This window comes from Frigoribacterium sp. VKM Ac-2530 (assembly GCF_015350835.1).
In the GTDB taxonomy this organism is placed as follows: domain Bacteria; phylum Actinomycetota; class Actinomycetes; order Actinomycetales; family Microbacteriaceae; genus Frigoribacterium.
The window spans coordinates 1,840,504-1,898,041 of sequence record NZ_JADKSE010000001.1 but is presented as its reverse complement, the minus strand read 5'-3'; the positions used below and the strand labels follow the sequence as shown (position 1 = coordinate 1,898,041).

Annotated in this window: 49 protein-coding genes (2 of these 49 running past the window's edge); 19 read left to right on the top strand and 30 right to left on the bottom strand. The window is 72.9% G+C overall.

Annotated elements, in window-relative coordinates:
• The 9 genes from purL to ITJ48_RS08850 form a co-directional block, all read right to left on the bottom strand.
• Positions 1–897, bottom strand: partial view of a phosphoribosylformylglycinamidine synthase subunit PurL gene (gene purL, locus ITJ48_RS08890; protein WP_194613421.1) — the 5' portion only. It extends 1,416 nt beyond the left edge of the window; only the first 897 of its 2,313 coding nucleotides appear in the window; the start codon lies at positions 895–897; its stop codon lies beyond the left edge, outside the window.
• 26 nt (positions 898–923) lie between these two features.
• Complete coding sequence (gene purQ, locus ITJ48_RS08885; RefSeq protein WP_194613232.1) at positions 924–1,619, bottom strand: phosphoribosylformylglycinamidine synthase subunit PurQ; 696 nt, start codon at positions 1,617–1,619, stop codon at positions 924–926.
• On the bottom strand, positions 1,619–1,882 hold the full coding sequence (gene purS, locus ITJ48_RS08880) for a phosphoribosylformylglycinamidine synthase subunit PurS (RefSeq protein WP_123548751.1): 264 nt from the start codon (positions 1,880–1,882) through the stop codon (positions 1,619–1,621). The genes purQ and purS overlap by 1 nt, the downstream gene beginning before the upstream one ends.
• Before the next feature lie 338 nt (positions 1,883–2,220).
• A complete protein-coding gene (locus ITJ48_RS08875; RefSeq protein ID WP_194613231.1) occupies positions 2,221–3,573 on the bottom strand; it encodes an acyltransferase in 1,353 nt (450 codons plus the stop codon).
• Positions 3,574–3,825: 252 nt separating this feature from the next.
• Positions 3,826–4,269: a Rid family detoxifying hydrolase gene (locus ITJ48_RS08870; protein WP_194613230.1), complete on the bottom strand. Its 444-nt coding sequence runs from the start codon at positions 4,267–4,269 to the stop codon at positions 3,826–3,828.
• Positions 4,266–5,408 (bottom strand): aminotransferase class V-fold PLP-dependent enzyme, encoded by a 1,143-nt coding sequence (locus tag ITJ48_RS08865; RefSeq protein WP_194613229.1) that lies wholly within the window; start codon positions 5,406–5,408, stop codon positions 4,266–4,268. Before ITJ48_RS08865 ends, ITJ48_RS08870 begins: the two co-directional genes overlap by 4 nt.
• On the bottom strand, positions 5,405–6,220 hold the full coding sequence (locus ITJ48_RS08860; protein WP_314104078.1) for an amino acid ABC transporter ATP-binding protein: 816 nt from the start codon (positions 6,218–6,220) through the stop codon (positions 5,405–5,407). Before ITJ48_RS08860 ends, ITJ48_RS08865 begins: the two co-directional genes overlap by 4 nt.
• Positions 6,217–7,194 carry an amino acid ABC transporter permease gene (locus ITJ48_RS08855; RefSeq protein WP_192170461.1) on the bottom strand — a complete coding sequence of 326 codons (978 nt, stop codon included), beginning with the start codon at positions 7,192–7,194 and terminating at the stop codon, positions 6,217–6,219. The genes ITJ48_RS08860 and ITJ48_RS08855 overlap by 4 nt, the downstream gene beginning before the upstream one ends.
• Positions 7,195–7,196: 2 nt before the next feature.
• Positions 7,197–8,183 (bottom strand): ABC transporter substrate-binding protein, encoded by a 987-nt coding sequence (locus ITJ48_RS08850; RefSeq protein WP_194613228.1) that lies wholly within the window; start codon positions 8,181–8,183, stop codon positions 7,197–7,199.
• 114 nt (positions 8,184–8,297) lie between these two features.
• Here ITJ48_RS08850 and ITJ48_RS08845 point away from each other — a divergent pair, with 114 nt between their 5' ends.
• Entirely contained in the window at positions 8,298–9,080 is a 783-nt protein-coding gene (locus tag ITJ48_RS08845; protein WP_194613227.1) for a transcriptional regulator, read from the top strand.
• 33 nt (positions 9,081–9,113) lie between these two features.
• On the opposite strand, the gene ITJ48_RS16690 is transcribed toward ITJ48_RS08845, so the two are convergent.
• Entirely contained in the window at positions 9,114–10,502 is a 1,389-nt protein-coding gene (locus tag ITJ48_RS16690; RefSeq protein WP_194613226.1) for a GAF domain-containing protein, read from the bottom strand.
• A 218-nt stretch (positions 10,503–10,720) separates the two neighbouring features.
• Here ITJ48_RS16690 and ITJ48_RS08835 point away from each other — a divergent pair, with 218 nt between their 5' ends.
• Together ITJ48_RS08835 and ITJ48_RS08830 are read left to right on the top strand one after the other, a co-directional pair.
• Positions 10,721–11,269, top strand: a complete 549-nt coding sequence (locus ITJ48_RS08835; protein WP_194613225.1) for a Fur family transcriptional regulator — start codon at positions 10,721–10,723, stop codon at positions 11,267–11,269.
• 103 nt (positions 11,270–11,372) lie between these two features.
• Positions 11,373–12,875 (top strand): catalase, encoded by a 1,503-nt coding sequence (locus ITJ48_RS08830; protein ID WP_194613224.1) that lies wholly within the window; start codon positions 11,373–11,375, stop codon positions 12,873–12,875.
• 234 nt (positions 12,876–13,109) lie between these two features.
• Here the strand turns inward: ITJ48_RS08830 and ITJ48_RS08825 are convergent, their stop codons facing one another.
• The 4 genes from ITJ48_RS08825 to purD form a co-directional block, all read right to left on the bottom strand.
• On the bottom strand, positions 13,110–13,739 hold the full coding sequence (locus ITJ48_RS08825) for a GNAT family N-acetyltransferase (RefSeq protein WP_194613223.1): 630 nt from the start codon (positions 13,737–13,739) through the stop codon (positions 13,110–13,112).
• A gap of 39 nt (positions 13,740–13,778) precedes the next feature.
• Positions 13,779–14,624, bottom strand: a complete 846-nt coding sequence (locus ITJ48_RS08820) for a VOC family protein (protein ID WP_194613420.1) — start codon at positions 14,622–14,624, stop codon at positions 13,779–13,781.
• Positions 14,625–14,960: 336 nt separating this feature from the next.
• A complete protein-coding gene (locus tag ITJ48_RS08815) occupies positions 14,961–15,953 on the bottom strand; it encodes a phosphoribosylaminoimidazolesuccinocarboxamide synthase (RefSeq protein ID WP_194613222.1) in 993 nt (330 codons plus the stop codon).
• Complete coding sequence (gene purD / locus ITJ48_RS08810; protein ID WP_194613221.1) at positions 15,950–17,218, bottom strand: phosphoribosylamine--glycine ligase; 1,269 nt, start codon at positions 17,216–17,218, stop codon at positions 15,950–15,952. The genes ITJ48_RS08815 and purD overlap by 4 nt, the downstream gene beginning before the upstream one ends.
• 71 nt (positions 17,219–17,289) lie before the next feature.
• Here purD and ITJ48_RS08805 point away from each other — a divergent pair, with 71 nt between their 5' ends.
• Positions 17,290–17,670 carry a sterol carrier family protein gene (locus ITJ48_RS08805; protein ID WP_192042864.1) on the top strand — a complete coding sequence of 127 codons (381 nt, stop codon included), beginning with the start codon at positions 17,290–17,292 and terminating at the stop codon, positions 17,668–17,670.
• A gap of 69 nt (positions 17,671–17,739) precedes the next feature.
• Positions 17,740–18,177: a hypothetical protein gene (locus ITJ48_RS08800; protein ID WP_194613220.1), complete on the top strand. Its 438-nt coding sequence runs from the start codon at positions 17,740–17,742 to the stop codon at positions 18,175–18,177.
• 82 nt (positions 18,178–18,259) lie between these two features.
• On the opposite strand, the gene ITJ48_RS08795 is transcribed toward ITJ48_RS08800, so the two are convergent.
• From ITJ48_RS08795 to purF, 3 genes are all read right to left on the bottom strand, one after another.
• Positions 18,260–19,834, bottom strand: coding sequence for a transporter (locus ITJ48_RS08795; protein WP_228506247.1), 1,575 nt, complete (start codon positions 19,832–19,834; stop codon positions 18,260–18,262).
• On the bottom strand, positions 19,816–20,700 hold the full coding sequence (locus tag ITJ48_RS08790) for an ABC transporter ATP-binding protein (protein ID WP_194613219.1): 885 nt from the start codon (positions 20,698–20,700) through the stop codon (positions 19,816–19,818). The genes ITJ48_RS08795 and ITJ48_RS08790 overlap by 19 nt, the downstream gene beginning before the upstream one ends.
• A gap of 81 nt (positions 20,701–20,781) precedes the next feature.
• Positions 20,782–22,242, bottom strand: a complete 1,461-nt coding sequence (gene purF, locus ITJ48_RS08785) for an amidophosphoribosyltransferase (RefSeq protein WP_194613218.1) — start codon at positions 22,240–22,242, stop codon at positions 20,782–20,784.
• A gap of 71 nt (positions 22,243–22,313) precedes the next feature.
• On the opposite strand from purF, the gene purM reads away from it, so the two are divergent.
• From purM to ITJ48_RS08760, 5 genes are all read left to right on the top strand, one after another.
• Entirely contained in the window at positions 22,314–23,438 is a 1,125-nt protein-coding gene (gene purM / locus ITJ48_RS08780; protein WP_194613217.1) for a phosphoribosylformylglycinamidine cyclo-ligase, read from the top strand.
• A 55-nt stretch (positions 23,439–23,493) separates the two neighbouring features.
• Positions 23,494–24,876: an AAA family ATPase gene (locus tag ITJ48_RS08775; protein ID WP_194613216.1), complete on the top strand. Its 1,383-nt coding sequence runs from the start codon at positions 23,494–23,496 to the stop codon at positions 24,874–24,876.
• Positions 24,873–26,504, top strand: a complete 1,632-nt coding sequence (locus tag ITJ48_RS08770) for a hypothetical protein (protein WP_194613215.1) — start codon at positions 24,873–24,875, stop codon at positions 26,502–26,504. Before ITJ48_RS08775 ends, ITJ48_RS08770 begins: the two co-directional genes overlap by 4 nt.
• Positions 26,501–28,126 (top strand): hypothetical protein, encoded by a 1,626-nt coding sequence (locus tag ITJ48_RS08765; protein WP_194613214.1) that lies wholly within the window; start codon positions 26,501–26,503, stop codon positions 28,124–28,126. Before ITJ48_RS08770 ends, ITJ48_RS08765 begins: the two co-directional genes overlap by 4 nt.
• 75 nt (positions 28,127–28,201) lie before the next feature.
• Positions 28,202–28,387, top strand: coding sequence for a hypothetical protein (locus ITJ48_RS08760; RefSeq protein WP_123548770.1), 186 nt, complete (start codon positions 28,202–28,204; stop codon positions 28,385–28,387).
• A gap of 189 nt (positions 28,388–28,576) precedes the next feature.
• Here ITJ48_RS08760 and ITJ48_RS08755 read toward each other — a convergent pair whose 3' ends face one another.
• From ITJ48_RS08755 to ITJ48_RS08735, 5 genes are all read right to left on the bottom strand, one after another.
• On the bottom strand, positions 28,577–28,933 hold the full coding sequence (locus ITJ48_RS08755) for a VOC family protein (RefSeq protein ID WP_194613213.1): 357 nt from the start codon (positions 28,931–28,933) through the stop codon (positions 28,577–28,579).
• Between the two features lie 7 nt (positions 28,934–28,940).
• Positions 28,941–29,159 carry a DUF3073 domain-containing protein gene (locus ITJ48_RS08750; RefSeq protein WP_192042857.1) on the bottom strand — a complete coding sequence of 73 codons (219 nt, stop codon included), beginning with the start codon at positions 29,157–29,159 and terminating at the stop codon, positions 28,941–28,943.
• Between the two features lie 117 nt (positions 29,160–29,276).
• On the bottom strand, positions 29,277–30,428 hold the full coding sequence (locus ITJ48_RS08745) for an LCP family protein (RefSeq protein ID WP_194613212.1): 1,152 nt from the start codon (positions 30,426–30,428) through the stop codon (positions 29,277–29,279).
• A 402-nt stretch (positions 30,429–30,830) separates the two neighbouring features.
• Positions 30,831–33,086, bottom strand: a complete 2,256-nt coding sequence (locus ITJ48_RS08740) for an amino acid permease (protein ID WP_228506816.1) — start codon at positions 33,084–33,086, stop codon at positions 30,831–30,833.
• 100 nt (positions 33,087–33,186) lie between these two features.
• Positions 33,187–33,855, bottom strand: coding sequence for a YitT family protein (locus tag ITJ48_RS08735; RefSeq protein WP_194613210.1), 669 nt, complete (start codon positions 33,853–33,855; stop codon positions 33,187–33,189).
• Positions 33,856–33,933: 78 nt separating this feature from the next.
• Here ITJ48_RS08735 and ITJ48_RS08730 point away from each other — a divergent pair, with 78 nt between their 5' ends.
• From ITJ48_RS08730 to ITJ48_RS08710, 5 genes are all read left to right on the top strand, one after another.
• The gene (locus ITJ48_RS08730; protein WP_194613209.1) at positions 33,934–35,430 is read left to right on the top strand and encodes a PLP-dependent aminotransferase family protein; all 1,497 of its coding nucleotides are present in this window, start codon (positions 33,934–33,936) and stop codon (positions 35,428–35,430) included.
• 173 nt (positions 35,431–35,603) lie between these two features.
• The gene (locus ITJ48_RS08725) at positions 35,604–38,807 is read left to right on the top strand and encodes an efflux RND transporter permease subunit (RefSeq protein ID WP_194613208.1); all 3,204 of its coding nucleotides are present in this window, start codon (positions 35,604–35,606) and stop codon (positions 38,805–38,807) included.
• Between the two features lie 370 nt (positions 38,808–39,177).
• The gene (locus ITJ48_RS08720; RefSeq protein ID WP_194613207.1) at positions 39,178–41,277 is read left to right on the top strand and encodes a DEAD/DEAH box helicase; all 2,100 of its coding nucleotides are present in this window, start codon (positions 39,178–39,180) and stop codon (positions 41,275–41,277) included.
• Between the two features lie 221 nt (positions 41,278–41,498).
• Positions 41,499–42,308 (top strand): hypothetical protein, encoded by an 810-nt coding sequence (locus ITJ48_RS08715; protein ID WP_194613206.1) that lies wholly within the window; start codon positions 41,499–41,501, stop codon positions 42,306–42,308.
• On the top strand, positions 42,305–43,030 hold the full coding sequence (locus ITJ48_RS08710; RefSeq protein WP_194613205.1) for a hypothetical protein: 726 nt from the start codon (positions 42,305–42,307) through the stop codon (positions 43,028–43,030). The genes ITJ48_RS08715 and ITJ48_RS08710 overlap by 4 nt, the downstream gene beginning before the upstream one ends.
• Positions 43,031–43,190: 160 nt before the next feature.
• On the opposite strand, the gene ITJ48_RS08705 is transcribed toward ITJ48_RS08710, so the two are convergent.
• Positions 43,191–43,697, bottom strand: coding sequence for a DinB family protein (locus tag ITJ48_RS08705; RefSeq protein ID WP_146906047.1), 507 nt, complete (start codon positions 43,695–43,697; stop codon positions 43,191–43,193).
• Between the two features lie 58 nt (positions 43,698–43,755).
• On the bottom strand, positions 43,756–44,280 hold the full coding sequence (locus tag ITJ48_RS08700) for a MarR family winged helix-turn-helix transcriptional regulator (RefSeq protein WP_228506246.1): 525 nt from the start codon (positions 44,278–44,280) through the stop codon (positions 43,756–43,758).
• A 345-nt stretch (positions 44,281–44,625) separates the two neighbouring features.
• Here ITJ48_RS08700 and ITJ48_RS08695 point away from each other — a divergent pair, with 345 nt between their 5' ends.
• The 3 genes from ITJ48_RS08695 to ITJ48_RS08685 all read left to right on the top strand — a co-directional run bounded on the left by ITJ48_RS08695 (position 44,626) and on the right by ITJ48_RS08685 (position 48,326).
• Positions 44,626–45,243, top strand: a complete 618-nt coding sequence (locus ITJ48_RS08695; protein WP_194613204.1) for a hypothetical protein — start codon at positions 44,626–44,628, stop codon at positions 45,241–45,243.
• Between the two features lie 197 nt (positions 45,244–45,440).
• Positions 45,441–47,093 carry a signal peptidase I gene (locus tag ITJ48_RS08690; protein WP_194613203.1) on the top strand — a complete coding sequence of 551 codons (1,653 nt, stop codon included), beginning with the start codon at positions 45,441–45,443 and terminating at the stop codon, positions 47,091–47,093.
• 249 nt (positions 47,094–47,342) lie between these two features.
• Entirely contained in the window at positions 47,343–48,326 is a 984-nt protein-coding gene (locus ITJ48_RS08685; protein WP_123548786.1) for a magnesium and cobalt transport protein CorA, read from the top strand.
• Positions 48,327–48,492: 166 nt separating this feature from the next.
• Here the strand turns inward: ITJ48_RS08685 and ITJ48_RS08680 are convergent, their stop codons facing one another.
• The 5 genes from ITJ48_RS08680 to ITJ48_RS08660 form a co-directional block, all read right to left on the bottom strand.
• Entirely contained in the window at positions 48,493–50,187 is a 1,695-nt protein-coding gene (locus ITJ48_RS08680) for an alpha-glucosidase (RefSeq protein ID WP_194613202.1), read from the bottom strand.
• A 32-nt stretch (positions 50,188–50,219) separates the two neighbouring features.
• The gene (locus ITJ48_RS08675) at positions 50,220–51,173 is read right to left on the bottom strand and encodes a carbohydrate ABC transporter permease (protein ID WP_194613201.1); all 954 of its coding nucleotides are present in this window, start codon (positions 51,171–51,173) and stop codon (positions 50,220–50,222) included.
• Positions 51,173–52,123: a carbohydrate ABC transporter permease gene (locus ITJ48_RS08670; protein ID WP_194613200.1), complete on the bottom strand. Its 951-nt coding sequence runs from the start codon at positions 52,121–52,123 to the stop codon at positions 51,173–51,175. Before ITJ48_RS08670 ends, ITJ48_RS08675 begins: the two co-directional genes overlap by 1 nt.
• Entirely contained in the window at positions 52,123–53,475 is a 1,353-nt protein-coding gene (locus tag ITJ48_RS08665; protein ID WP_194613199.1) for an extracellular solute-binding protein, read from the bottom strand. Before ITJ48_RS08665 ends, ITJ48_RS08670 begins: the two co-directional genes overlap by 1 nt.
• Before the next feature lie 181 nt (positions 53,476–53,656).
• On the bottom strand, positions 53,657–55,987 hold the full coding sequence (locus tag ITJ48_RS08660; protein ID WP_194613198.1) for an alpha-galactosidase: 2,331 nt from the start codon (positions 55,985–55,987) through the stop codon (positions 53,657–53,659).
• A 98-nt stretch (positions 55,988–56,085) separates the two neighbouring features.
• Here ITJ48_RS08660 and ITJ48_RS08655 point away from each other — a divergent pair, with 98 nt between their 5' ends.
• Positions 56,086–57,240, top strand: a complete 1,155-nt coding sequence (locus ITJ48_RS08655) for an ROK family transcriptional regulator (RefSeq protein WP_194613197.1) — start codon at positions 56,086–56,088, stop codon at positions 57,238–57,240.
• 184 nt (positions 57,241–57,424) lie between these two features.
• Here ITJ48_RS08655 and ITJ48_RS08650 read toward each other — a convergent pair whose 3' ends face one another.
• Positions 57,425–57,538, bottom strand: partial view of an ATP-dependent endonuclease gene (locus ITJ48_RS08650; RefSeq protein WP_194613196.1) — the 3' portion only. It continues 1,665 nt past the right edge of the window; only the last 114 of its 1,779 coding nucleotides appear in the window; its start codon lies off the right edge, out of view; the stop codon is at positions 57,425–57,427.

Below are 57,538 nucleotides of genomic sequence, written 5' to 3'. Positions count from 1 at the left end.
CTCGGAGGTGGCGCAGCTGATGCCGGCCGCTCCCAGGTCCTGGATGCCCTCGACGAGCTCGCCGCGGAACAGCTCGAGGCAGCACTCGATCAGCACCTTCTCGGCGAACGGGTCGCCGACCTGCACCGAGGGACGCTTCGTGGGGCCGCCCGACGAGAACGTGTCGGAGGCGAGGATGGAGGCGCCGCCGATGCCGTCGCCGCCGGTCCGCGCCCCGAAGAGCACGACCTTGTTGCCCACGCCCTTGGCGTTGGCGAGGTGCAGGTCCTCGTGGCGGAGGACGCCGACGGCGAGGGCGTTGACCAGCGGGTTGCCCTGGTAGACGGCGTCGAAGTAGGTCTCGCCGCCGATGTTCGGCAGGCCGAGGCAGTTCGCGTAGAAGCTGATGCCCTGCACGACGCCGTCGACGACGCGCTGCGTGTCGGGGGCGTCGATGGCGCCGAAGCGCAGCTGGTCCATCACCGCGACCGGACGGGCGCCCATCGAGATGATGTCCCGGACGATGCCGCCGACGCCGGTCGCGGCGCCCTGGAACGGCTCGATGTAGCTGGGGTGGTTGTGGGACTCGACCTTGAAGGTCACCGCCCAGCCGCCTCCCACGTCGACGACGCCGGCGTTCTCGCCCATGCCGACCATCAGGTCCTTCGTCATCGCCGGCGAGACCTTCTGGCCGAACTGGCGGAGGTAGATCTTGCTCGACTTGTAGGAGCAGTGCTCGCTCCACATCACCGAGTACATCGCCAGCTCGCCGCTCGTGGGGCGGCGGCCGAGGATCTCGCGGATCTGCGCGTACTCGTCGGCCTTGAGGCCGAGCGCCTCGAAGGGCTGGTGCTTGTCGGGCGTCGCGGCCGCGTCGGCGGTCGTGTCGGGCTTCGGGCCCTCGGGGCGGACGTCGATCAGCTCGGCGCGGTCGTTCTCGGTGCTCACTTGGACAGGGCCCTCTCGATGACGGACGTGAAGAACGTGAGGCCGTCGACGCCGCTCGACATCGCGTCGGGCATGTCGGGGCCGAAGCCGGGCTCGGTGGCGTGCTCGGGGTGGGGCATCAGGCCGACGACGTTGCCGCGGGCGTTCGAGACGCCGGCGATGTCGTCCATCGAGCCGTTGGGGTTGACGCCGACGTAGCGGAAGGCGACCTGGCCCTCGCCCTCGATCCGCGCGATCGTCTCGTCGTCCGCGACGAACCGGCCGTCGGCGTTCTTGAGGGGGATCGTGATCTCCTGCCCCTCGGCGAAGCCGTTCGTCCAGTCGGTCGACGCGTTCTCGACGCGGAGCACCTGGTCGCGGCGGATGAACTGCTGGTGCGCGTTGCGGGTGTGCGCACCGGGGATGAGCCGCGCCTCCGCCAGCATCTGGAAGCCGTTGCAGATGCCGAGCACGGGCATGCCCGCGTTCGCCGCGTCGACGACCTCGGTCATGATCGGCGACAAGGAGGCGATGGCACCGGCGCGCAGGTAGTCGCCGTAGCTGAACCCGCCGGGCAGGATGATCGCCTCGACGCCCTGCAGGTCGTGGTCGCCGTGCCACAGGGCGACGGGCTCGCCGCCTGCCAGGCGGACCGCGCGCTGGGCGTCGCGGTCGTCGAGCGAGCCGGGGAAGGTGACGACGCCGACGCGCATCAGACGGCGGGCGCGGCGTCGAGCACGGTGATGCTCACCACGTCTTCGATGACGGAGTTCGAGAGCACGTCGTCGGCGAGGGTGCGCACGTCGGCGAGGACCGCCTCCGTCACCTCGCCCTCGACGGTCAGCTCGAAGCGCTTGCCGATGCGGACGTCGGTGAACTGCTGGCGGCCGAGACGGGAGAGGGCGCCGACGACGGCCTTGCCCTGGGGATCGAGCAGTTCAGCCTTGGGCATGACCTCGACGACGATTGTGGGCACGTTTCAACTCCTGCGGGCTGGCAGCGGGTGGACGCAGCGAGTCTACCGGGACGGTGCCGCCCGGCCGGGGCCCGGACGTCGTCCTCCCGCCGGGCCGCCTGCTGGTCCGGCCGGGCGCCAGCAGCGGTCGGCGGTGATCAGCAGATCCCGAGGCGGCTCCCAGCGTCGTCATCGGATCGGGACGCACCATTGATCTCAGCAGCGGGAACAGGGCCTTGTGATCGGGCCTCCTGCTGCATCCGGTCGAGGGTTCCTGATCCGCCCGACGCCGTAGGACGCCCGGCCGATCCCCCCGTCGGCCGGGCGTCACCCTTCTCCTGCGGCCCTCCGTCGGCGAATCAGCGGGCGTCGGTCCGGGGGCGCGTGCGGCCGAGCAGCCAGAGCGCCGCCGGCAGCGCCACGGCGCCGGCGATCGCGTTCCGCAGGTCGAGGCCGTCGAGCATCACCGCGAACGGCGGCGCGATCACGAGCACCGCGGACAGCGCGACGACGAGCGTGCTCGGGCGTCGCCGGCCCGGCGGCACGGGCCGCGGTGCTCCCTCGAGGCGGCCCACGACGAGCGACAGCGCGCACGCGAGGCCGAGCACGAGCAGCACGACGGGGATCCGCGTCCACCACCAGGTCGCCGACGCCGGCTCGGGCAGCGGCCCGCCCGCCGCGAGGACGAGGCCGGTGACGGCGATCAGCAGCGGCAGGTGCCAGAGGTAGATCGTCATGCCGCGGCTGCCGACCGCGAACACGACGGCCCGCGCGGCACGCGTCCGCATCAGCCGTGCCAGCGCGGGGTGCAGCAGCGTCAGCAGGCAGATCTGCCCGAGGCCGAGCACCATGAGAGGCACCGCCGGCGGGTTGAGGTTCGTCAGCATGTCGTCGGACCACGGGCCCACCGTCGTCAGCGCCGGCAGCGACGCGGCGCAGGCGAGCGCGATGCCCGCCAGCAGGAGGCGCGGGGCGCGCCCGAACCACCCGCTCGCGTACGCGAACCCCAGCTGCTGCACGAACAGCCAGACGAACACGAGGTTGAGCAGGCCGACGTCGGTCACGAGCGTCGTGTACCGGACCGAGTCGACGAGCAGGGCCGCCGTCGCGAGTCCGACGAAGGTCGCCGCGGGTCGCGTGGCGTGCAGCCGGGCCATCACGGGCACGGCCACCTGCGTGATGCCGTAGGCGGTGAGGAACCAGAGCGGGGTGCCGATGCCGGTGACGGCCGTGTCGAGCAGGGCAGGGTCGACCCCGAGCAGCGTGGCGACCGCCAGGGCGACGGCGAGCACCACGAAGAGCGCGGCGGCGGGACGGGCGAGGCGCAGGAGGCGGCCGCGCACGAAGTCCGCTCCGTCGCCTCCTCGTCGCTGTGTGCTCGCCCAGGCGGTCGCGCTCGCGAAGCCGCCGACGACGAAGAAGAGCGGCATGATCTGGCCGACCCAGGTCGAGAACGCGAACCACGGCTGCTGCTGCAGGGGCTGCGACGCGACGACCGCGCCGTCGGGGTCGCGGCCGACGCCGACCATGAGCACGTGGATGACGACCACGAGCAGCACGCAGACGACGCGGGCGAGGTCGACGACGAGGTCGCGGCCGGCGAGGGCGTCGGCGGGCGGAGCCGGGGAGGCGCCCGCCGGGTCGGTGCCGCTCGGTGCGGCACCCGAGGTGCGGCCCTGGCCCTGCGGGTGACGCTCCGTCGACGTGCTCATCTCCGCACCGTAGCGACGACCGGGGCCGGGTGGGGAGACCGGTCGGTGAATTCCTCCTCGCGGAGGACCCCGGGCGTACGGCACCGTCGAGGCGCTCGGTGCCCGGAAAGGGGCGTTCTGGACGGGGGCCCGCGGTCAGGTCGTCCCATCTCGGTCAGGACGCGCCGGGGCCGCGGCCGGGGCCGGGGGCGGGCCGGAGCCGGGGCAGGGGTCGGGCCCGGCCCCGGCGAGGAGCTACGCCGCGGGCGTCGGTCAGCGGACGACGGCCCCCACGAACTCGATCTCGACCCGGGCGCCCTTCGGCAGGGCCCCCACCTGGTAGGCGGCACGAGCCGGCAGCACGCCCCCGCCCGCGGAGAAGACCTCGGCGTAGACCTCGTTCACGACGGCGAAGTCGGCGATGTCGGCGAGCAGCACCGTCGTCTTGACGACGTGGGCGATGCCCGAGCCCGCCGCCTCGAGGACCGCCGCGCCGTTGCGGAGCGACTGGGCCGCCTCCTCGCGCACCCCCGGCCCCGCGAACTCGCCCGTCGCCGGGTCGATCGGCAGCTGGCCCGAGACGAAGACGAGGTCGCCGACGACGACGGCCTGCGAGTAGGCGCCCACGGCGACGGGCGCGGCGTCGGTGTGCACGGCGTGGACGGAGGCGCCGGTGCGGGCGGGGTGGTCGGTACGGGTGTCGTCTGCGGTGGTCATGCGCGTCCTCCCAGGACGGTCAGGGCCGCGTCGAGCGCGGCCGGGGTGGTGGTGGCGTGCACGCTGAGGCGCACGCGGTCGTCGCCGTGCACGGTCGCCGTGACCCCGACGGCGTCGAGCCGGGCGCCGACGGCCGCGGCGTCGCCGGCAGGCACGCCGGCGACGACGATGCCGGCCCGGCGCCCCCGCTCGACGGGCGAGAGCACGGGCACCCCGGCGGCGTCGAGGCGCTCGACCAGGTCGCCCGCCGTGTCGGCGACCCGGGACGCGACGACGTCGACGCCGACCTGCTCGAGCTGCTCGAGGGCCGTGGCGAGGGCGCCCGAGGCGAACGGCGAGCCGTTCGTGACCGAGAAGCGTTGGGCCCCGGAGAGGGCGGCGTGCGGCACGCCGTCGTAGCGCGACGGCCCCTCGACGCCGGTCCAGCCGCCGAGCACCGGCCGGAGGCGGTCGAGCGCCCGGGGGGAGAGGGCGACGAAGCCCGTGCCCCAGCCCGCCCGCAGCCACTTCTGGCCGCCGACGACCAGGGCGTCGGCGAGCGACCAGTCGGCGTCGAGCACGCCGAACCCCTGGATGCCGTCGACCACGAGGAGGCGGTCGCCGGCTGCCTCCCGGAGGCCCGCGAGGTCGGCGACGGCGCCGGTGCGGAAGTCGACCGCGCTCACCGCGACGGCGACCGTGTACGGGCCGACGGCGTCGGCCACGCGCTCGGGCGTCACGGGCGCGAGCGGCTGCCCCGGCACCGGGGGCAGGTGACGCACCGTGGTGAGGCCCGCCTCCTCGGAGCGCCACCAGGCGTAGAGGTTCGACGGGAACTCGGCCTGGCTCACGACGACCTCGCCGCGCGGCAGGCCGAACGCGACCTGCATCAGCCCGAGGGAGGTGCTGCCCGCGAGGGCGACGCCGGCCCGGTCGACACCGGTGAGGCGCGAGACCGCGGCGAGGGCACGTTCGTCCTCGGCGTGCAGGCCCGACGACGGGACCCCGGCGCTCGCCGCGGCCGCGAGCCGACCGATCGTCTCGACGACGTCGCGGGAGGGCGGTCCGTAGCTGCCGAAGTTCAGGTAGCCGACCGGCTCCGCGAACGACGACAGGTAGGTGTCGAGGGCACTCGGCGTCCCGGGGTGGTCCGAGGTCACTGCAGCACCCGCTGGAGGAACTGCCGCGTGCGCGCCTCGCGCGGGGCGCCGAGCACCTGCTCGACCGGGCCCTGCTCGACGATGCCGCCGTCGGCCATGAAGACGACGCGGTCGGCGACCTCGCGGGCGAACTGGATCTCGTGCGTGACGACGAGCATGGTCATGCCGTCGCGGGCCAGGTCGCCCATCACCTTGAGCACCTCGCCGACGAGCTCGGGGTCGAGCGCCGACGTCGGCTCGTCGAAGAGCAGGAACAGGGGCTTCATGGCGACGGCCCGCGCGATCGCGACCCGCTGCCGCTGCCCGCCCGAGAGCTGGCCGGGGTAGGCGTCGACCTTGTCGCCGAGGCCCACCCGCTCGAGGATCGCGACGGCCTCGGCCCGCGCCTCCTTCGCGGATCGACGCTGCACGCGCACCGGGCCCTCGAGCACGTTGCCGAGCACCGTCAGGTGCGGGAACAGGTTGAAGTGCTGGAACACCATCGCGGTGCGCGCCCGCTGCGCGGACAGCCTGCGCTCGCTCAGCTCGTGCAGCACGCCGTCGCGCAGCTCGAAGCCCATCGGCTCGCCGCCGACCCAGACCTCGCCGGCGTCGGGCTCCTCGAGGCGGTTCAGAGTGCGGAGGAACGTCGATTTTCCTGCGCCGGACGGGCCGATGATGCAGACGACCTCGCCGCTGCGCACCGTCATCGAGACGTCGCGCAGCACCTCGTGGCTGCCGTACGACTTGCCGATGCCGAGGGCCTCGAGGACGGGGGCGGCGTCGGCGGCGGGCGCCGCGCCTCCGGCGGTCGGGGTGGGCGTCGCGGTCACGGGGTGCTCCTCACGAGGGGGGCGCGGCCGAGGTCGGCGGCGACCTTGCGGCGCAGCGCGCGGGCGTTCGGCGGGCCGCCGGGGCGGCGGTCCTGCCGGTCGAAGCTGCGCTCGAGGTAGAACTGGCCGACGCTCGCGACGCTGACGATGACCATGTACCAGATCGCCGCCGCGATCAGCGTCTCCATCACCTGGAGGTTGAACGACGAGATGTTGTTCGCGGCCTTGATCAGCTCGAGGTAGCCGATGACCGACGCCATCGCCGTGCCCTTGAGCATGTTGATGAAGTCGTTGCCGGTCGGGGGGATGATGATGCGCATCGCCTGGGGCAGCACGATGCGGGCCATGCGCTGCATCGGGGTCTGCCCGATCGACTGCGCCGCCTCGATCTGGCCGCGGTCGACGCTCTTCAGCCCCGCCCGCACGATCTCGGCCATGTAGGCGCTCTCGTTGAGGGCCAGCCCGAGGAACGCGGCGACGAAGGTCGTCATGACGTCGTTCGTGCTGACGTCGAGGAACACCACGTCGGTGAACGGCACCCCGACGGTGAGCCGCGGGAAGATCAGCGCCAGGTTGTACCAGAGCAGGATCTGCAGCAGCACGGGCAGGCCGCGGAACAGCCAGGTGTAGCCGGCCGCGAAGGCCTGCGCCACGGGGTTCTTCGAGATGCGCATCAGGGCGATCACGACGCCGATCACGACGGCGCTGACCTGCGCGACGACCGCGAGCACGAGGGTGCCGACGAGGCCCTGCAGGATGATCGGCGAGATCAGGTAGTACGGGATGTCGCCGTACGCGATGTCGCCCTGCGACGCCCCGTAGGCGAGCGCGACGAGCACCACGACGATGACCGCGGCGCTGACCCAGCGGCCCCAGTGCTTCAGGCGCACCTGCGGCAGCAGCTCACGCCCCGCCGAGGAGGTGCGGGCCGGGTCGACCGTGTCGGCCCCGGCCCGCGATCCGGGCTCCGTCACGGCTACTTGCCCCCGTTGACGGTCGCCTCGGTGACGCTGCCGGAGGTGATGCCCCAGGCGTCGAGGACCTCGCCGTAGGTGCCGTCGTCGATCAGCGAGTCGAGCGCCGCGGCGATGGCGTCGCGCAGCTCGGGGTCGTCCTTGTTGACGCCGATGCCGTAGGGCGCGCCGTCGATGACGTCGCCGGGCACGACCTCGAAGGCCTGGCCGTCCTGGGCGGTCTTCGAGATGTAGACGGCGCTCGGCAGGTCGTTGACGATGGCGTCGATGCGGCCGGTGCGCAGCTGGGTCTGGTTCTGGGCGTCGCTGTCGGTGACGGTGATCTCGAGCGGCTCCTCGCCGTCCGACTCGCACTGCGTGCTCGTCGCCTCGGCGAACTCCTGCTGGCTCGTGCCGGTGACGACCGCGATGGTCTTGCCGCAGAGGGCGTCGGGGCCGGTGATGTCGGCCGGGTTGCCCTTCTGCACCATCAGGGTGATGCCCGAGGTGAGGTAGTCGACGAAGTCGATCGCCTGCTGGCGCTCGGCGGTGTCGTTCATCGCGGCGATGGTGACGTCGACGCGGCCGGACTGCAGGCTCGTGATGAGCGAGCCGAAGTCCTGGTTCTGGTACTCGACCTCGAGGCCGAGCTTCTTGCCGATCGCCGTGATCAGGTCGTGGTCGGAGCCGATGACGGTCGAGCCGTCGGCCGCGTAGAAGTTGTTCGGCGCGGACTGCACGTTCGAGCCGACCGAGAGGGTGCCCGCGTCGGTGATGTCGGAGGGGAGCTGCGAGGCGAGCGAGTCGTCGACCTCGACGGCGTCGAGCAGCGCGCTCGTGTCGGGGATCGTCGAGGACGCCGACGACGAGGCGTCGCCCGTCGCGTCGCCGGGCTGCGGGGCGCTCGGGCCGCCGCACGCGGTGAGCGTGAGGGCCAGGACGGCGCCCGTCGCGACGGAGCCCCAGAGGGCAGGGCGGAGGCGGGGCCTGGTGGTGGTCGATCGGGTCATGGTCGAGCCTTTCGTGAGCGTCGTCGGTCATCGGAAGCTAGCCGATCTCTCGGCACGATGAGAGAAAATTATCACAATGCGACGATTCTGTTACACACCGGTAACCTGGGGCCCATGACGACAGCCAGCAGCGCCACCGTGGTCGACCGCAGCCGCGTGCTCCGGACCGAGTTCGGGCCGTACCTGCCGCTGATGGACTTCCTCGCCGAGCTGCTCGGCCCGCGCACCGAGATCGTGCTGCACGACACGAGCGACCTCAGCCGCTCGATCGTCGCCCTCACGAACGGGCACGTCAGCGGCCGCAGCGTCGGCGGCCCCGCGACCGACCTCGTGCTCAAGGTGCTGCAGAACCACGAGCACGACGACCGCGACTACCTCGCCAACTACCTGGCGGAGTCGCGCACCGGCGGCACGTTCCGCTCCTCCACCTTCTTCATCCGCGACGCGGGCGGCGACGTCGTCGGGATGCTCTGCCTCAACATCGACGACGAGCCGCTGACCCGGGCCCGCGACCTGCTCGCGGCGATCACCGCGACGACGGGGCTCGTGAAGGGCGCGGAACAAGGAGGCGCCGGTGCGGTCCCGGGAGGCGCGGGGGGCGCCGGCGGGGCTGGCGTCGCCGGCGACGGTGCCCGTGCTGCCTCGTCGGCAGGCGTCGTCGAGCGGCTCAGCACGAACGTGGACGAGCTCGCGCTCGACGGCGTGGCCCGGATCGTCGCGGCGCAGGGCGTCGAGCCGCACCGCATGACGCCCGACGAGAAGGTCGCCGCCGTGCGCGAGCTCGAGCGGGCGGGGGTGTTCCTGCTCAAGGGCGCGGTGGCGCAGGTGGCCGACGCGCTGCACGTGTCCGAGCCCACCGTCTACCGCTACGTCAAGCAGGTGCGTCGCGGCGACTGAGCGTCGGGCGACGGGCCCGGCGGCGGCCCTCCGCTAGACGGGGAAGCCGAAGGTGGCGGCCGGGGTGCCGGCCGCGGCCGCGGCGCGCTCCTCGGCCTCGCGCCGGGCCCGCCGCGTGAGCGGCTGGGGAGCGGCAGGCGCGGGCTCGTAGCTCTGCAGCTCGGCCTCGGCCCGCAGCGCGAACTCGCGCAGCTTCTCGGGCGAGACCGACGAGGCCTTCCGCGGCCGCGTGTTGTGCAGGCAGAACGTGCCGATCGTCTCGCCGGTCGACGAGTGGATCGGGTGCCCCGCGTAGAAGTAGCCGTGGTTGAGGTCGAGGTACGGGTTGTCCGCGAAGCGCTCGTCCTTGCGGGCGTCCTCGACGACGACCACGTCGTCGGCGGCGACGGTCACGTCGCAGAAGGTCAGCTCGCGGGGGATCGACACCGGCAGCAGCTCGGTGTTCATGGCGTACCAGAGCTTGCTGCCGTCGAGCATGCTGACGACCGCGACGTCGACGCCGAACTCGGCCTCCGCCTCCTTCGCCAGGTCCTTGAGCGCGTCGGAGCCGCCGGTCGCGGCCTGCTGGACCAGGCGCTCGCCGCCGCTCCACCCGAAGCTGCGCTGCGGCAGGTGCCGCGGCAGGCGCTCGTCGAGCTGGCCCTGGTGCACGCGGTCGAGGGTCGGCGCGATGCGGTGGGCGATGGTCTGCGCCCACCGGCGGTAGCCCTCGGCGCAGCCGTGCGGCGAGTCGGGGCGGCGGAGGCCGGCCGGCAGGCGGAAGTACTCGAGGCCCGCCTCGGAGGCGACCAGCTCGGTGAGGGCGTTCATGCGCTCGCCGTGCTGCTCGGCGACCGAGCCCAGCAGGCTGTCGAACGCCTTCGCCGAGCGGACGGGCGGAACGCCGACCAGCACGGTGCGCGCGGTCGGGTGGCTGCGGCGCGCGATGGTCGAGACGAGGAGGCGCAGCTCGCGCTCCCAGACGTCGAGGGGCGTCAGGCGCACGGCGTCGTTCAGGCCCACCAGCACCACGACGGTGTCGTAGAGGCCGAGGTCGGTGTCGCGGATCCAGGCCCGCGTCGACTCGATGCTCATCATCTCGTCGCCGACGTAGTCGACCGAGCAGGGGCGCCCGGTGGCCTCCGTGGAGGCGCGTGACAGCTGGCCGACGAGCGCCTGGTCGTGGGTGGAGACGCCCCAGCCGTGCGCGGGGCCGTTGCCGACGATGAGGACGGTGTCCGCGTCGCGTGCGGAGGTGCGCGCGGTCGGCTCGTCGCGGGGGGAGAGGACGTGACGCGACCGCGAGAGCCACCAGAGGTACCAGAGCCTCATCACGGGACGGAGTCGCTCGTACCGGTGCTGGTGCGCGCCGGCGACGGCGCTGCCCGTGCTCGGGCGGGCACCGGGGGTGCCGGTGCTGTCGTGGTCGACCGTCCTGGTCACGTGGTGCTCCTCGGGTGTCGTGCGGGTGCCATCCCGCGGTCAACGCTAGGCGGGGTGCTCTCGGCGCGACATCCCCCAGAACGGGCCGGGTGCGCGGTGCGGCTGTCGCGACGGGCGTGTCCGTCGCCACCGGGCTGCGACGGCGGCCCGCACTCGACGGACACGCCCGCCCTCGGGCTGTTTTGAACCGTTCAAGGGAAGCGTGCTTAGATGGGGACATGACGACGACGAGCCAGGGCGCCGAAGGCGCTGCGAGCACGCAGGGCACCGAGCGCCTCCGGGCAGCTGGCCTGCGGGTGACCGCGCCGCGCCTCGCCGTGCTCGACGCCCTCGACGGGCTGCCGCACGCACCGGCCGACGTCGTCTTCGCGCGCGTCGCGCTGGGTCTGCCGGGCACCTCCCTGCAGGCGGTCTACGGCGTGCTCGCGGCCCTCACGGGCGCCGGGCTGGTCCGTCGGATCGAGCCGGCCGGCTCCGCCGCGCTCTACGAGCTGCGCACCGGCGACAACCACCACCACGTGGTCTGCTCCGTCTGCGGCAGCGTCGCCGACGTCGACTGCGTCGTCGGCCACGCGCCGTGCCTGACCCCGTCGAACGACTCCGGCTTCGCCGTGCAGACCGCCGAGGTGACCTTCTGGGGCCTCTGCCCGGCCTGCCGCGCCGCGGAGGACGCGCCGCTCGACGGCGAGGTCGTCACCGGCCTGGCCGACGCAGGCGTGCCGGTGCTCGGCGCGACCGGCCTCGACGGCGCGGGGCGCGCCTCCTGAGCTGCACCGCACCTCCCGCGCAGGGCACCGCCCTCCCCTTCTTCCCGGCCGCGCGCCGGGTCTCACGCAACCCGCGACTGAACACCGAACGGAAAGAGGAGTCATGACCGACACGACACCGATCACGACCACCGACAACGGCGCACCCGTCGCCAGCGACGAGCACTCGCAGACGGTCGGGGCCGACGGCCCCATCGTGCTGCACGACCACGCGCTGGTCGAGAAGCTCGCCAACTTCAACCGCGAGAAGGTGCCGGAGCGCATCGTGCACGCCAAGGGCGGTGGCGCCTTCGGCACGTTCGTCACCACCGGCGACGTCTCGCAGTACACCCGCGCCGCGCTGTTCCAGCCCGGCGTCGAGACCGAGATGCTCGCCCGCTTCTCGACCGTCGCCGGCGAGCAGGGCAGCCCCGACACCTGGCGCGACCCCCGCGGCTTCGCGCTGAAGTTCTACACGAGCGAGGGCAACTACGACCTCGTCGGCAACAACACGCCCGTCTTCTTCATCCGCGACGGCATCAAGTTCCCCGACTTCATCCACTCGCAGAAGCGCCTGCCCGGCTCGCACCTGCGCGACCACGACATGCAGTGGGACTTCTGGACCCTCTCGCCCGAGTCGGCCCACCAGGTGACCTGGCTGATGGGCGACCGCGGCCTGCCCGCGTCGTGGCGCATGATGGACGGCTTCGGCTCGCACACCTACCAGTGGATCAACGCCGCGGGCGAGCGCTCGTGGGTCAAGTACCACTTCAAGTCCGACCAGGGCAACGAGATCCTCACCCAGGCCGACGCCGACCGCATCGCCGGCGAGGACGCGGACTTCCACATCCGCGACCTGTCCGCTGCGATCGAGCGCGAGGAGTTCCCGACCTGGACGATGTCCGTGCAGGTCATGCCCTACGCCGACGCCGCGAGCTACCGCTTCAACCCCTTCGACCTGACGAAGGTCTGGCCGCACAGCGACTACCCGCTGATCGAGGTCGGGAAGATGACGCTGAACCGCAACCCGGAGAACTACTTCGCGCAGATCGAGCAGGCCGCGTTCGCGCCCTCGAACTTCGTGCCCGGCATCGCCACCAGCCCCGACAAGATGCTGCTCGCGCGCATCTTCAGCTACGCCGACGCGCACCGTTACCGCGTGGGCGTCAACCACCAGCAGCTGCCGGTGAACGCGCCAAAGAACGAGGTGCACTCGTACTCGAAGGACGGCGCTGCGCGCTACAGCTTCAGCGACGCCACCGTGCCGGTCTACGCGCCCAACTCGGTCGGCGGCCCCGCGGGCTCGCCGCAGGCCGCGGGCGACACCCCCGGCTGGGAGAGCGACGGCGAGCTCGTCCGCTCGGCCGCCACGCTGCACCCGGAGGACGACGACTTCGGCCAGGCCGGCGCGCTCGTCCGCGACGTGATGGACGACGAGCAGCGCGACCGCCTCGTCGCCAACATCGTCGGCCACGTGTCGAAGGTCACCCGTCCCGACCTGCTCGAGCGCGTGTTCCAGTACTGGAACTCGGTCGACCCGATCCTCGGCTCGCGCGTGCGTGCCGGCGTCTCGCCCGAGGCGCCCGGCTCGAACGAGGACCCGGCGACCGTGGGCGTGCCCGCGTAGCAGCACCCGGCTGACCAGCATCGCTGGTCGCGTCAGACCGCAGGAGGCGCGGTGCCCGTTCGTCGGGCACCGCGCCTCCTGCGTGCGGTCGGGCCCTCCGCGCCCGCGGCCGCCGGTCGGGTCTCAGGCTACGTGCCCGTAATTTGAGAGTGATCGGGACTTGATGGGTCGGCGAGCCCAGGAGGCGCGGACCCGAACGGCCAGATCACTCTCGCTTTGCGAGGGGCGGCATGGTCAGACCATCTGGCCGTTCCAGCGGATGTCGCCGGCGGGCCAGTCGGCGGCGGTCGCGCCGACCTCGCGGATCAGCCAGCCCTCGTCCTGGCTGACGAGCACGCCTGCCCCGTCTGCCGAGAAGGCGGTGTAGTGGCCGGTGACTGCGTGACCGGTGACTGGATCGCTACCCTCGTCGTCACCCAGTGGCAGCCAGCCCGCACCGCGGTAGAAGCCCTGGACGGCCTCGCCGGTCTCGAGCAGGCCGAACCGGCTGCCGAGGCGCTCGAGGGCGGCGTCGACCTGGCGGAGCAGCTCGCCTCCGAGGCCGGTGCCCTGCGCGGCCGGGCTGACCGCGACCATGCCGACCGCGGTGACAAGCAGGTCGGTCTCGCCGACCGTCACGAACTGGCGGCGGAGCCCGGCGTGCGCGACGACGACGTCCCCGTCGCGGGCGACGACGCGGAGCTCCGGCTGCATGCCCGCCCAGCTGCGCGCCCCGGCGTACCAGTGGTCGTAGGCGTCGAAGGTGCGGGCGAGCATCGCCGCGAGGGCCTCGTGGTCGTCGAGAGTGAGGTCGCCCTCGGCGACGGTGCTGAAGACGGGAGCTAGGGAGGAGGCGGGGGAGGCGTGCTGTGCGGCATCGGACATGCCTGCGACGCTATCCCCAGGAGCGCGGCGCGCGGGGGGTCACGCGCCCAGCGCGCGGGCCGTGACCTCGATCTGGTTCAGCCACGGGTCGTCGAAGGCGAGCACGCGGCCGTCGTCGCGCGTGGCGACGCCGTGGTGCGCGAGGCGCTCGCCGAGGGCGCCCAGGTCGTCGAGGCGCGGCACCTCGATGCGCACGAGTCCGAGGCCGAGGGCCAGCTGCCGCCTTCCTGCTCCGGCGCTCTGCCACGTGTTCATCGCCATGTGGTGGTGGTAGCCGCCGGCGCTGACGAAGAGCGCCTGCGGCCCGAAGCGCGTCGTCGTCTCGAAGCCGAGCTGCTCGACGTAGAACCGGTGGGCGCTGTCGACGTCTCCCACGCTGAGGTGCACGTGGCCGACGGAGGCGGGGCGGGAGGCGGTGGCGACCAGCGCCTCCTCGGTCACGTTCTGCTGCAGGAACGCGTTCGGGTCGAGGGCGAGGGTGGCCATGTCGACCTGGCCGTGGGTCCACGACCAGGCGGTGCGGTCGCGGTCCCAGTAGAGCTCGACGCCGTTCCCCTCGGGGTCGGTGAAGTAGAAGGCCTTGCTGACGAGGTGGTCGGCGCTGCCGGTGAAGCTGCCGGGGTGTCGGCTCGCGACGCCGTACACGGAGGCGGCGAGGTCGGCCTCGGTCTCGAACAGGATCGCGGTGTGGAAGAGGCCGGCCTCGCGGGGGCCGGCGTGCCGGAGCTCCGGCGCGTGCTCGAGCACCACGATCGGCGTCGCCCCGCGGCCGAGGACGCTGCGGCCCGCCTCCGCGTCGTGGCTCAGCACCGCGAGCGTGACGGCGTCGCGGTAGTACGCGGTCATCGCGTCGAGGTCGGCGACGCGGAGCGTGACCGCGCCCATGCCCGTGTCGGCGGCGAGCAGGTCGGCGGCGCTCCGGCCTGCCGGGTTCCGGTCAGCCGAGGAGGCGCCGGTCGCGTCGCTGCTGCTGGTGTCGGTCATCGGGGCCCTCGGTTCTCGTGCGGTCGCGCGTCTCGTGTCACGCCGATCGATGACGTGTCACCGATGTGAACCCCCGCGAGTGCCCGAGCATTCCGTCACGCCCCCTGGGGCTCCGAACCGCGTTCCGTTCACAGAACCGCGAAGCAATGCGGTTCTGTGAACGGAACGCGGTCCGGCGGTGGCGAGAGCGTTGTCAGGGGATGGCGTCCGCAGCACGCGGAGCTGGGAGGTGTGGGGTCAGTGGGCGGTGAGGCGCTCGATCAGCTCGCGGTAGCGCGCCGCCGTGCGCTCGACGATCTCGGGCGGCAGGGCGGGCGGGGTGCCCGTCCTGTCCCAGTTGTCGGTGAGCCAGTTGCGCACGATCTGCTTGTCGAAGCTGTCCGTGCGGCTGCCCGAGCCCGAGCCTGCCCCGGCTGCCCCGGCTGCCCCGGCTGCCCCGGCGGCGCCGGCCGCCTGCGCGTCCCAGAAGCGGCTGCTGTCGCTGGTGAGCACCTCGTCCCCGAGGGTCAGCTCGCCGGTGGTGCGGTCGGCCCCGAACTCGAACTTGGTGTCGGCGAGGATCACGCCCCGCGCCTCCGCGACCATGGAGGCGCGGCGGTAGATCTCGAGCGACGTGTCGCGCAGCGCCGCCGCGGCGTCGGCGCCGACGAGCTCGACGGTGCGCTCGAACGAGATGTTCTCGTCGTGCTCGCCGAGAGGCGCCTTGTAGGCCGGGGTGTAGATCGGCTCGGGCAGGCGGTCGCCGTCGTGCAGGCCGGCCGGCAGCTCGATGCCGCACACCCGGCCGGTCTCGCGGTACTCGGCCCAGCCGCTCCCCACGAGGTAGCCGCGCACGACGCACTCGACCGGGTACATGTCGAGCGGCTTGACCAGCATCGCCCGGTCGCGCACGGCCGCAGGCACCGACACGGAGGCGGTGGTCGGGTCGACGAGGTGGTTCGGCACGCCCTCGAGCTGGTCGAACCACCACGTGCTGAGCTGCGTGAGCAGGGTGCCCTTGCCCGGGATGCCGGGCTCGAGCACGACGTCGTAGGCGCTGACGCGGTCGCTGGCGACGACGAGCAGGTGCTCGGCGGCGTCCAGGGCGGGCGCGGCGTCCAGGGCGGGCGCAGCGTCGAGCGTGGCGGCGTCGCCGACCGTGCCCGCGACGGGGGCCGGCACGTACAGGTCGCGGACCTTGCCCGAGTAGGCGTGCACCCAGCCGGCGAGCTCGGGCGCCTCGGCGGTCATCGGGCGACCCGCTCGGCGATGTCGCGGCGGTACTGGCCGCCCTCGAGCCGGATGCGGAGCATCGCGTCGTAGGCGCGTCCCCGCGCCTCGGCGAAGTCGGCCCCCTCGGCGACGACGCTCAGCACGCGGCCGCCGGTCGCGATGAGGCGGTCGTCGAGCCGGGCGGTCGCGGCGTGGGCGACGTGCACCCCCGCGACGGCGGTGGCCTCGTCGAGGCCGGTCAGGGGGCGGCCGCTGACGGCGCCCTCGGGGTAGCCCTCGCTCGCGAGCACGACCGTGACCGCGGGCGTCGGCACGAAGCGCGGCGCCTCGTGGTTGCCGAGCGAGCCGGTCGCGGCGGCGAGCAGCAGGCCGCTCAGCGGCGTGATGAGGCGCGGCAGCACGACCTGCGTCTCGGGGTCGCCGAACCGGGCGTTGAACTCGATGACGCGGACGCCCTGCTCGGTGAGGATCAGCCCGGCGTAGAGCAGCCCGATGAACGGCGTCCCCTCCGCCTCGAGCTGGCGCACCGTCGGCGTCGCGATGGTGTCGAGCACCTCGTCGACGAAGTCCTTCTCGCTGCCGAAGCGGTCGGCGAGCCACGGCAGCGGCGAGTAGGCGCCCATGCCGCCGGTGTTGGGGCCGGCGTCGCCGTCGAGGAGGCGCTTGTAGTCCTGGGCGGGCGACAGCGGCACGACCGTGTGCCCGTCGCTGAGGAAGAACAGCGAGACCTCGGGCCCGTCGAGGAACTCCTCGACGAGCACCGGCCCGTGCTGCAGCCAGTAGGTGGTGTGCTCGACGGCGGCGTCGCGGCTCTCGGTGACGAGCACGCCCTTGCCCGCGGCGAGGCCGTCGGCCTTGATGACGTAGGGGCTGCCGAACTCGTCGAGCACGGCGACGGCCTCGTCGAGGGTCCCGACACGGGTGGCGCGTCCCGTCGGGACGCCCGCCTCCTCCATGATCCGCTTCGCGAAGGTCTTGCTGCCCTCGAGCGCCGCGGCCTTCTTGCCGGGGCCGAACACCGGCACGCCGCGGGTGCGCAGCGCGTCGGCGACGCCGGCGACGAGGGGGGCCTCGGGGCCGATCACGACCAGCTCGACGTCGTTCTCGAGCGCGTACTCGGCCACCACCGAGCCGTTCGACGGGTCGAGGTGCACGACCTCGACCTGCGCGGCGATGCCGGCGTTGCCGGGGGCGGCGACGATCTCGTGCCCCGCGTCTTCGCGCAGCAGCGCGGTGATGATGGCGTGCTCGCGAGCACCGGAACCGAGGACGAGTATGCGCACCCGATGGATCCTACCGAGCCGCGCCTCCCGGCAGTCGGCGGGGGCGGCGCGTGCGCGGGTAGCGTGACGGCATGGCCAGGGCGAGGATCGACGACGCGGCAGGCGCGGCAGCCGTGCAGGAGGCGGTGGTCGCGCTCGCCGAGGGCGGCTCGGCACCGCGGACCGTCACCGCCACCGCGGTGCGCTGGCTGCTCCAGGTGCTCGCCGACGGCGAGCCGGGGGCCACCGTGGAGGTGCGGGTGCCGCCGTTCGGCGCCGTCCAGTTCCGCGAGGGCCTGAGCCACACGCGCGGCACGCCGCCCAACGTCGTCGAGACCGACCCGGCCACGTTCATCCGGCTCGCGACGGGCGCCCTCAGCTGGGACGAGGCCGTCGCCGGCGCGCTCGTGTCGGCCTCGGGCAGCCGCGCGGACCTGCGCGGGTACGTGCCCGTGCGCCTGCCGCGGGCCTGAGGCGCGACAAGCACTCCGACGTCGAGGGATGCGGCGGAGCTCGGGGACGCACTCTGGGACAATGGAGGCGTGACCCACGCACCCGACGAACCGCAGCAGCCCGACGAGGCCGTCTCCCCGGACGCCCCGGAGCAGCCGGTCGTCGAGCCCGAGCGGTCCGAGCCCGCCGCGGCGGCAGTCGCGGACGAGCCGGAGGAGATCGCCTCGGACGACGAGGTCACCGTGCGCCGGGCCCCGAAGGTGTTCGCGTTCCTGCTGATGGGCGGGGCGCTGGGCGTGCTCGCCTCGCTGGTCCTCACGTCGCTGTTCCCCTTCGACCCGGGCACCAGCCCGGCCTCGACCTACGGCTACTTCTCGCTCTGGGGGCTCACGTTCGGCGCCGCCGTGGGTGCCGTCGTCGCCATCGTGGTCGACCGCGTGTCCCTCCGCCGGGCGAAGACCCTGCGGGCCGAGCGCCGTCGCGTGGACGCCCCCGAGCCTCCTGAGGTCGAGGGCGAGCTCGAGTAGAGCGTCAGATGCGGCGCGGGTGCCACAGGACGCCCGGCGCTGAGCCCCGCGCTGGGCCGGACGCCTCGCGCAGAGCCCCGCGCTAAGCCCCGCGTGCCGCCCGCAGTCGCGTGAGCAGCTCGGGCCCGCGGGCGTCGAGCAGCTTGCCGCCCCGGTCGACGCCGACCACGAGCAGCACCGTCCCGAGCACGACCCCGACGACCAGGGCGAGCACCCCGAGCAGCAGGCTGCCCGTGACGAGCGACGCGATGCCGAGCGCGAGCTCGGGCACCGCCAGGCCGAACGAGACGAGCCACGTCGTGTACATGCCGAGCGTGGAGGTGACCGACGCCCCGGGAGGCGACTTGAACGGGCTCTCGCCCGCGGCCGGCACGGGCATGAGGAACTTCGCCGACGCCACGCTCGACGCGCCGAAGCCCGTCAGCATGACCCCGAGCCCCATGCCGAGCAGGGCGGGCAGCACCTGCCAAGCCCCGAGAACGGCGAGCGGCAGGATCGTCGCGAGCAGCACGATCGGCACGGCGAAGAGCGACAGCGTGAGCACGCGTCCCGCTCGGTCGGCCCGGCCGGAGACCCCCGTCGACAGGTGCGCCGCGAACGCGGTGCCGTCGTACGAGACGTCGGCGCAGAGGGTCACGGCGAGCAGGGCCGCGATGCCCGGCCCGATCGCGTAGAGCAGCCACGTGTCGCCGCCGCTCCACGCGAGGAACACGGCGAGCACGGGCAGCAGCGGGACGACGACGAGCGAGCCGCCGTAGCGCGGGTCGCGCAGCCAGTAGACGGCGGCGCGGGCCGCGACCGCGCCGGTGGGCGTGCCGGGGAACCAGCGGAACGGCCCCAGCCCCTTCGCGGTCGCCGCACGTTCCTCGACGGGAGGCGCGATCAGGGCGGACGCCAGGGCCCGACGCCACGCGAGCAGCAGCAGGGCGAGGGTCGCGAGCGCGATCGCCGCCTTGACCAGCGCCTCCAGTGGTCGGCCGAGGGCGAGCTCGCCGGGCACGGCCCAGGCGGCGCCGAGCGGAGTCCACGCGGCGACCGCCGCGATGCGCGGCAGCTGGTCGACGGCCGAGCCGATGCCCTGGCCGGCGAAGCCGATGATCGGGCCGGCGAGGATGATCGGCACGAACACGACGACGCCCATCACCTCGCGGTAGCGCCGACGTGACGCCAGGGCGCTCGTCAGCGACTCGAGCACCCGCGACGCGGCGACGCAGGTGAGCACCCCGACGAGCCCGCTGATCGGAGCGACCACCGCCGAGAGCGGGTGCTGCAGCCAGCTCAGCGACGTCGCGAGTGCGGCGATCGTGGTGACGATGCCGGGGATGCCGAGCACGCCGCAGACCAGCAGGGCGACGAGGAGGCGGTCGGCCGGGATCGGGAACGACCGCAGCTTCTCGACGCTGAGGGTCTGGTCGACCCCGCGGGCCAGCAGCGGCACGACAGCCCAGCCGAGCACGGCGACCGAGCCGACGAGCACCGCGGCCGTCCAGGCCCACTGGGTGGGGGCGAACGACAGGGCGACGAGCCCGGCGACCAGCGCGACGAGGATGCCGATCCCGTAGAGCCCGCCGATCACGAGCGCGACGACCTGCCAGACGCTGCGCTTGAGGCCGTTGCCCATCACCCGCCAGCGGAGGCTCAGGAGGTGCGCAACCACGACGGCCCCTCGTTGTGCTGGCGGCCGCCGACGAGCTCGACGAACCGGTCCTCGAGGGTGGAGCCGGCGCGCACGTCGTCGGTCGTGCCGGCGGCGAGCACCCGCCCGGCCGCCACGACGGCGACGTGGTCGCACATGCGCTGCACGAGGTCCATCGAGTGGCTCGACACGATGACCGTGCCGCCGCCCCGGACGTAGCCCTGCAGGATGTCGCGGATGTTGGCCGCCGAGATCGGGTCGACCGACTCGAACGGCTCGTCGAGCACGAGGAGGCGCGGCGCGTGCACCAGGGCGCAGGCGAGCGCCGCCTTCTTGGTCATGCCCGCGCTGTAGTCGACGACGAGGGTGCCCGCGGCCTCGCGGAGGTCGAGGAGGTCGAGCAGGTCGGCCACCCGGGAGGCGACGGTCTCGCGGTCGATGCCGTTCAGGAGCCCGTGGTACGTGATCAGCTGCTCGCCGGTCAGTCGGTCGAACAGGGCGATGCCGTCGCTCAGCACGCCGACGAGCGACTTCGCGTGCGTCGGGTCGCGCCAGACGTCGTGCCCGAGCACCTCGATGCTGCCCGCGTCGGGGCGGAGGAGGCCCGTCGCCATCGACAGGGTCGTCGTCTTGCCGGCGCCGTTCGGCCCGACCAGGCCGTAGAACGAGCCGGCCGGCACCTCGAGGTCGACGCCGTCGACGGCGACCTTCTCGCCGAAGCGCTTGCGCAGGCCCGTGATGCGGAGGGCCGGGGTCGCCCCGGGCCCCGTCGAGACGGGCTCGGCGGGCGTGAGCACGTCGGGGACGGGCGCCGCCCCCTGCGGCGGGGTCGGTGCTGCCGGTGTCGATTCGGCCGGGTGGTCGGGGAGGGAGCTGTCGTCGCTCATGCGCACGAGCCTATTGACCCCCGCCGACGACGACCACCGCCGCTCGGATGACCGGCGGGTGAGGGGAGGAGACCGGCCGGGTCAGCTGAGCTGGTTGGCCTCGACCCAGGCGAGGTACTCGGGGCTGACCGTGCCCGTCACGTAGTCGCCCGTGAAGCAGCTCATCTCGAGGTCGGTGACGTCGCTGCCCTCGATGATGGCGGCCTGCATGTCGGCGACCTCTTGGTAGATCAGGTGGTCGGCGCCGAGCTCGCGGGCGATCTCGGGGATCTTGCGGTCGTGGGCGACCAGCTCGTGCCGCGACGGCATGTTGATGCCGTACACGTGCGGGTAGCGCACTGGAGGAGCGGCGGAGGTGAACGTGACCTCGTTCGCCCCGGCGGCGCGCGCCATCTCGACGATCTCGCGCGAGGTGGTGCCGCGGACGATCGAGTCGTCGACGATGAGGATGTTCTTGCCCTTGAACTCGCTCGACATGGCGTTGAGCTTCTGGCGCACCGATCGCTTGCGCTCGGCCTGCCCGGGCATGATGAACGTGCGGCCGACGTAGCGGTTCTTGTAGAAGCCCTCGCGGTACTCGATGCCGAGCTTCTGGGCGACCTGCATGGCGGCGGGACGCGACGAGTCGGGGATGGGCATGACGACGTCGATGTCGCCGGTCGGCGCGTACTGCGCGATCGTGTCGGCGAGGCGGTCGCCGAGGCGCAGGCGCGCGTCGTAGACGGAGATGCCGTTCATCACGGAGTCGGGACGGGCGAGGTAGACGTACTCGAACGAGCAGGGGATCAGTCGCGGCGCCGCGTGGCACTGCTTCGACACCATCTCGCCGTCGAGCGAGACGAAGACGGCCTCGCCGGGGGCGACGTCGCGGACGATCTCGTAGCCGCCCGACTCGAGCACGAGCGACTCGCTCGCGACGATCCACTCGTCGCGCTGCCCGTCGGCGGCCTTGCGGGTGCCGAGCACGAGCGGGCGGATGCCGAACGGGTCGCGGAACGCGAGCAGCCCGTGGCCGGCGATCATCGCGATGGCCGCGTACGAGCCCTCGACGCGCTCGTGCACGCGGGCCACGGCGGCGAAGATCTGCTCGGGGTCGAGATCGGTGCCGTTGACCTGTTCTTGCAGCTCGTGCGCGAGCACGTTGACGAGCAGCTCGGTGTCGCTGTTCGTGTTGAGGTGGCGACGGTCGACGTGGAACAGCTCGCTCGTGAGCTCGCGCGTGTTCGTCAGGTTGCCGTTGTGCACGAGCACGATGCCGTAGGGCGCGTTCACGTAGAACGGCTGCGCCTCCTGCTCGTTGGTCGCGGCGCCCTTGGTGGCGTAGCGCACGTGGCCGAGGCCCATCGTGCCGAGGAGGCCGCGCATGTCGCGCGTGCGGAAGCCCTCGCGGACCTGCCCCTTGGTCTTGTGCACGTGGAAGATGCCGCGCTCGGCGGTCGCGATGCCGGTCGAGTCCTGGCCGCGGTGCTGCAGCAGGAGGAGGGAGTCGTAGACGAGTTGATTAGCTGGCTCGTGCGCGACGAGACCGACGATGCCGCACATGCGGATCTGGCTCCAGACCGTAGAGTTGGGGTTACTGCGTCAGTCTAGAGCGACACCGAACGGATGAACGAATGGCGACTCCCGCTGCCCCCTCGACCAGCGCCTCCTACGCCGCGGCGGGGGTCGACACAGCTGCGGGCGACCGCGCGGTCGAGCTGATGAAGGCGGCGGTCAGCGCCACCCACGGGCCCGGCGTCGTCGGCGGGTTCGGCGGCTTCGCCGGCCTGTTCGACGTGTCGTTCCTCAAGTCGTTCGAGCGTCCGCTCCTCGCCACGTCGACCGACGGCGTCGGCACCAAGGTCGCCATCGCGCAGGCCCTCGACAAGCACGACACCATCGGGCAGGACCTGGTCGGCATGGTCGTCGACGACATCGTCGTGGTCGGGGCGCGTCCGCTGATGATGACCGACTACATCGCGTGCGGCCGGGTCGTCCCGGCACGCATCGCCTCCATCGTCGAGGGCATCGCCCGCGCCTGCAGCGCCACGGGCACGGCCCTGGTCGGCGGCGAGACGGCGGAGCACCCCGGCCTGCTCGGCCCGGACGACTACGACGTCGCCGGTGCCGCTGTCGGCGCGGTCGAGGCCGGCCAGCAGCTCGGCTCGCACCTCGTCCGCGACGGCGACGTCGTGCTCGCCCTGGCGTCGTCCGGGCTGCACTCGAACGGCTTCTCGCTCGTCCGCCACGTCCTGCGGTCGGCCGACCTCGGCTACGAGGACACGCTCCCCGAGCTGTCGGGCACGATCGGCGAGGCCCTGCTCGAGCCGACCCGTCTCTACACGTCGCCGCTGCTGCGCGTGCTCGACGACCCGGCGCTCGCCGGTGCCGTCCACTCGCTCAGCCACGTCACCGGCGGCGGCATCGCGGCGAACCTCGCCCGCGTCCTCCCGCTCGGCTCGTCGACCGAGGTCGACCGGGGCACCTGGTCGCCCGACCCCGTCTTCCGCGTGCTGAGCGACCTCGCCGGCTCGACGCTCGAGTCGAGCGAGGGCACCTGGAACCTCGGCATCGGCATGATCGCCGTCGTCGACGCCGCCTCGGCCGACGCCGTGACCGCGGCCCTCGTCGCCGACGGCATCGCGACGTGGCAGGTCGGCACGGTCTCGACCGCGGCCCGAGACCTGACCGGGTTCGAGCAGGGCGCCAAGGGCGTCGACGGCGGGGCCGTCCGCCTGGTCGGCAGCTTCCGGGCGTAGTGGTCCGTCGCTGACCCGCGGCCTACGCTGGTGTCACACGACGAGGGGGGACACCGTGGCTGACGACGTCATCGCGCAGTACGAGGCAGAGGTGCAGGCCGATCCGGGGGCCGTGGGGCCGCGCCTGGCGCTGGCCGGCGCGCTCATCGCCACCGGCAGGGGAGCCGAGTCGTTCGGCCACCTGGGCAAGGTGCTCGAGCAGGTGCCCGGCCACCCGGCCGCGCTCGCGCTGATCACGCAGGCGACCTCGTCCCTCGGGGCGGCCCCCGTCACGGAGGCGCCTGCCACGACCGCCGAGCAGGTCGGGCCCGCGTCGTCGTCGGGGGCACCGGCCGCCCCACGGCACGCGGCCGGTCCGCAGGGCGTCGCGGGAGCCCCGGGGCCCGGCGTCGACGGCACCGATGCCGACGCCCCCGATGCCGACGGCACCGACGACGAGGACGACGACGGCGTCGACTGGTCGCTCTTCGAGGAGCAGATCGGAGGCGTCGTGCCCGCGCCCTTCGTCACGACCGAGGACGGCGTCGTCTACACGACGGCCGAGGAGGACGTCGCCATCCTCAACCCGGGCGGCACGCGGGTGACGCTCGCCGACGTGGGCGGCCTCGACGAGGTCAAGAAGCGCCTGAACGACAGCTTCCTCGAGCCGATGAAGCACCCGGAGATCGCCGCCGCGTTCGGCAAGAGCCTGCGAGGGGGACTGCTGCTCTACGGTCCTCCCGGCTGCGGCAAGACCTTCATCGCCCGCGCCGTCGCGGGCGAGCTCGGCGCGCGGTTCCTCACCGTGAGCATGGCCGACATCCTCTCGTCGTTCATGGGCGAGAGCGAGAAGAACGTCCGGGCCATCTTCACGAAGGCCCGCGAGCTCTCGCCGACGGTGCTGTTCATCGACGAGCTCGACGCCGTCGCCGGCAAGCGGTCGAACCTGGGCGGCGCCGCCTGGCTCAAGTCGGTCGTGAACCAGCTGCTGCTCGAGTTCGACGGGGTCTCGACGCAGAACGAGGGCCTCTTCGTGCTCGCCGCGACCAACCACCCGTGGGACGTCGACGAGGCGTTCCTCCGGCCCGGCCGGTTCGACCGCACGCTGCTCGTGCTGCCCCCGGACGAGCCGGCCCGGGACGCGATCCTGCGGCACCACCTCTCGAAGCGGCCCATCGCCGGGATCGACCTCGGCTGGGTGGTCGACCGGACGGAGGGCTTCAGCGGCGCGGACCTCGCCTTCATCTGCGACACCGCCGCCGAGATCGCCATGAACGAGTCGATCCGCAGCGGCCAGGTCGCGCCGATCGGCATGCCCCACGTGGTCGAGGCGATGAGGGGCGTCAAGTCGTCGACCACGCCGTGGCTCGAGTCGTCGCGCAACGTGGTCGAGTTCGCCAACGAGAGCGGTCGCTACGACGACCTGAAGGAGTACCTCCGCTCGCGGAAGATGCTGTGAACCAGGCTGCGCCGCGCGAGCTGGTGCTCGCCGAGGCGACCCGGCTCATCGCGACCCGGCGCTGGACGGACGCCGAGCGCGCCGTCCGTGACGGCCTGCGCCCGGCCCCCGACGACCCGGGGCTGCTACGGACGTTGTCCGTCGTGCTCCGCCTGAGCGGGCGGTCGGCGGCGGCCGAGGGCGTCGCCCGGCGGGCCCTGGCGCTCGACGACTCCGCCGCCTCCCTGATCGAGCTGGCGCGGGTGCTCTTCGTCCTCCGGCGGTGGGACGAGGTCGCCCTGGTGGCCGACCGTGTCCTCGCGGACGACCCCACCGGCCCCGCGGCCATCGACGCCCACGTCGTCGCCGCGGAGGCCTCGGTGCTGGGGGCCGAGGAGCCCGGTGGAGGGCTCGAGCAGGCCAGGGAGCACGTCCGCCGGGCGGTCGAGCTCGACCCCCTGTCGTTCCCTGCCCTGCACTCGTCGGGGTGGATCGAGATGGAGGCCGACCCCGCAGCCGCCGAGCGCTGGCTGCGGCGTGCCCTGGCCGTGAAGCCCGACGACGCCAGGGCGGTGTTGTTCCTCGCGTCGCTCCGCACGACGTCCCCGGCCCGCCGGGTGTCGCTCGCCCGGTCGGTGCTGGCCGCCGACCCCGGCCACCCGAAGGCGACCCAGGTGCTCACCTCGGTCGTGCACGACGGCGTGCACCGCCTGGGCCTGCTCGCCGTCGTCGCGAGCGTGTCGGCGACGGCCGTCGGCGTCGTGCTCCCGATGAGCCTCGTCGCCGTGCTCGGGCTCGTCGCCCTGGCGGCAGCGGTGCTCCGGCTGGCGCTGCTCGCCCGCGAGGTCGGCAAGGGCGTCCCGTCGAGCTTCACGCGTCGGGTGGTCCTCGCCCCCGGCCTGCAGCGCCGCATCACGCTGCTGAACCTCGCCGCACCGGTCGTCGCCGCGCTCGGCCTCGTCCTGGTCGTCGCGGAGGAGGGCGTGCTGAGCCCCGGCGTCTACGTGCTCGCCGTGGCGGTGCTCCTCAGCGGTGCCGCACGCCGGGGGACCGTCGAGCGCGACGAGGCCGGCCCCGTCCCGCGCGCGTTGAAGGTGCGGCTGGAGGAGACCCAGTGGGCGGGCCTCTGGCGGCGCGCACTGCCGGTCGCCCTCGTGTTCGCCGCGCTCTGGCTCGTCGGGCTGGTGCTCGCCTGGACGGGGAGCGGGCTCGTCAGCGGCAACGCCCTCGGCTACACGGCCCTGCTCTCGGCGCTGGCCTTCCTGCCGTTCCCCGTGGCGCGCCTCCGTCAGCTCCGCCGGGCTCCGTTCACCGCGGGCCCGCGTGGACCGCGCCGCGCCGCCGTCGCTCCCCGGCTGGCCCTCGCGGCCTCCGTCGCGGTGGTGGTCGCGAGCCTGCTGGTGCCGTTCGGGTCGTCGGCAGCCGAGATCTCGGAACGGGGCTTCGCGCCGTCGTGGCTGGCTTCGGTGCCGGGCGGTGAGGCGCTCACGGCGCTGCTGCCCGAGTACTCGGCCGACGAGGACGAGGCCCCTCGACCCGGGCAGTTCGTGCCTCGGCCGCTGCCCACGTTCGAGAAGCCGACGCTCGAGCCGTCGACGGAGCCTGCCGCGGGGCCGCCGGGCACCGCCGACGACGAGGCCGCGCGGTGAGCGGCCACGAGGGCGTCGACCCCGTCGAGAAGGCGGTGCGGGAGGCGCAGGTCGCGACGGTGACGAGCGGACCGGGGCGTGCGGTGGGCCTGCTGCGTGCGGCGCTCGCCGGGGCGCCCGGCGACCCGCGCCTCCTGCTGGCCCTGACCGACGCGCTCGCGGCGGACGGGTCGCTCGAGGAGGCGCAGGCGACGGCCCGTGAGGCGGTGGCCGTGCTGCCGGAGTCGGCGGAGCCGCTGGTGGCCCTCGCCCGCGTGCAGCTGAAGATGCCCGGGGACGGCATCCGGCGGGCGGCCGAGACGGCCCGGGTGGCCCTGCGCCTCGATCCGGACTCCACCCGGGCGCACCTCATCGTCGGGCTGGCGGCCGGGTACGACGCCACGGCCACCCGGGCGGACCGCGACCGGGCACGGCCGTCGGTGGAGGAGGCGCTCCGGCTCGCGCCCGACCTGCCCCTCGCGCACGTCGTCGCGGGCGTGCTCGACCGGGTCGACGACCCGGCGAACGCGGAGACCCACCTGCGTCGGGCCCTCGCCCTCGACCCGCACGAGCCGGACGCCCTCGTCCTGCTGGCCGGCCTCTCGACCACGGAGGCGGGCACGTCCGCAGGGCTGTTGCGGTCCGCGGCCGCGCTGAGCCCGCTCGACGACGCCACGCGACTGCGGCTGGAGGCGGCGGTGCGCCGGGCCGTCCACCGACCGGCCGTCGTCGCGCCGACGGTGTCCACCGTGGCCCTGCTGGGAGCCGTGTGGCTGCCCGTCAGCCCCGGCATCCTGGGCTTGCTGGCGCCGCTGGTCTTCCTGGTGTGGGGTGCCCTGCGCGTGCTGCGCACGGTGCTGGCCGAGGTGCCGCGGTCGTTCGTGAGGCGGGTGCTCTGGTCCGACCGCGGAGGTCGGCTGCAGACTGTCGCCGACGTCGTGGCGCCTCCGGCCGCGGCCGCCGGGATCCTGGCGCTCGGCACGGGTGACGGCGAGGGGCTGCCGGGCGTGGCCCTGGTCCTCCTCGCGTCCGTCGCCTCGGCCGTCGGCGGCGCCGTGGTGACCGCGCGCCTGGTGACGGCCGAGCGGTCGTCGGTCAGGGGCGCCGACGACACCGACCAGCGCCCACGGGCGGCAGACGTCGCGGCGGTGGCTGTGAGGGCAGGGCTCGTCCTCGTCGTCGGCGTGCTGTGGGCGGCGGGGCTCGTCGCGAACCCGCTCGTCGCGGCCGCCGTGTGCCTGTCGCTCGCGGCCCCGCTGGCCGGCGCGCTGCTGGTCGCGGTGCGTCACGACGCAGGCCCGGTCGGGCTCCGACGCCTGTCGGCGGGGGCCGTCGTGCTCGCCCTGCTGCTGGGCCTCGGCGGGCCCGTCGCCGAGGTGGCCTCCGGAGGAGCGGCCGAGCGGCCGGGCGGGCTCACCTGGGTGGGGGCGCCGGGCGGGCCGGAGGCGCGCGACGCCCTGCGCCGGGAGCGGCAGCGACAGCAGGAGCTCGAGCGGCTGGAGGAGCAGCGAGGGCCGGGGAGGCTGCCCGACTTCGGCTCGGAGCCCCCGCGCGCACCGACGGCGGTGCCGACCATCGAGGTGCCCGACTTCACGTTCGACCTGCCCGGGGACGGGGACGGGGAGGCGACTGTCGGTCCGTGAGGCGTATCCTCAGCAGACGCCCTCCGGGGCGGAGCCGACGACGACGTCGGCACGGACGACGAAGGAGTCGACCAGATGACCACTCACACCCCCACCAGCCTCCCGGTCGCACGCGTCACCCGCGTGCCCCTCACCCCGGCTCCCCGGCGCGGCGTCTCGCCGGTGACCGGCGGCAAGCGAGTCGCGTTCCTCACCGCGGGCGGGCTCGTGCTCGTCGTCGCGATGGGCCTGATGCCCGTGCTGGGGCAGCTCGTCGGCTAGGGGACCGGGCCGGCGCCTCCTCGGCGCTGCGGCGGTCCACCAGACGACGCGACGACGACGAACCGACGCGATGGATCGCGGAGGTCCGTCGCTGTCGCGTCGTGCTGCCCGTGCTCTTCGCCGGTGCTCTCGCGCGTCGCGCTGGTGCTCGCGCGGAGACGCCGCACGGAGACGGTCGTTGGGCGGGCGCTAGGAGGTGCGGCGCGAGCCGAGCACGCAGAACTCGTTGCCCTCGGGGTCGGCGAGCACCACCCAGGAGGCGTCGGCCTGGCCGACGTCGACGCGCACGGCACCGAGGGCCTCGAGCCGCGCGACCTCGGCCGCCTGGTCGTCGGGACGGAAGTCGAGGTGCAGCCGATCTTTGACGGTCTTGGGCTCGGGCACGCGCACGAACAGCAGCCCGGGGAGCGAGTCGGGGGTCGGACGCAGCTCGGGCTCGTCGCCCGGCTCGCTGATGTCGACCCAGCCGAGCGCCTCGCGCCACCAGGCAGCCAGCGCGTCAGGATCGAGAGCGTCGACGACGACCTGTTCCCACTCGAGCGTCATCGCGCGCCTAGGCGCTCTTGCTCTGGTGGTCGTCCGCGCCCTCGTCGAGGTCGGCGTCCACGTCGGAGTCGTCCTCGAAGTCGTCGGCCCACCGGTCGACGTACTCGTCGGAATCGCTCTTGGTCGCAAGCTCTTTTTCGAGCGCACCGTAGTTGGTGTCAGGGCTGAAGTACTTCAGCTCTCTGGCGACCTTGGTGTGCTTGGCTTTTTGACGGCCGCGCCCCATGCGTGACCCCCTCGTGAATTCGGCCCGGAAACGGTGTCGGACGAACCGGGAACTACCGACAGGTGACGTTGCAAAACTGCATCGATCTTAGCATGTGCCCCCAGCCCTGACGGCCTGTCACGGGCGGCCCCCACGGGCGTCGAGGAACCCTCGCACCTGGTCGTCGCGGAGGGCGTCGCGGAGCTGCGAGATCGCCGCGTCGTCGGGGAGGACGATCGACTGGCCGTCGGCCGAGGTGCCGGTGCCGGCGGTCGGGACGGTGAAGAAGTCGACGTCGTCAGGGCGCAGGCCACGGAGGCCGGCCCCGAGCGCCACGAGGGTCCCGGCGTCGAGGTCGGCGTCGACCGTGACGTGCGGCGCGGTCGCGGCGAGGAAGCCGGTGACGCGCGTCGGGTCGGTGAGGGTCGCCCGGCTGACGAGGGTGCGGAGGACCCCGTCGAGGAACGCCTGCTGGTTCTCGACCCTCTGGAAGTCGGCGTCGGCGAACGCGCTGCGCTCCCGCACGAAGGCGAGGGCGGAGTCGCCCTCGAGGTGGTTGACGCCCCGCACGTACTCGTGGGGGGACCCGGGGTCGGACGACGCGCTGCGGAACGCCTTCTCGCTCACCACGTCGACTCCGCCGAGCGCGGTCGTCATGTCGGCGAACCCCTCGAAGTCGATGATCGCCACGTGGTCGACGCGCGCGCCGAGCAGCTGCTCGACGGTCTGCACCGCGAGCGGGCTGCCGCCGTGCGCGAAGGCGGAGTTGATCTTGCCCTCGCCGCGGCCGGGGATCGGCACCCACAGGTCGCGCATGACCGACATCACCGAGGCGTGCTGCCGGTCGGCGTCGACGTGCAGCAGCATCATCGTGTCGGTGCGCTGGTCGGAGGGCGAGCCGTCGTCGAGCGTCGTCTCGTCGCCCCGGGAGTCGGAGCCCATCAGCAGCACGTTCAGCGACCCGTCGTCCGCGGGCGCCGGGCGGCCGGCGTCGGCGGGGAACGCGTCGTCGAGGGTCGTGGTCGCGTCGTCCCACGACGAGGCCAGGTGCAGCGCGAACCCGCCGGCCGCGACGCCTGCCACGACGAGGAGGGCGACGAGCGCGAGGCTGACCCCGATCAGGGCGCGGGCGGCACGTGAGTGGGGCCTGCGGCGGCCGCGGCGTCCTCGGCCCTCGTCGCCCTCGGCGCGCTGCTCGCGCTCGGCGTGCTGCTCGCGCTCGGTGTCGGACGAGGAGGTGTCGGTCGCGTCGTCGTCGCGGCCCAGTCCGAGGGCAGAGAGGTCGTCCATGGTGGTGCTCCGGGATGCGTCGGCGGGTGCCCGCCCGGGTGGGCGTGCTCGCCCTCGTCGCTCGAGGGCCGACCAGACGATATCTCGTGGGTGATACATCAGTCCAGGCTCGGCCGACGATGTCGAGACGATGCCCAGGCTCCGCCGCAGCCGCAGCCGCAGCCGCAGCCGCAGCCGCCTGGTCGTGGGCGAGCAGTCAGGCGAGAAGGGACGACGTGGGCGTGGGCCCACGCCTACGGCGTCCCCTTTCGCTGCACCACGTCGGGCCGGGCGGGGCGGGGCGCTGTCGGGCCGGGCGCCGCCGGGCCACGCGCTGCCGGTCTGGAGCCGCCGAGCCGGGCGCCGGCAGGCCCGGCGGCGGCGGCCCGGGGCCGCCGAGCAGGGCCCGGCGCGGCTCGGGCGCTACTTCTTGCGGCGGGGGCCCGTGCCGTTGCGGGCCGCCGAGCGGGCCCGTCGGGCCGCGTCGCCGCGGCGGGCGTTCCCCACGTTCTGGCCCTTGCCGGGGGCACGCGGAGTCTGCTTCGGACCAGGGGCGTGGGGCTCGCCCGAGGGGGCGGCGGTCGAGTCGGCACCGGGGGCGTCGCGCTCCGCCTCGACCACGAGGCCGCGGTGGACGGCACCGCCCTCGACGGCCGCGCCGGACCTGCCGGCCGGACCCGCGCCTCCTGCGGGCACCGACCCGACCGGCCCGAGCGGGCGACGGGGCAGGGGGCGGATGGGCTCGCCGCGCCGGTCCTGGCCGGGGATCGGTCGCGACCGGCGGCCGTAGAGCATCTCGGACGAGTCGAGCAGCCACGGCACGAGCGAGATCGTCACGCCGTGCACGAGCATCAGCTTCTGGCGGATCCGGCGGCTCTTGTGGTTGTGGAGGGCCGCCTCCCACCAGTGGCCGACGATGTAGATCGGCGTGTAGATCGTCACGACCTCCGAGCCGTGCTCGGCCCGGTGCGCCTTGATGTACTTGATCAGCGGCATGCTGATGTCGCGGTAGGGCGAGGCGACGATGCGGAGCGGCACCTCGATCTCCTGCTCGGCCCACTGCCGCTGCAGCAGCGCGGTGGCCTCGTCGTCGATGCCGACGTGGATCGCCTCGAGCGACTCGTGCCGCGCGGCGATGGCGTAGTCGAGCGCCTTGAGCACCGGCTTCTGCATGGTGCCGACGAGCACGATCGCGTGGTCGCCGTGCGAGCCGAACTGCGTGGTCGCGTCGGGCTCGATCTCGACCCGGACGTCGCGGTAGTAGCGGTTCACGCCGAGCATCAGCGTGAACAGGATCGGCATGATCACGAACACCAGCCACGCTCCGTGCGTGAACTTCGTCACGGTCACGACGATGAGCACGGAGGCGGTGAGCAGGGCCCCGAAGGCGTTGATGCCCCGGGCGCGGTACACGGCTCCGCGGTCGGCGCAGCCCTCGCGCAGCATGCGCGTCCAGTGCACGACCATGCCGGTCTGCCCGAGCGTGAACGACACGAAGACGCCGATGATGTAGAGCTGGATCAGCCCGGTGACGCTGGCCTGGTAGACGAGCAGGATCGCGCAGGCGACGAGGGCCAGGACGATGACGCCGTTCGAGTAGATGAGGCGGTCGCCGCGGGTGTTGAGCGCCTTGGGGGCGTACTGGTCGCGCGCCAGGATCGAGCCGAGCAGCGGGAACCCGTTGAACGCCGTGTTGGCGGCCAGCAGCAGCACCGCCGCCGTGCACGCCTGGATCAGGTAGAAGGGGATGCCGAACAGCGAGCCGCCGAACACGGCGCTCGCGATCTGGGCGATCAGGCTGCGCTGAGGCGTGCCCTCGCAGTCGACGAAGCCCTGTAGGTCGCAGGCGTCCTCGGCGTAGTGCACCTTCGCGATCAGGGCCACGGCGACCAGCCCGGCGAACAGCACGATGGCGATGCTGCCCATCAGCACGAGGGTCTTCTGGGCGTTCTGCACCTTGGGCCGGCGGAACGCGGGAACGCCGTTGGCGATCGCCTCGACGCCGGTCAGGGCCGAGCAGCCGCTCGAGAAGGCACGCAGCAGCAACAGGATGAACGCGGCCTGCGTCAGCTGGTCCGCCTGGACCGTGTACTCGGCGCTCTCGGCCACCGGCGGGTCGCCGAGGGCGGTGCGGACGAGCGCGATCACGATCATGACGAAGACGCTCGACACGAAGAGGTAGGTCGGCACGGCGAAGGCCTTGCTCGACTCGCGCACCCCGCGCAGGTTGACTGCGGCCAGCGCGATGACGAAGAAGATCGCCAGCTCGACCCGGACCGGGGCCAGCTCGGGCACGGCCGAGATGATGTTGTCCACGCCCGACGCGACCGAGACGGCGACCGTCATGACGTAGTCGACCAGCAGGGCGGAGGCCACGACGAGGCCGGCCTTCTCGCCGAGGTTGCGGTGGGCCACCTCGTAGTCGCCGCCTCCCGAGGGGTAGGCCTTGATCAGCTGGCGGTACGACGCCACGACGACGAGCAGCAGCACGACGACCGCGACCGCGACCCACGGCGCCAGGGTGAGGAACCCCAGCCCGCCGATCAGCAGGATCATCAGCAGCTCCTGCGGCGCGTAGGCCACCGAGCTCAGCGGGTCGCTGGCGAAGATCGGGAGGGCGAGGTGCTTGGGGAGCAGCTGGCCCTCGAGCTTCTCCGAGGGGAGGGGTTCACCGATCAGCCACCGCTTCGGCGACCTGGTGTCGTCAGTCACGAGCGGCGACTCTACTCCGCGCCGAGGGCCTGTCAACTCATGGCGGGGACGGGGCATTCCCGATTCGTCAGGCGGCCGTCGCGGAGGTGGTCGGGACCGGGCCTGTGGGGGTGCCGGAGGCGGTGGTCGAGTCGGTCGAGGGGTCGGCGACACGTGTCGCGCGAGGCGCGAAGAGGGGCAGGGCGAAGGCCACCATCGGCCCGATCAGGACCGCCTCGAGCGCCGTGCCGATGCCGACCTGGCCGCCCAGCAGCCAGCCGATCGCGAGCACCGTCACCTCGATGGCGGTGCGGGCCACCCCGACCCGGACCCCGAACCGGCGGTGCAGGCCGAGCATCAGGCCGTCGCGCGGACCGGGCCCGAACGCCGCGCCGATGTAGAGGCCGCTCGCGGCGGCGAGCAGCAGCAGGCCGAGCGCGAAGGTCAGGCCCTGCGCCCACCACACCGTCTGCTGCGGCAGCACGTGGAGGCCGAGGTCGGCGAAGGGCCCGACGAGCAGCGCGTTGGCGATCGTGCCGAAGCGCGGCCTCTGGCGCAGCGGGATCCAGAGCAGCAGCACGAGCACGCTCGTGAGGAACACGACGAGGCCGAAGCCGAGGCCCGTCTGCTTCACGATGCCCTGCGTCAGCACGTCCCACGGGGCGACCCCGATGCCGGCGCGCACCATCAGTGCGATGGCGACGCCGTAGAGGAAGAGGCCGACGAGGAGCTGCAGGAGGCGGCGGGTGAGGAGCATGGACCGATCCAATAGGGAGAGCGGCCTGGTAGCAAGAGTCCAATCGGCCTAGTGTGGCTGCATGAGAGCTGTCGTCGCATGAGCATCGTCACGAGCGGACCGGCCGTGTCGTCACGGGCGCTGGGGGTGCTGCTCGACTCGTGGCGCGCCTCCTCGTCGCCCGGCTACGCCGCGCTCGCCGACCGCATCCGCCTGCTCGTGCTCGACGGCCGGCTCTCCGTGGGCACGCGCCTGCCGAGCGAGCGCGACCTCGCGACGCACCTCGGGGTCAGCCGCACGACCGTCGCCGCGGCGTACGCCGCGCTGCGCGACGCCGGCCACGTCACGAGCCTGCGGGGGAGCGGCAGCGTCGTGCGGCTGCCCGACCAGGCGCGGGTCCGGTCGACGCGGCCCGCCGCCGAGGGCGACGTGCTCGACTTCACCAAGGCGGCCATGCCCGCCGTCGACGGCATCGCGGAGGCGGCGCAGCGGGCTGCGGGACGCCTCGGCGCGTACCTGTCCGAGCCCGGCTACGACACCGTCGGCCGCCCGGTGCTGCGCGAGGCGATCGCGGCCCGCTACCGCGCCCGTGGCCTCGAGACGAGTGCCGACCAGATCGTCGTCACCCTCGGCGCCCAGCACGCCATCGCCCTGCTGGCCCGGGTGCTCGTCGGCCGCGGCGACCGTGCCGTCGTCGAGACGCCCGGCTACCCGCACGCGTTCGAGGCGCTGCGGGCCGCGGGCGCCCGGCTCGCGCCGGTCAGCGTCACCGTCGACGAGGGCTGGGACGAGTCGGCGCTGCTGCAGACGCTGCGGCGCACGAGCCCGCCCGTCGCCTACCTGATGCCCGACTTCCACAACCCGACCGGGGCGACGATGCTCGAGGCGCAGCGGGTGCGCGTGCTCGAGGCCGCGGCGGACGAGGGGACGATCGTGATCGCCGACGAGACGATGGCCGAGCTCGTCGTCGGGGGGCCGCGGGGCGCCTCCTTCGCCGGTGCCGGTGCCGGTGCCGGTGCCGGTGGCGGTGCTGGTGCTCGGCCGCTGCCGATGGCGGCCTACGGGCCCGCCGTCACGATCGGCTCGGTCGGCAAGTCGCTCTGGGGCGGGCTGCGGATCGGCTGGATCCGGGCCGAGCGGCCCCTCGTCGAGCGCCTCGTGCGCGCCCGCTCGGCCGGCGACCTCGGCACCCCCGTGCTCGAGCAGCTGATCGTCGCCGACCTGCTCGGCGACATGGACGGCGTGCTGGAGGCGCGCTCCCGGCAGCTGAGGCACGGCCGCGACCGGCTCGTCGCCGGCCTCCGCAGCGCGTTCCCCGGGTGGAGCGTGCCGTCGCCGGCCGGCGGCCTCACGACGTGGGTGGGCCTGGGCGCACCGGTCAGCTCGCAGCTCGTGCTCGCCGCCCGCCGGCACGGGCTGCTGCTCGCGGCCGGGCCGATGTTCGGCGTCGACGGGGCGTTCGAGCGGTTCCTGCGGGTGCCGTACTCGTACCCGGACGACGAGACCGACCGCGCGCTCACGGCGCTCGCCGCGGCCTGGGACGGCATCGACGGGGTGCAGGCGCCGCGCGGCGCCCTCATGGCCGAGGTCGTCTAGCCCGTCGCGGCGGCGCGCGGCGGTTCCTCCACGTCGAGACACCTCCGGCCACCTCTGCACAGCGTGTAAGAAAGCGCCGCCAGTTCCCAGAGAGGCTGGTGACAATGGAGGCGCGGTGCAGGTCGTGACCGTCGCCTCCCCCGTTCTCCCCTCCCTCTCACCACCGGAGCCTCGTGCATCTTCTGTCCGTCTTCAGCCTGCGCAACCGCGCGCTGATCGCCCTCGTCACCATCGTCGTCGCCGTCTTCGGCGGCATCGCGCTGACGTCGCTCAAGCAGGAACTCGCGCCCAACGTGCAGTTCCCGCAGATCGCGATCGTCAGCTCGTACCCCGGCGCGACGCCCGAGGTCGTGAACGACGACGTGTCGACGCCGATCGAGCAGGCGGTGCAGATCATCCCCGGGCTCGAGGGCACGACCGCGACGTCGAGCACGTCGCAGAGCACCGTCTCGGCCGAGTTCACCTACGGCACCGACCTCGGCGCGGCCGAGCAGAAGATCCAGTCGGCGATCAACCGGCTGACGCTGCCCGACAGCGTCGACACCCAGGTGGTCACCGGCAGCCTCGACGACCTGCCCATCGTGCAGATCGCCGTCACCGGCTACTCGGCCGACGACACCCAGGCGCTCGTCGACCGGCTCACGAACACGACCGTGCCCGACCTGCAGAAGCTCGACGGCGTCCGCGAGGCCTCGATCTACGGCGACGCCGGCCAGCGCGTCGTCATCACGCCCGACCGCACGGCGCTCGCCGCGGCGGGCCTGACCACGCAGGCCTTCCAGGACGCCCTCGACGCCAACGGCACCCTCATCCCCGGCGGCACCCTCACCGAGAACGGCCAGACGCTCTCGATCCAGGCCGGCCAGCGCCTCACGAGCACCGACGAGGTCGCGGCCCTGCCGCTGCTCGGCGGCACCTCGGCGGTCACGATCGGCGACGTCGCCGACGTGGCCCTCAGTGGCGCGCCCGTCACCTCGATCAGCCGTGTCGACGGCCAGGACGCCCTGACGATCGCGGTCACCAAGACGCTCGACGCCAACACGGTCGACGTGTCGACCACGGTGCAGGACGCCCTGCCGTCGCTCGCCGCCGACCTCGGCTCGGACGTCGACCTGTCGATCGTCTTCGACCAGGCGCCGTTCATCCAGCAGTCGATCGACGCGCTGGCGGAGGAGGGGCTGCTCGGGCTCGTCTTCGCCGTGATCGTCATCCTCGTGTTCCTGTTGTCGGTGCGCTCGACGATCGTCACCGCGATCAGCATCCCGACGAGCGTGCTCATCACCTTCATCGGCCTGCAGGCCGCGGGCTACACGCTCAACATCCTGACGCTGGGCGCACTCACCATCGCCATCGGGCGCGTGGTCGACGACTCGATCGTCGTCATCGAGAACATCAAGAGGCACCTCGCAGGAGGCGACGGCCGCGTCGCGTCGATCACCACCGCCGTCCGCGAGGTCGCGGGCGCCGTCACGGCGTCGACCGTCACGACCGTCGTCGTGTTCCTGCCGCTCGCCTTCGTCGGCAACATCACCGGCGAGCTGTTCCGGCCCTTCGCCCTGACGGTGACGATCGCCCTGCTCGCGTCGTTGTTCGTCTCGCTGACGATCGTGCCGGTGCTGGCGTACTGGTTCCTCCGGGCGCCGAAGGTGCACAAGCACGCGCCGGGCGCCGCGGGCGAGCAGGCGCAGGAGCGCCTGACGACCGCCGCCTCCGACCCGACCGACCCGGCACCGCTCGACCGCCTGCGCCGGGTCTACGTGCCGGTGCTGCGAGGCACGCTCCGCCACCCCGTCGTGACCCTGCTGGTCGCCGTGCTCGTGCTCGGCGGCACCGCGGCGGCCATCCCGCTGATGAAGACGAACTTCCTCGGGGCGAGCGGGCAGAACACGTTCACCGTCACGCAGACCCTCGCGCCCGCCTCCAGCCTGCAGGTGCTCTCGGACGCCGCCTCGAAGGTCGAGACGGAGCTCGACGGCGTCGACGGCATCGAGACGGTGCAGCTCACGATCGGCTCGAGCGGCACCTCCATCGCCAGCTTCTTCGGCGGCACGGGCGACAGCACCGTCACCTACTCGATCACCACGAACGAGGACGCCGACCAGGGCGCGCTGCAGGCCGAGGTGCGCTCGCGCCTCGACGACGTCGCCGACGCGGGCGACATCGAGCTGACCGCGTCGAGCGGCTTCGGCACGAGCAACGACATCACCGTCGACGTGACCGCGCCCGACCCCGACACCCTGCAGACCGCGACCGAGACCGTGCTCACCGCGGTCGGCGACCTGCCGGGGACGGCCGAGGCCGGGTCGAACCTGCAGGCCGCCCAGCCGGTCATCGGCGTCGTCGTCGACCGCGACGCGGCGGCGGCGATCGGCCTCAGCGAGGTCGCCGTCGGCGGCATCGTCTCGCAGGCCGTGCAGCCGTTCCGGGTGGGCTCGCTCGAGATCGAGAACAGCTCGGTCGACATCTACACCGTCGACCCGACGCCGCCCGCGACCCTCGACGAGCTCCGCGCGCTGGAGCTGCCGAGCGCGACCGGGCCCGTGCGCCTCGACTCGATCGCCACGGTCGAGCAGACGAACGGACCCACGTCGGTCACCACGACCGACGCCGTCCGGAGCGCCACCGTCACCGTGACCCCGTCGAGCGACGACCTGTCGAGCGCCGGCACCGAGGTCGACGACGCGATCGCCGGGCTCGACCTGCCCGCCGGGGCGGACGCCGTCGTCGGCGGCGCCGTCGCCGACCAGTCGAACGCCTTCTCGCAGCTGTTCCTCGCGGTCCTCATCGCGATCCTGATCGTGTACATCGTCATGGTGGCGACGTTCCGCAGCCTGCTGCAGCCGCTCCTCCTGCTGGTGTCGATCCCGTTCGCGGCGACCGGCGCGATCCTGCTGCAGCTCGCCTCCGGCATCCCGCTCGGCGTCGCGTCGCTGATCGGCGTGCTGATGCTCGTCGGCATCGTCGTCACGAACGCGATCGTGCTGATCGACCTCGTGAACCAGTACCGGACCCGTGGCCTGCGGGTGCGCGAGGCGCTGCTCGAGGGAGCATCGCGGCGGCTGCGGCCCATCCTGATGACGGCGACCGCGACGATCTTCGCCCTGACCCCGATGGCGCTCGGCATCACCGGCCACGGCGGGTTCATCTCGCAGCCGCTGGCCGTCGTCGTGATCGGCGGGCTCGTGTCGTCGACCGTGCTGACGCTGGTCGTGCTGCCGGTGCTGTACTCGCTGTACGAGGGGTGGCGGGAGCGGCGGGCCGACCGCCGCGACGGTGCCTCGGCCGACGCGTCGCCGGCGGGCGGCGGCTCGGCCGGTGGCTCGGCCGAGCCGCTGGCCGGCACGTCGGCTGGAGCGTCAGCCGACAGCCGGGCGTAGCGACACGAGAACGACGAACCTCCGCGGAACACCGCGGAGGTTCGTCGTCTCCGCGTCGGGACGGGGCCGCAGGGATCCCCGTCGAGCCGGGCAGCGTGCGGCACGGAGGAGGCGGGGGTTCTGTTCCGGGGGAGGGTCGGGTATCGTTGTCGGGTCGGCTCAAGACCGCGCGCCTGTGGCGCGCACGTCCTGCGGCGTCGCACCCCGGACAACCACCGGAGGCGACGAGCGGGGCACATGAGGGTTTGTACGTCTTGTGGGCCGGATTCACGACGGATCTCGTCGGGATGAATTCACGTATGTGAACGGTCCTGGTCAATGGCTGCCCGGGTATTTCTTCGCGTCATCGCACAAGCCCGGAAAGAACACCATGCCCCCCTACGACAAGACTCCTTCACGCTCGCGAGGAACCGACCCGCACCGCAAGCCGGGCTCCAAGAGCTCCTCGCACCGCGGCCACCGCCCCGACGAGGCCGGCGCCCCCGACCGCAAGAACCGCTGGAACAGCGACGCCCGTGCCGAGCGCCGCGGCGAGGCCCCCCGCAGCGGCAGCAGCCGCCCCAACTGGGAGCCGCGCGAGAAGACCTCGAACAGCCGCTTCGCCCCCCGCGACCACGACGCCCGCAACGCCGAGCGAGGCCGCGACGGAGGCGCCCCCCGCTTCGGCCGGGACGGCGGCAAGGAAGCAGCCCGCGCCGGACGCGACGGACGCCCCGCCCGCAGCTGGGACCGCGACGCTCGCCCGGCCCGCGACAGCGGTGGCCGCGACGACCGTGGCGGCCGTTCGTACGACCGCGACGCCCGTCCCGCCCGCGACGATCGCGCGCCCCGTTCGTACGACCGCGACGAGCGACCCGCACGCGGCTACGACCGCGACGACCGAGCTCCCCGCCGCGACGACCGCAACGAGCGTCCCGCTCGCCGCGACGACCGCGCGCCCAAGAACTACACGCCCGCCGGGCGCCCGCCCCGCGACGACCAGCCGGCCCGTTCGTGGGGTGACCGTCCCGAGCGCGGCGGACGCACCTCCGGCGGCTCGTACGACCGCGACGCCCGTGGCGGCCGCGACGACCGCGCGCCCCGCAGCTTCGACCGCGACAGCCGTGGCGGCCGCGACGATCGCGCCCCCCGCAGCTTCGACCGCGGCGACCGCGGCCCCGGCGCAGCCGAGCGCAACGACCGATCCGACTTCTACCCGAAGCGCGACCAGGGCATGCACTACTCGCCCGAGGACGACGTCAAGCTCGAGAAGCTCCAGGCGGAGGTGCTCACGGCGCAGGACGTCGAGGGCGTCAGCTTCGGCGACCTGGGCCTCGGCGACAACATCGAGCGCCAGCTGGCCTCGATGGGCGCCGCGGCTCCGTTCGCGATCCAGGCCGCGACGATCCCCGACGTGCTCGCGGGTCGTGACGTCCTCGGCCGCGGTCGCACCGGCTCCGGCAAGACCATCGCCTTCGGCGCCCCGCTCGTCGAGAAGCTGATGGAGAACAACGGCGCGAAGAACCGCAAGATGGGCCGCCGTCCCCGTGCGCTGATCCTCGCCCCGACGCGCGAGCTCGCGATGCAGATCGACCGCACCGTGCAGCCCATCGCCCGCTCGGTCGGCCTGTTCACCACGCAGGTCTACGGAGGCGTGCCCCAGGCCCGCCAGGTCGGCGCGCTGAACCGCGGCGTCGACATCGTGATCGGCACCCCCGGCCGCATCGAGGACCTGATCGACCAGGGCCGCCTCGACCTCAGCGAGGTCGTCATCACGGTGCTCGACGAGGCCGACCACATGTGCGACCTCGGGTTCCTCGAGCCGGTGCAGCGCATCATCCGCGAGACCGCCCAGGTCAAGCCGAACGGCGACCGTGCCCAGAAGCTGCTCTTCAGCGCGACCCTCGACAAGGGCGTGGCGAAGCTCGTCGACGAGTTCCTCGTCAAGCCCGCCGTGCACGAGGTCGCCGGCGAGGACCAGGCCAGCTCGACGATCGACCACCGCGTGCTCGTCATCGAGCAGCGCGACAAGACGGCCGTCATCGAGCAGCTCGCGTCGGGCCCCGGCAAGACGCTCGTCTTCGCGCGCACCCGTGCGTTCGCCGAGCAGCTGACCGACCAGCTCGAGGACGCGGGCATCCGCGCCACCAGCCTGCACGGCGACCTGAACCAGGCCCGCCGCACGCGCAACCTCGGCCTGCTCACCAGCGGCAAGGTCAACGTGCTCGTCGCGACCGACGTCGCCGCCCGCGGCATCCACGTCGACGACATCGAGCTCGTCGTCCAGGCCGACATGCCCGACGAGTACAAGACGTACCTGCACCGCTCGGGCCGCACCGGCCGCGCCGGCAAGGAGGGCACCGTCGTCACGCTGATCACGCGCCCCCGTCGCCGCCGCATGGAGGAGCTGCTCGACCGCGCCGAGATCGAGGCCGAGATGATCGACGCCCGCTCGGGCGACGCCCTCGTCGACCAGCTGGCCGGCGTCTAGGCCGCACCGCACCTCCTGCAGCACCCTGACGGGCGCTCACCCCTCGTGGGTGGGCGCCCGTCCGGCGTCCGCGGGGCGTGCTCCGTTCAATACGTTCTTCCGAACCCCGTTCCGTTCAAAGAACCACGTTGCAGCGAGGTTCTTTGAACGGAACGGGGTTCAGCGCAGCTGCGGCTGCCCGGTCGGAGGCGCGCACTGCGGCTGCGGCTTAGGCTCGCAGCGTGGCCCCGACCCGCGAGAGGCCCGGCATCGTCCGGGTCCGCATCAGCGACCGTGAGGTCTGGCACGTCGTCGACCCGTCGTTGACGCCAGCCGAGGCCGAGGAGGCGGTGCGAGCGCACCGCGCCGCGAACGCTCCCACGAACCGCAGCCTGGTGCGCCGGGTGCTGGCGTGGACGCCCGGCGTCGTCGCCCTCCTCGTGCTGGGCGGGGCGGTCTGGGGCACCGTGGTCGTCATGGCCGAGCTCGACCTGGCCGAGCTTCCCGGGCGGATCGCCGTCGCCGTCGTGCTGGGCGGGATCGGCTTCGTCGCCGCGGCCACGGCGGGCATCGTGCTGCTCGAGGCGCCCTGGCGGCGTGACCGGGTCGAGGCCGAGGCGGCGACGAGCCCACACGTCGTGCCGATCCCGGGCTCCGTGCTCGGCTGGGCCGCCGCCGGCGGCGGCGCCGACGCAGACGCAGGCACCCCCGCCGCGGCTGACGTCTGGCGCGTGGTCGCGGCGGTCGACGTGCTGTCCGAGCTCGAGGCGGCTCACTGGCGGCTGGGCGACGTCCTGTACTGGCGGCTGGACGACCCCGACGACGACCTCGACTACGGCGCCGACGACGACCTCGACTACGGCACCCACGCCCACGGCCACGGCCATGGCGACGACGCCGACGCGGGGCCCGGCGACCGCCACGGCACCCACCCGGCGGTGGTGGCCCTGGACGAGGCACGGCTCAGGGCGTCGGAGGAGCTGCGCGTCCTCGGCGACGAGGTCGGGTTCCCCGCGGCCACTGGCGTGCGCCCCGGGACGGAGGGATCGTGAGCGTCTTCCTCGACGACGTGCCCGGGGGCGCGCCCGGACACGGGGACGAGTTCGATCGCGACGCGTCGGCCGTGCACGCATCCGGCAGCGGCGTCGCACATCAGGACCGCGACGGCACCCGGTGGCTGGTGGCCGACCCCGACCTGTCGCGGCAGGAGGCGGAGGCAGCGCTCCGGAGCGCGCTCACCTGGCCCCGGGTCGACGGGCCGGTGGACCCGACGGCCGCCGGAGCCGCGGCAGCCGGCGGAGGAGTCCTCGGCATCGCCCTCGCGATCGGTGCGTTCGGGCTCGTGGAGTGGCCGTCGTGGATCGCCCTCGGCGCCGTGGGGGCCGCCGCGGGCGGGATCCCCGTCTGGGCCTGGCTCGACGGGCGCGTGCAGGAGCAGACCCGCGCGCGGCAGCGGGCCGCGACCCGCGTCGCCCGCGAGTCCCTGGTGGAGGTGCCCGCGAGCTTCGCGACGTGGGCAGGGTCCGGCGAGAGGTCGCTCGCCCACCACGACCTGGTCGCCCTGGCGCGGGCGGTCAGCGCGACCCGGGCGGCCGCGTCGACCCTCGACGCCTGGCGCTGGGGCGAGCCCGACGTCGACTGGCCGCACGCCCACGCCGTCGTCGATCCCGTGCTCGTGGGCGAGTACGAGGTCGCACGGGCGGCGCTCGACGAGCTGGCCGGGTCGCTGAGCTACGAGGTGCCCGCGGAGGTCGCGCCCGAGTCCCTGCGGTAGGCGGGCGGTCGCGGGAGGCGACCCGCGCCTCCTTCGTCGCACGCCTGCGTCGACACCCCTCGAAGCCGCGCGCACCCCACGGCGCGCACGAGGGTGCGCGCGGGTTCGAAGGGTGCGGCCGGGTCAGCGGGTGCCCGCGCGGCGGCCAGTGCAGCGGGTGCTAGCGCCGGTCGAGCAGTCCGCGCACGTACGACGCCTGGCCGAGGTGCTGCGTGCAGTCGCCGAGGATGCTCACGAGGCGCGAGCCGGCGGTGACGGGCGGGTCCCAGGCGTCGTCGACGACGTCGGTGTACGAGGCGGCGTCCAGCCCCTCGAGGTAGCCGCGGGTGCGCAGCGTGACCGCCTCGAGGTAGGCGACGAGGAGGTGCGGCTCGGCACGCACCTCGCCCACCTCCGCGGGCGACTGGCCGTAGCCCATCTCGGCGTGGTCGAACGGGAGCGCGAAGCGGTCGGCCCAGCCGTCGGCCGTCCAGACCTGGTCGGAGGCGGCGAGGTCGGCGATCTGCACGTCCTGGCCGCGGGCGGTGTGCCAGACCAGCCAGGCGATCGTGTTCGCTTCGGCGTCCGGGCGCCAGGCCAGGTCGTCGACCGAGAGGCCGTCGACGGCGGCGGAGGCGATGGCGGGGAGGCGGTCGAAGGCCTCGATGAGCACGTCGGAGGGAGTCATCGCGCCACCCTACGACCGGGGCGCGGAGCAGTCCCAGGTGCCCGTGCGGGACAGCCCCTCAGCCGGAGGGGCTCGAGGCCTGCGCGCCCGTCGTGTCGTCGTCCACCGCGCGGCGCGTCAGCGAGTCGCCGATGGCGCGCATCACCGAGGCGAGGAAGTCGAGCTGGCGCGGGTCGATGGCGTCGCGGAAGGCGCTGCGGTAGAACGCGCCCGTCTCGGCGACGGCGGCCTGGCCCTCGGGGGCGAGCTCGAGCACGACGCTGCGGCGGTCGGTGGGGTGCGCGCGCCGGGCCACGAACCCGGCCTTCTCGAGCCGGTCGATGAGGCTGGTGGTGGCGCCGGTCGACAGCTCGAGCGCCTCGGCGGCGAGCTTGGGGGTGCTCTCGGGCGCGTTCGCGATGAAGACGAGGCACTTCAGGTCGGTGGTGCCGATGCCGAAGTGGGTCGCGACGAGGCGCTCGACGCGGGCGTTCTGCCCGAGGAGCGTCGAGAAGGCGGAGAGGACCTCGTCCACGTCGACGAGGCCGTCGGCGTCGCGGGGAGGGGCGGTGCCGGCCTGCGGCTGGGGAGAAGTGTCGGTCATGAGGCTCCAGGGGCGAACGAGGCGAAGGAGGCGGAGGTGCCGAAGAGAGGGAGACCACGGCGGCAGGGACGGCGGCTCATCGATCGTTCCCCCACTATAGCTCGGCCATCGAGCAACACGACAGAAAAGGTACCCCCCACCACTGGGGGCACCCCTCGGCTTGCAAGCTACTCGACACCCGAATAACTTGATTGTCGTACCACTTGGGCACCGAGCCACACGGACACCGAACCTCTCGACAACCGGGAGACACGGAGATCGAGATGCTCAGCCCCCACCGAACTTCACGCACTGCTGCACCAAGAACTGCCTCACCACCACTTCTCTCACCCCCTGGAGCCCACGATGTCCCGTCCCACCCCCCGCGCCGCCCGCCTCGCCGCCTGGATCGCCATCCCCGCCGCCCTCGTCGCCAGCGGCATCGTCGTCTCGCAGGCCTCGTACTCGGCCTTCTCGTCCACCACGGTCAACCCGACCAGCAACTGGACCGCCGGCTCCGTCGCCCTCACCGACGACGACTCGAACACCGCGCTGTTCACGGCCACCAACCTCAAGCCCGGCTCGACCGGCACCAACTGCATCGCCGTCACCTCGACCGGCACGCTCGCCTCGGCCGTCAAGCTCTACGGCACCGCCGCCGCGACGACGAACAACCTGGCCTCGAACATCACGCTCAGCGTCGTGCAGGGCACCGGCGGCGGCTTCGGCTCCTGCTCGGGCTTCACCCCCCTCGCCGCCGGCTCGTCGCTCTACAACGGCACGCTCGCCGGCTTCGGCACCAGCTACACGAACTTCAGCAACGGCGTCGGCAACTGGGCCCCCACGGGCACCACCGGCACCCAGACCACGACCTCGGAGACCCGCGTCTACCAGGTCTCGTACACGGTCTCGAACACTGCGCCCAACACGACGCAGTCCGGCACCGCCTCGCTCGGCCTCACCTGGGAAGCCCAGAACAGCTAGAGCCCCGCTCGACTCCCGCCAGCGTCCCGAACCCGCCGGCGGGGCAGGGGACCGTGGGCTGCCCGACGCCCCACGGCCCCCTGCGACGCACCACCCGCACCGCCGCACCACCCGCACCGCCGCTCCACCCGCATCACCCGCACCGCACCCGCGCCCCACCAGCGCAGGGACCAGCACCGACCAGACAGGAGGACGCCATGACCACGTACGACGTCCCCCGTCACCCGGCCACCGCCTCCGTCGCGGCAGTCGGCGCCCGCGGCCACGAGACCAGCGGCACCGCCGCCGGCGCCCGCCTCGGTTGGCTCCGCATCGTCGTCGGCATCCTGTCGCGCACGGTGCTCGGCACCCTGGTCGGCCTGCTGCTCTGGGCCGCCGTCCCCGCCGTGATCGGCTGGACGCCCACCACCGTCATGACCGGCTCGATGGAGCCGCGCATCCACCCCGGCGACGTCGTCGTCGCCCGCCCGGTCGCGGAGTCGTCGATCCACCGAGGCCAGGTGCTGCTGTTCCAGGACCCCGACCGCGCCGACCACCTCCGCCTGCACCGCTACGACGACAACGGCCAGGGCACGCAGATCGTCACCAAGGGCGACGCGAACCAGGCCGCGGACTCGACCCCGATCGACCGCAGCGCCGTCGTCGGCGTCGGCTACCTCCGCGTGCCGTACATCGGCACCCCCTTCGTCTGGGCCGCCGGCCACCAGTGGGGCCACCTGCTCGTCACGGGCAGCGCCCTGATGCTGCTCGTGCTCGGCGCGCAGGCCGACCGCTCGCTGCGCCGCGAGCTGAAGGGCGAGGGCCGGAGCGAAGGAGGCGCCGCCAGCGCCCCCGAGGACGCGACCGGCACCTCCTCCGCGACCGGCACCTCCGGCGCCTCGGTCTCCGGCACCTCCACCCTTCCTGTCTCCACGGGGCTCGTCCTCGCCTCCGTCGCGGCCTCGGCCGTCGCCGCCGACCCGGCCTCGCGTCGCAGCAGGCGTCTCGCCGACCGTCGTGAGCGCCGACTCCGTCGCCTGCGCGGCGCCGCCGGCACCCTCGCCGTCGTCGGCCTCGTCGGCGGGCTCGCCCTCACGCTCGTCGTCTCGGGCGGCGCCGGTGCGGCCTTCTCGTCGCAGGCCGCGAACAAGACGAGCAACTTCGCCGCGGCCTCGGCCTACGAGTGCCTGATGCCCGCGGTCACCGACTCGCCCGTCTTCTCGTACGGCTACAACGAGGCGTCAGGCACCGCCGCCCTCGACAGCAGCTCGACCGGCCGCGCGGGCACCCTCTCGGCCGGCGTCACCCGCGTCTCCGGCGCCTGCGGCTCGAGCCCCTACGTGACGCTGAACGGCACCTCCGGCGCCGTCACCACGAACGCCCCCGCCGTCACGGCGCCCACCGCCTTCACGGTCGAGTCGTGGATCAACCTGCCCGCGAACAGCGCCGGCGGCAAGATCATCGGCTTCGGCAACCAGGCCACCGGCGCCTCGGGCCAGTACGACCGCCAGCTCTGGGTCTCGGGCACCGGCGTGATCACCTTCGGCACCTACAACGGCGGCACCAAGACGGTCAGCACCACCAAGACCTACCGCGACGGAGCCTGGCACCACGTCGCCGGCACCGTCACCTCGGCGGGCGTGCTCACGCTCTACGTCGACGGCGTGGTCGTCGGCACGCCCGTGCAGAACGCGCTCGGCGAGCCGAACACCGGCTACTGGCGCGTCGGGTACGACAACCTCGCCGGCTGGCCGAACATCCCCGCGAGCTCCGCGAACTACTTCTTCGGCGGCAGCCTCGACGACACGGCCGCGTACAACACGGCCCTCCCGGCCGCGACGATCGCGCAGCACGTCAAGAACGGCCGCTGAGCCGCCTCCTCCTTCTCGGCCTCCCCGCCTCCCGGCCCCCGGCCCGGCCGGTGAACCGGCAGGAAGTGTCCTCCCCGGCCTCGGGGACGACACTCTGCGCCGTCTCGTCGCCTCCACGCAGGTCGAGAGGCCCCGAATCGACCTCGGAGGGGTGCCGGAGGTCGATTCGCGGCCTCTCGCCGAGGCCCGGGGGCCGGGGCCGAGGAGGCGCGGCGCGACCCCGGCCCGCCGGGCTGCGACACTGGGCGAATGCCCCTGCTGATCAACGACGTCTACGTCGACGGACGAGTCGCCGCGAGCCCCGACACGCTCGACGAGACCTACGCGGCGCTCGCCGAGACGCACGGCACCGCCTGGGTGGTGCTGAGCGAGCCCGACGAGGCCGAGCTCGCCTCCTTGGCCGCCCGCTTCGACCTGCACGAGCTCGCCGTCGAGGACGCGGGCCACGGCCACCAGCGCGCCAAGCTCGAGCGCTACGGCACGACCCTGTTCGTCGTCGTGCGGCCGGCGGTCTACCTCGACGCCGAGGAGCGGGTCGAGTTCGGCGAGATCCACTTCTTCGTCGGGCCGGACTTCCTGATCGGCATCAACCACGTCTCGGACATCGACTCGCGCTACCTCGCGCGCAGCGTGTCGAGGCTGCGCGCCAAGCCCGACCTGCTGCGGGTGGGCCCGCAGGCGATCCTCTGGGCGGTGCTCGACGCGATCGTCGACGCGTACGCACCGGTCGTCGAGGGGCTCGAGAACGACATCGACGAGATCGAGCAGCAGCTGTTCGCCGGCGAGGCCGGGGTCTCGCGCCGCATCTACGAGCTGTTCGGCGAGGTCGCGGACTTCCAGAAGGCCACCCGCCCGCTCGTCGGCATGCTCGACGGGCTTCTGCGCGGAGGCGAGAAGTACCAGGTCGGCACCGAGCTCGAGCGCCGTCTGCGCGACGTGCAGGACCACGTCATCCGCGTCGTCGACCGTGCCGACACGTTCCGCGCGGTGCTGCAGAACGCGCTGTCGCTGAACGCCACGCTCGTCGCCCAGGTGCAGAACGACGTCACCAAGCGCATCTCGGCCTGGGCCGCCATCCTCTTCGCCCCGACGCTGATCGGTGCGATCTACGGCATGAACTTCGACGTGATGCCCGAGCTGCACTGGGAGTACGGCTACCCGTTCGCCCTCGCGCTCATGGTGGGCATCGGCGGCGGGCTCTGGGGCGCCTTCAAGCTCAAGCGCTGGCTGTAGGAGGCGCGCCCCTCAGGCAGGCGGCTGCGCCCAGCAGGCGATGCGCCCGCACCACACCCCTGAACGTGCACTGCACCCCCGAATTCGAGGGTGTGGTGCACGTTCGGGGGTGCGGCGCCGACGGGCACACGCGTGGAACGTGAGGGCAGCCCGCAGGAGGCGGGGGTCAGGCGCGCAGGACGCGCACCTCCCAGGGCGCGAGCGTCAGCGACCCGGGGCCGTGCGGCACGTTGCCGACGAGCACCTCGGGGATCGACCGGCGCCGCAGCACCGGGTCGAGCCCGGGGTCGAGGTCGTACGGCTCGCCCGACCAGTTCGCGAGCACGAGCAGGCGCTCGTCGCCGAGCGTGCGCGTGAACGCGTAGAGCCGCTCGTCGTCGGGCGCGAGCATCGCGAAGTCGCCGAGCTGCACCACCGGCAGCTCGTGCCGCAGCGCGATCAGCCGCCGGTAGAACTCGAAGACGCTCCGGTCGCCGGAGGCGCGGTCGGCCTCGACGTTCAGCTCCGCGCTGTTCGGGTTCACCCCGATCCACGGGGTCCCCGTCGTGAAGCCCGCGGAGGCGCCCGCCGACCACTGCACCGGCGTGCGGGCGTTGTCGCGGCTGCGGAAGCGGAGCGCCTCGAGGACGCCGGCCTCCGATGCCCCGGCGGCCAGCGCCTCCTCGTGCCAGTTCAACGACTCGATGTCGCGGTACTGGTCGATCGAGGTGAAGCCGGCGTTCGTCATGCCGATCTCGTCGCCCTGGTAGACGTACGGGGTGCCGCGGTGGAGGTGCAGCACGGCGGCCAGCATCGTCGCCGACTCGTACCGGTGGGCACCGTCGTCGCCGAAGCGCGAGACGCTGCGGGGCTGGTCGTGGTTGCCGAGGTAGAGGCTGTTCCAGCCGCGCTCGGCGAGGCCCTCCTGCCAGCGGCCGAGCGACCGCTTGAGGTCGGTCAGCGCGAGCGGCACGTTGTCGAACTTCGACTCGGGGCCGCGGTCGAGGTCGACGTGCTCGAACTGGAACACCATGTCGAGCTCGCTGCGCGCCTGGTCGGTGAACAGCGCGGCGTCGTCGACCGTGACGCCGGGCATCTCGCCGACCGTGATGAGCTGGCGGTCGCCGCGGTGCGCGAAGACCTCGCGGTGCATCTCCTGCAGGTGGTCGTGGATCGCCGGGTCCATCTCGAAGCTGGCCGAGCCGGGCTCGAGCGACGCGGGGGTCTTGGCGATGAAGTTGATGACGTCCATCCGGAAGCCGTCGACGCCGCGGTCGAGCCAGCGGTTCATCATCGCGTAGACCGCCGCGCGCATGTCCGCGCTCTGCCAGTTCAGGTCGGGCTGCTTCGTGGCGAACATGTGCAGGTACCACTCGCCGGTCGCCTCGTCGAGCTGCCAGGCGGGGCCGCTGAAGGCGCTGCGCCACTCGGTCGGCAGCGACCCGTCGTCCGACTGTGGACGCCAGACGTACCAGTCGCGCTTGGGGCTGTCGACCGACGACCGCGACTCGGTGAACCAGGCGTGCTCGTCGCTCGTGTGGTTGACGACGAGGTCCATCACGAGCTTCATGCCGAGGCCGTGCACCTCGGCCAGCAGCTCGTCGAACTCGTCGAGCGTGCCGAACAGCGGGTCGATGTCGTCGTAGTCGCTGATGTCGTAGCCGGCGTCGGCCTGCGGCGAGCGGTAGATCGGCGACAGCCAGATCACGTCGACGCCGAGGTCGTGCAGGTGCCCGAGCTTGCTGCGGATGCCCGCCAGGTCGCCCACGCCGTCGCCGTTCCCGTCGGCGAAGCTGCGGGGCCAGATCTGGTAGACGGTGGCGGACGTCCACCAGGGTGCGTCGGTGTGCGGCACCGCTCCTCCTTCTGTCGTGCTGGTCATGTCTCGAGTGTGGTCCTGCGTGCGCGCGTCGGTCACTTCGTCGACCCCCGCATCACGCCGCTCACGACCCACTTCTGCGCCACGATGTAGACGACCAGCAGGGGTGCCAGGGCCATCAGGTACGAGGCGAAGGCCACGGTGTAGTTCGTGTTGAACTGGCCCTGGAAGATGAACTGCGCCAGGGGCAGCGTGCGCGCCGACGGGTCGGACAGGATCACGAGCGGCAGCAGGAAGTCGTTCCACGCCCAGACGCAGGTGAGGATGCCGACCGTGGCGTTCATCGGCGCCAGCAGCGGGAACACGACCTTCCAGAAGACGCCCCAGGTGCTGGCGCCGTCCATGCGCGCTGCCTCCTCGAGCTCGATCGGGATCGAGTTGATGTAGGCGGTGAAGATGAAGATGTTGAACGACAGCCCGTAGACGGTATAGAGCAGCACGAGGCCGACTGGGGTGTCGAGGCCGAGCAGCGCGGTCTCCTTCACCACCGGCAGCATGATGATCGGGAACGGCACGAAGATCGCGGCCAGGAAGTAGAAGTACAGCCCGCGGAAGAACTTCTTGTGCATGTTGCGCGCGATGGCGTAGGCGACCAGCGAGTTGGTGAAGAGCGTCAGCACGACGGCTCCCACGGTGATGAGCGCCGTGTTGAGCAGCGCCTGCGGGAAGTTCGTCAGCTGGTACGCGTCGACGAAGTTCTGCCAGCGGATCTCGGTCGGCAGCTCGAAGCCGGTGCCGCCCAGCTGGTCGGGCGTCTTGAGCGACGTCACGATCGTGAAGTACAGGGGGAGGAGCACCGTCAGCGAGCAGACGGCGATCAGCGCGGTGAGCCACCAGTTGGTGCCTCCCGTGCCGCCGTCGAGGCGACGCCGGCGACGCGACCTCGGGGGCGTGCCGACCGACCCCGTGCCGACGCCGTCGGAGCTGCCGGGGTCGACGGGGCTGGTGGTGGTCTGGAGGGCCTCAGCGCCCTGGATCGTCGAGCTCATCAGAACGACGCCTCTCTGCGCTGGAGGAAGCGCAACTGGATGAACGACACGAGGATGATGACGAAGAGGTACAGCACGGCGTTGGCCATCTGGTAGCCGTACTCGCCGCCCTGGAACCCGCCGCGGAAGATGACGAGCGCGATCGACTCGGTCGACGTGCCGGGGCCGCCGTTCGTCAGGGCGACGATCTGGTCGAACACCTGCAGGAACGACTTGAACGACAGCACCATGTTGATGGTGAAGTAGGCGCCGATCAGCGGGAACGTGATCGACCGGAACTGCCGCCACGACGACGCGCCGTCGATGCCGGCCGCCTCGTACAGCTCGGCGGGGATGGTCTGCAGCCCTGCCAGGTAGAGGATCACGTTGAACGCGCAGGCCTGCCACACCGTCGTGATGACGATGCCGACCCAGGCCCACTGCGGGTCGGCCAGGATGTTGGCGCCCGGCAGCCCCATCGACTGCAGGATCGTCGGGAACGAGTTCGCGAACAGGTAGTTGAAGACGTAGCCGATGATGAGGATCGCCAGCACGTAGGGGATGAAGAAGATCCCGCGGAACGCCGTGCGGAACTTGATGCGCGAGTTCAGGCCGAGCGCGATGGCGAGCGAGATCACGTTGACGGCGATCGTCGACACGATGGCGAAGCCGAACGTGAACAGGTACGACGCGATGACGCGGTCGTCGCGGAACAGGTTGAGGTAGTTCGACAGCCCGACGAAGCTCCACGTGCCGTAGCCCGCGTAGTTGGTGAGGCTGAAGAACATGCCCGTGACGACGGGGATCGTGTGCAGGCCGAAGAAGATGACGACGGCCGGCACGACCATCCAGTAGAAGGCGCGGGGCGTCTTGCCCTGGCCGGCGCGGCGCGTCGGCTGTCGCTTCGAGGAGGCGCGGGACGACCCCTCGGGGCCGGCGTCGGTCGTCGGCCGCGGTGCGGTGGCGGTCATCACTTGCCTTCTCTCTGCGTGGTGGTGCGGGCGGCGACCTTGCTCCACTCGTCGTCGAGGTCGGTGAGGAACTCGTCCACGTCGCCGGTGATGACCAGGGTCTGCAGCATGTTGACCAGCGGGATCGACGCCGGCACCTGGTGGTCGATGAAGCCGATGATCCGGCCGCTCGTGAAGTACGGCTCGAGCCCCGCGAGGGCAGGGTCGGTGTTGGGCTCGGCGTCGTTGAGAGGCGAGAAGGTGGACTGCGACTCCGAGTAGGCCTGCACCACCTCGGGCGACATGAGGTAGTCGACGAAGCGCTGCGCCTCCTCCTTGTGGGGGCTGTCACGGCCGATGGACAGGCCGACGTCGACGCCGGAGACCGCGATGCGGTCGTCCGCGTCCTCGGTCACGGGATAGGGGAAGGTGCCGATGGAGGCGTCGGGCGCGTTGGCGCGGATCGCCGGGATCGCGTACGAGCCCTGCAGGTACATCGCCGACTCGCCGTTCGCGAAGGCGAGGTTGCCGGCGTTGTAGTCGCGGCTGGCGAAGTCGTCCTGGCAGTAGGAGAAGAGCTGCACCTCCTTCTCCATGGCGGGGCCGAAGTCCTTGCTGAACGACACGGCGCCGCCCTGCACGTCGGAGCCCTCGGCCCGCAGGTCGTCGAAGAACCCGTCGGGCATCAGCGCGCCGCCGAGGTTGACGAAGGCGGGGCCGGCCGTCCACGCGTCCTTCATCGTGCAGTAGAACGGCGCGATGCCGGCCTGCTCGAAGGTGTCGGCGGCGGCGATCAGCTCGGTCCACGTGGTGGGGACCTCGACGCCCTGGGCCGCGAAGATGTCGGGGTTGTAGATGATGCCCGAGGCGTTGTTGGCGAAGGGGAGGGCGTTGACCTCCTGCCCGTTGCCCTGGTCGCAGCTGCCCAGATCTTGCACGATCTCCTGCACGGCGGGGTTGACCGTCTCGGCGGAGGGCTCGTCGCTGAGGTCGGCGAAGACGCAGGCCCGCGCCAGCTCGGCGAAGTTGCCGCTGACGTTGAGCGTCAGCACGTCGGGCACCTTGTTCTTGACGAGCAGGGTGCGGATCGCCGTGTCGGGGTCGGGCACCGCGTTCTGCACCACGCGGATGTCGGGGTTCTCGGCCTCGAAGTCGGTGATGATGTCGGCGAAGTCCTGCACCGCCTCCGGCTTGAACTGGAAGAAGTCGAGCGTCGTGACGCCGTCGGCGTCGGAGCCGCTGCCGGGCGCGCAGCCGGTGAGGCCGGCGAGGACGACGGCCGTGCCGAGGGCGGCTGCGGCCAGGCGGCCGCGGTGCCTGCCGTGGCTCGGACCAGGCCTGTTCCGGTCAGTGAAGGGGGATCGGGGACTCACTGTGCGCCTCCTTGCGCTGGGGGTGCGGCCGGGGCCGCGGGGGGTCGTGCTGTGCGCCCTCCTCAGAATTCAGGAGGTGCGGGTCGGGGATTCCTGATCGGTGCACGGATCAGGACGATCGGTCTCCCCCTCGCGAGGATCAGGCGGGATGTTCCTGAATGAGGAGAGGGAGGGGCGGGGGCTAGAGGGCGGTGGCCACGAGCAGGACGAGCTGCTCGGGGAAGAGGACCGGGGCCTGCACGCCGCCGAGGCGGAGGGCGCGGCCCGTGAGGACGACCCCGTCGAGGGCCCAGGCGAGCGGGGACTGGCCGGGGCCTCCGACGGTGGCGGTCGGCGCTGCGAGGGCGACGCGGTACTCGCGGTCGTCGTCGAGGCCGGGCAGCGTGACGGGGCCTGCCGGGTAGCTGGCGCTCGTCGCGACCTGCGTGAACGTGTAGAGCGCGCGGCTGCGGTCGGCGGCGACGACTCCGCGCAGGTCCATGCCGGGGTCGGGCAGGTCGGCGTGGACGACGGCTCCGGTGTGGAGGAGCGACCGGTTCGCCTTGTGCACCGCGATCCAGGCGGCGAGCTCGTCGAGGGTGGCGTCGTCGACGTCGGGCGAGCTGATGTCCCACTCGACGCCGAAGTGGCCGGGCAGGGCGACCCCCGCACGGAACGACAGGTCGTGGCGACGCCCGGTCGAGTGCGAGCGGGGCCCGCTGACGTGCGCTCCCATCAGCTCGTGGGGCACGAGCAGGCCGGTGTGCTTCTGGTTGACGAGGCGTTCCATCGGGTCGATGCAGTCGCTCGTCCAGATGCGGTCGGTGTGGTCGAGGATCCCCAGGTCGACCCGGGCCCCGCCGGAGGCGCAGCTCTCGATCTCGACGCCGGGGTGACGGCTGCGCAGCTCGTCGAGCAGGCGGTAGAGCGCGACGACGTTCTCGTGGACCGCCGGTCGTGCCGGGGCGCCGGCGCCCGCCTCCAGCAGGTCGCGGTTGTGGTCCCACTTCAGGTAGGCGATGTCGTGGTCGGTGAGCAGCGCGTCGAGCTTGTCGAGGATGTACGCGAACGCGTCGGAGTTCGACAGGTCGAGCACCTGCTGCTGGCGGGCGATCGGCGGCAGGCGCCCCTCGCCGGGTCCGAGGATCCACTCGGGGTGCGCCCGCGCGAGCTCGCTGTCGGGGCTGACCATCTCGGGCTCGACCCAGATGCCGAACTGCATGCCGAGGTCGGTGACGTGGTCGATGATCGGCGCGAGCCCGTCGGGCCAGACCGTCTCGTCGACCCACCAGTCGCCGAGCGCGGTGGTGTCGTCGCGGCGGCCGTGGAACCAGCCGTCGTCGAGCACGAAGCGCTCGATCCCGACGCGGGCGCCGGCGTCGGCGAGGGCGCTGAGGCGGCCGAGGTCGTGGTCGAAGTAGACGGCCTCCCACGTGTTGAGGGTCACGGGACGCGGCGTCGCCGGGTGGATCGGGCGGGCGCGCAGGAGGCGGTGGAACCGTGCCGAGAGCTCGGTGAGCCCGTCTCCCCACGAGCCGAGCGCCTCCGGCGTCTCGTAGCTCTCGCCCGGCCCGAGCCGGATCTCGCCCGGGGCCAGCAGCTCGGCGACGCGGGTGTGGGTGGCGCCGGTGACGAGGCGCTCGACGCTGACGCGGTGGTTGCCGCTCCAGGCGAGGTGGGCGGCGTGGACGAGGCCGCGCTCGAAGCCGAAGCCGGGCGTGCCGGTCGCGACGAGCAGGGTGGCGTCGGCTCCGGGACGGCCGCGGCGGCTCTCGCGGTCGTAGCGGCCGATCGTGAGGTCGTGCCGCTGGGGCGTGCGCTCGCGGAGGTGGCGACCGGTGGTGTCGAGCACCTCGCCGGCGGTGTGCGGCAGGGGGAAGCTCGCCGCGAGCTCGCCGAGCTCGTAGGTGGCGGCGGTGTCGAGTGCGGCGGCGGCGGAGGCGTCGAGGCTGTGGCCTTCAAGGTCGTGGGCGTCATCGCCGGTCGAGCCGGCGGCGGTGTTGGTGAGGCGGAGGCGCTGGTGCAGCAGGCCGTAGGGGTCGAGACGCAGGGTGATGGTGATGCGGAGCTCGGCGGCGGAGTCGTCGGCCGTGATGGTCACGACGGTGCCGGAGGTGCCCGTGACGCCGGTGGCGCCGGTGTGGCTTTCGCTGGCTAGGGTGACACCGGTCTCGGTGGTGTCGTGCGCCTCCTTCGGTCTGTCGTCGTTCTCGGCGACGTCGAGGGCGGTGACGGCGAAGACGGGAGAGAAGGAGGCGCCGGCGCGGCTGCCGAGGAGGCCGGGGGTGCCCTGCCAGCCGTCGGACTCGAGGGGGAGGAGCGTGAGGCGGGCGGGCTCGTCGATGGCGCCGGAGGTGCGCTGGGCGCGGGAGGCGAGGACGACTCCGGCGAGGGCGCCGGCGCGGAGCTCGCCGAGGTCGGGGCCCCAGTGGACGATGCCGGGGAGGCCGGGGCCGGAGGTGTCGAGGACGACGCTCGTGCCTCCCTGGCGGAGGTGGAGCTCGGTCGTGCGGACTTCGGTGCGACGCTGCATGGGTTAGTTCTACGACGGAACTAATAGGCCTGTCAAGTGATCCCGGAAAGCCGAACAGCGCCTCCTTTTCGTTCGGCCTGGAAGATATGCTCGGTCGCATGACGACGACGGAGCCGGTGCTGGGCGAGTCCGGGCGCGAGCTGGTGCGCGAGGTGCTGATCCACGGGCCGATCGCGCGGGCGGAGCTCGGGCGCCGGCTGGGCCTGTCGCCGGCGAGCCTCACGCGGCTGAGCAAGCCGTTCCTCGACCGCGGCCTCTTCGTCGAGGGAGCCGTCGAGCTCGCCGGAGCCGTCGGCCGCCCCGCCAAGCCGCTCGACGTGCGCGTCGACCTGCAGCGCTTCGTCGGCATCAAGCTGACCGGCGACCAGGCGCTCGGGGTGCTGACCGACCTGCGGGCCAAGGCGCTGGGCGAGCACGTCGCCGACCTCGCCGGGCACTCGCCCGAGGAGGTGGTGGAGGCGCTGGCCGCGGTGGTGGAGGCGCTCGCCGGGTCGGGTGGTGACGTCGCGGACATCGCGGGTGTCGGGGTGAGCATCGGCGGCAAGGTGACCGGGCAGCAGGTGGTGCTGCGCGCGCCGTTCCTCGAGTGGCGTGAGGTGGACCTCGGCGGGATGCTGTCGCGGCGGCTCGGGCTGCCGGTCGTCGTCGAGAACGACGTGGTCGCGCTGACGGAGGCCGAGCGCTGGTTCGGTCTCGGGCGCGGGATCGACGACTTCGCGGTGGTGACGACCGGGGCCGGAGTCGGCTACGGGCTGGTGATCCACGGGCGGCAGGTCATCACGCCCGACACGGGTCTCGGCCTCGGAGGGCACTTCCCCCTCGATCCCACCGGTCCGATCTGTGCCGACGGGCACCGCGGCTGCTCGACGGCGATGCTCTCGACGACGAGCATGTGCGCCTCGGCGGCCGTCGGCCTCGGCCGGCTCGTCAGCTACGAGGAGCTGCTGGCGCTCGCAGCCTCAGGCAACGCGGTCGCGGTGCAGGTCGTCGGCACGGCCGGACGGTCGCTCGGGCGCATGATCGCCGCGGTCGCGAACCTCACGATGGTCGGGACGGTCGTGCTCTCGGGCGAGGGCATCGGCCTGGTCGACGTCCCCGTCGCGGCGTCGGAGCTGCGTGCCGGCATCGCCGCCGACCGAGACCCCGACGCGTCGGAGGTGCGGGTCCTCACCGGGGACGCCGACTTCGGCGCGTGGGCGCGTGGTGCGGCGGCGGTGGCTGTGCAGGCGCGGATCGGTGCCCTTGGAGCGTAGGTAAGCCGTTTCGCAGTAGCAGGTTCCCGTTCTGGCCGCGTCTTTCTAACTAAGCGTCTCGCCTGACTGCGTCCCAGGCCTTGGGCACCGTCTGCTAGCCCGACTGAAAGGACTGCCACGCTAGATCGTGTGTGGCACCTTTTCGCTTCCACAGGATCCGTCGGCTGTGCCTGTATGACTTCGTCTAGTCCGTCGAGAGGACGGCGGAACTGGCGGTGAGTAGGCGGGCCAGATGTTCCTGCGTTCGACTATTGGCTTGGGCACCGGTGGACAGGGCTTCCTGTAGCCAGCCCGGCCC

Bases quoted from the DNA above. Each gene is read 5' to 3' on its own strand.
- purQ (WP_194613232.1), bottom strand. From the start codon at position 1,619: ATGCGCGTCGGCGTCGTCACCTTCCCCGGCTCGCTCGACGACCGCGAC.
- ITJ48_RS08875 (WP_194613231.1), bottom strand. From the start codon at position 3,573: ATGAGCACGTCGACGGAGCGTCACCCGCAGGGCCAGGGCCGCACCTCG.
- ITJ48_RS08870 (WP_194613230.1), bottom strand. From the start codon at position 4,269: ATGACCACCGCAGACGACACCCGTACCGACCACCCCGCCCGCACCGGC.
- ITJ48_RS08850 (WP_194613228.1), bottom strand. From the start codon at position 8,183: ATGACCCGATCGACCACCACCAGGCCCCGCCTCCGCCCTGCCCTCTGG.
- ITJ48_RS08845 (WP_194613227.1), top strand. From the start codon at position 8,298: ATGACGACAGCCAGCAGCGCCACCGTGGTCGACCGCAGCCGCGTGCTC.
- ITJ48_RS08835 (WP_194613225.1), top strand. From the start codon at position 10,721: ATGACGACGACGAGCCAGGGCGCCGAAGGCGCTGCGAGCACGCAGGGC.
- ITJ48_RS08830 (WP_194613224.1), top strand. From the start codon at position 11,373: ATGACCGACACGACACCGATCACGACCACCGACAACGGCGCACCCGTC.
- ITJ48_RS08825 (WP_194613223.1), bottom strand. From the start codon at position 13,739: ATGTCCGATGCCGCACAGCACGCCTCCCCCGCCTCCTCCCTAGCTCCC.
- ITJ48_RS08820 (WP_194613420.1), bottom strand. From the start codon at position 14,624: ATGGGCGCGGTCACGCTCCGCGTCGCCGACCTCGACGCGATGACCGCG.
- ITJ48_RS08815 (WP_194613222.1), bottom strand. From the start codon at position 15,953: ATGACCGCCGAGGCGCCCGAGCTCGCCGGCTGGGTGCACGCCTACTCG.
- ITJ48_RS08805 (WP_192042864.1), top strand. From the start codon at position 17,290: ATGGCCAGGGCGAGGATCGACGACGCGGCAGGCGCGGCAGCCGTGCAG.
- ITJ48_RS08790 (WP_194613219.1), bottom strand. From the start codon at position 20,700: ATGAGCGACGACAGCTCCCTCCCCGACCACCCGGCCGAATCGACACCG.
- purF (WP_194613218.1), bottom strand. From the start codon at position 22,242: ATGTGCGGCATCGTCGGTCTCGTCGCGCACGAGCCAGCTAATCAACTC.
- purM (WP_194613217.1), top strand. From the start codon at position 22,314: ATGGCGACTCCCGCTGCCCCCTCGACCAGCGCCTCCTACGCCGCGGCG.
- ITJ48_RS08760 (WP_123548770.1), top strand. From the start codon at position 28,202: ATGACCACTCACACCCCCACCAGCCTCCCGGTCGCACGCGTCACCCGC.
- ITJ48_RS08755 (WP_194613213.1), bottom strand. From the start codon at position 28,933: ATGACGCTCGAGTGGGAACAGGTCGTCGTCGACGCTCTCGATCCTGAC.
- ITJ48_RS08750 (WP_192042857.1), bottom strand. From the start codon at position 29,159: ATGGGGCGCGGCCGTCAAAAAGCCAAGCACACCAAGGTCGCCAGAGAG.
- ITJ48_RS08745 (WP_194613212.1), bottom strand. From the start codon at position 30,428: ATGGACGACCTCTCTGCCCTCGGACTGGGCCGCGACGACGACGCGACC.
- ITJ48_RS08735 (WP_194613210.1), bottom strand. From the start codon at position 33,855: ATGCTCCTCACCCGCCGCCTCCTGCAGCTCCTCGTCGGCCTCTTCCTC.
- ITJ48_RS08730 (WP_194613209.1), top strand. From the start codon at position 33,934: ATGAGCATCGTCACGAGCGGACCGGCCGTGTCGTCACGGGCGCTGGGG.
- ITJ48_RS08720 (WP_194613207.1), top strand. From the start codon at position 39,178: ATGCCCCCCTACGACAAGACTCCTTCACGCTCGCGAGGAACCGACCCG.
- ITJ48_RS08705 (WP_146906047.1), bottom strand. From the start codon at position 43,697: ATGACTCCCTCCGACGTGCTCATCGAGGCCTTCGACCGCCTCCCCGCC.
- ITJ48_RS08700 (WP_228506246.1), bottom strand. From the start codon at position 44,280: ATGACCGACACTTCTCCCCAGCCGCAGGCCGGCACCGCCCCTCCCCGC.
- ITJ48_RS08695 (WP_194613204.1), top strand. From the start codon at position 44,626: ATGTCCCGTCCCACCCCCCGCGCCGCCCGCCTCGCCGCCTGGATCGCC.
- ITJ48_RS08690 (WP_194613203.1), top strand. From the start codon at position 45,441: ATGACCACGTACGACGTCCCCCGTCACCCGGCCACCGCCTCCGTCGCG.
- ITJ48_RS08685 (WP_123548786.1), top strand. From the start codon at position 47,343: ATGCCCCTGCTGATCAACGACGTCTACGTCGACGGACGAGTCGCCGCG.
- ITJ48_RS08680 (WP_194613202.1), bottom strand. From the start codon at position 50,187: ATGACCAGCACGACAGAAGGAGGAGCGGTGCCGCACACCGACGCACCC.
- ITJ48_RS08675 (WP_194613201.1), bottom strand. From the start codon at position 51,173: ATGAGCTCGACGATCCAGGGCGCTGAGGCCCTCCAGACCACCACCAGC.
- ITJ48_RS08670 (WP_194613200.1), bottom strand. From the start codon at position 52,123: ATGACCGCCACCGCACCGCGGCCGACGACCGACGCCGGCCCCGAGGGG.
- ITJ48_RS08660 (WP_194613198.1), bottom strand. From the start codon at position 55,987: ATGCAGCGTCGCACCGAAGTCCGCACGACCGAGCTCCACCTCCGCCAG.
- ITJ48_RS08655 (WP_194613197.1), top strand. From the start codon at position 56,086: ATGACGACGACGGAGCCGGTGCTGGGCGAGTCCGGGCGCGAGCTGGTG.